This window comes from Variovorax sp. Root473 (genome assembly GCF_001426505.1).
Classification (GTDB): Bacteria; Pseudomonadota; Gammaproteobacteria; order Burkholderiales; family Burkholderiaceae_C; genus Variovorax.
On sequence record NZ_LMEV01000015.1, the window covers coordinates 119,481 to 167,283 of the forward strand.

Annotated in this window: 49 protein-coding genes; 21 read left to right on the forward strand and 28 right to left on the reverse strand. The window is 67.0% G+C overall.

Features of this window, described 5'->3' with window-relative positions; translation table 11 throughout:
- Positions 1–136: 136 nt before the first annotated feature.
- The 8 genes from fusA to ASD34_RS10250 form a co-directional block, all read right to left on the reverse strand.
- Complete coding sequence (gene fusA / locus ASD34_RS10215) at positions 137–2,239, reverse strand: elongation factor G (protein WP_056576571.1); 2,103 nt, start codon at positions 2,237–2,239, stop codon at positions 137–139.
- Between the two features lie 97 nt (positions 2,240–2,336).
- On the reverse strand, positions 2,337–2,810 hold the full coding sequence (rpsG, locus tag ASD34_RS10220) for a 30S ribosomal protein S7 (RefSeq protein WP_007829591.1): 474 nt from the start codon (positions 2,808–2,810) through the stop codon (positions 2,337–2,339).
- Positions 2,811–2,957: 147 nt separating this feature from the next.
- Complete coding sequence (gene rpsL, locus ASD34_RS10225) at positions 2,958–3,335, reverse strand: 30S ribosomal protein S12 (protein WP_013543948.1); 378 nt, start codon at positions 3,333–3,335, stop codon at positions 2,958–2,960.
- A 202-nt stretch (positions 3,336–3,537) separates the two neighbouring features.
- Entirely contained in the window at positions 3,538–4,707 is a 1,170-nt protein-coding gene (locus tag ASD34_RS10230) for a D-alanyl-D-alanine carboxypeptidase family protein (RefSeq protein WP_056576574.1), read from the reverse strand.
- A 40-nt stretch (positions 4,708–4,747) separates the two neighbouring features.
- Positions 4,748–5,380 (reverse strand): alpha/beta hydrolase, encoded by a 633-nt coding sequence (locus ASD34_RS10235; RefSeq protein ID WP_056576577.1) that lies wholly within the window; start codon positions 5,378–5,380, stop codon positions 4,748–4,750.
- 70 nt (positions 5,381–5,450) lie between these two features.
- A complete protein-coding gene (locus ASD34_RS10240) occupies positions 5,451–5,804 on the reverse strand; it encodes a (2Fe-2S) ferredoxin domain-containing protein (RefSeq protein WP_056576580.1) in 354 nt (117 codons plus the stop codon).
- A gap of 21 nt (positions 5,805–5,825) precedes the next feature.
- Positions 5,826–6,938, reverse strand: a complete 1,113-nt coding sequence (locus ASD34_RS10245) for a VanZ family protein (RefSeq protein WP_056576584.1) — start codon at positions 6,936–6,938, stop codon at positions 5,826–5,828.
- Between the two features lie 19 nt (positions 6,939–6,957).
- Positions 6,958–7,386: a CopD family protein gene (locus ASD34_RS10250; RefSeq protein ID WP_056576587.1), complete on the reverse strand. Its 429-nt coding sequence runs from the start codon at positions 7,384–7,386 to the stop codon at positions 6,958–6,960.
- On the opposite strand from ASD34_RS10250, the gene ASD34_RS27515 reads away from it, so the two are divergent.
- The 3 genes from ASD34_RS27515 to ASD34_RS10260 all read left to right on the forward strand — a co-directional run bounded on the left by ASD34_RS27515 (position 7,363) and on the right by ASD34_RS10260 (position 9,957).
- A complete protein-coding gene (locus ASD34_RS27515) occupies positions 7,363–7,629 on the forward strand; it encodes a hypothetical protein (protein WP_157609671.1) in 267 nt (88 codons plus the stop codon). The genes ASD34_RS10250 and ASD34_RS27515 overlap by 24 nt on opposite strands.
- Positions 7,630–7,722: 93 nt before the next feature.
- Positions 7,723–8,736, forward strand: coding sequence for a porphobilinogen synthase (hemB, locus tag ASD34_RS10255; RefSeq protein WP_056576590.1), 1,014 nt, complete (start codon positions 7,723–7,725; stop codon positions 8,734–8,736).
- A gap of 75 nt (positions 8,737–8,811) precedes the next feature.
- Positions 8,812–9,957 carry a magnesium transporter CorA family protein gene (locus tag ASD34_RS10260; protein ID WP_056576593.1) on the forward strand — a complete coding sequence of 382 codons (1,146 nt, stop codon included), beginning with the start codon at positions 8,812–8,814 and terminating at the stop codon, positions 9,955–9,957.
- Between the two features lie 104 nt (positions 9,958–10,061).
- On the opposite strand, the gene ASD34_RS10265 is transcribed toward ASD34_RS10260, so the two are convergent.
- Positions 10,062–10,430, reverse strand: coding sequence for a hypothetical protein (locus ASD34_RS10265; RefSeq protein WP_056576598.1), 369 nt, complete (start codon positions 10,428–10,430; stop codon positions 10,062–10,064).
- Positions 10,431–10,715: 285 nt separating this feature from the next.
- On the opposite strand from ASD34_RS10265, the gene ASD34_RS10270 reads away from it, so the two are divergent.
- Positions 10,716–11,606, forward strand: a complete 891-nt coding sequence (locus ASD34_RS10270; protein ID WP_056576601.1) for a LysR family transcriptional regulator — start codon at positions 10,716–10,718, stop codon at positions 11,604–11,606.
- 52 nt (positions 11,607–11,658) lie between these two features.
- Here the strand turns inward: ASD34_RS10270 and ASD34_RS10275 are convergent, their stop codons facing one another.
- Both ASD34_RS10275 and ASD34_RS10280 read right to left on the reverse strand, forming a co-directional pair.
- Positions 11,659–12,342, reverse strand: a complete 684-nt coding sequence (locus tag ASD34_RS10275) for a dienelactone hydrolase family protein (protein ID WP_056576604.1) — start codon at positions 12,340–12,342, stop codon at positions 11,659–11,661.
- 57 nt (positions 12,343–12,399) lie between these two features.
- Positions 12,400–12,999: a 2-hydroxychromene-2-carboxylate isomerase gene (locus ASD34_RS10280; protein ID WP_056576607.1), complete on the reverse strand. Its 600-nt coding sequence runs from the start codon at positions 12,997–12,999 to the stop codon at positions 12,400–12,402.
- Positions 13,000–13,143: 144 nt separating this feature from the next.
- On the opposite strand from ASD34_RS10280, the gene ASD34_RS10285 reads away from it, so the two are divergent.
- Together ASD34_RS10285 and ASD34_RS10290 are read left to right on the forward strand one after the other, a co-directional pair.
- Entirely contained in the window at positions 13,144–13,890 is a 747-nt protein-coding gene (locus ASD34_RS10285; RefSeq protein WP_056576611.1) for an SDR family oxidoreductase, read from the forward strand.
- Positions 13,891–13,893: 3 nt separating this feature from the next.
- On the forward strand, positions 13,894–14,547 hold the full coding sequence (locus ASD34_RS10290; RefSeq protein WP_056576614.1) for a MarC family protein: 654 nt from the start codon (positions 13,894–13,896) through the stop codon (positions 14,545–14,547).
- Between the two features lie 9 nt (positions 14,548–14,556).
- On the opposite strand, the gene ASD34_RS10295 is transcribed toward ASD34_RS10290, so the two are convergent.
- The 10 genes from ASD34_RS10295 to purT all read right to left on the reverse strand — a co-directional run bounded on the left by ASD34_RS10295 (position 14,557) and on the right by purT (position 25,428).
- The gene (locus tag ASD34_RS10295; protein ID WP_056576617.1) at positions 14,557–15,018 is read right to left on the reverse strand and encodes an EVE domain-containing protein; all 462 of its coding nucleotides are present in this window, start codon (positions 15,016–15,018) and stop codon (positions 14,557–14,559) included.
- Positions 15,019–15,079: 61 nt separating this feature from the next.
- Positions 15,080–16,246 (reverse strand): ABC transporter substrate-binding protein, encoded by a 1,167-nt coding sequence (locus ASD34_RS10300; protein WP_056576620.1) that lies wholly within the window; start codon positions 16,244–16,246, stop codon positions 15,080–15,082.
- Positions 16,247–16,278: 32 nt separating this feature from the next.
- A complete protein-coding gene (locus tag ASD34_RS10305) occupies positions 16,279–18,135 on the reverse strand; it encodes an AMP-dependent synthetase/ligase (protein WP_056576623.1) in 1,857 nt (618 codons plus the stop codon).
- A gap of 8 nt (positions 18,136–18,143) precedes the next feature.
- Positions 18,144–18,917: an ABC transporter ATP-binding protein gene (locus ASD34_RS10310; protein ID WP_056576626.1), complete on the reverse strand. Its 774-nt coding sequence runs from the start codon at positions 18,915–18,917 to the stop codon at positions 18,144–18,146.
- A 274-nt stretch (positions 18,918–19,191) separates the two neighbouring features.
- Positions 19,192–20,010, reverse strand: a complete 819-nt coding sequence (locus tag ASD34_RS10315; protein WP_056576630.1) for an ABC transporter ATP-binding protein — start codon at positions 20,008–20,010, stop codon at positions 19,192–19,194.
- Positions 20,007–21,083 carry a branched-chain amino acid ABC transporter permease gene (locus tag ASD34_RS10320; RefSeq protein ID WP_056576633.1) on the reverse strand — a complete coding sequence of 359 codons (1,077 nt, stop codon included), beginning with the start codon at positions 21,081–21,083 and terminating at the stop codon, positions 20,007–20,009. Before ASD34_RS10320 ends, ASD34_RS10315 begins: the two co-directional genes overlap by 4 nt.
- A 7-nt stretch (positions 21,084–21,090) precedes the next feature.
- On the reverse strand, positions 21,091–21,966 hold the full coding sequence (locus ASD34_RS10325; RefSeq protein WP_056576636.1) for a branched-chain amino acid ABC transporter permease: 876 nt from the start codon (positions 21,964–21,966) through the stop codon (positions 21,091–21,093).
- Positions 21,967–21,987: 21 nt separating this feature from the next.
- Entirely contained in the window at positions 21,988–22,818 is an 831-nt protein-coding gene (locus ASD34_RS10330; RefSeq protein WP_056576639.1) for a helix-turn-helix domain-containing protein, read from the reverse strand.
- A 113-nt stretch (positions 22,819–22,931) separates the two neighbouring features.
- A complete protein-coding gene (locus ASD34_RS10335; RefSeq protein ID WP_056576644.1) occupies positions 22,932–23,879 on the reverse strand; it encodes an alpha/beta hydrolase in 948 nt (315 codons plus the stop codon).
- A gap of 346 nt (positions 23,880–24,225) precedes the next feature.
- Positions 24,226–25,428, reverse strand: coding sequence for a formate-dependent phosphoribosylglycinamide formyltransferase (purT, locus tag ASD34_RS10340; RefSeq protein WP_056576647.1), 1,203 nt, complete (start codon positions 25,426–25,428; stop codon positions 24,226–24,228).
- A gap of 176 nt (positions 25,429–25,604) precedes the next feature.
- Here purT and ASD34_RS10345 point away from each other — a divergent pair, with 176 nt between their 5' ends.
- From ASD34_RS10345 to ASD34_RS10355, 3 genes are all read left to right on the forward strand, one after another.
- Positions 25,605–26,453, forward strand: coding sequence for a 3-hydroxybutyryl-CoA dehydrogenase (locus ASD34_RS10345; RefSeq protein WP_056576650.1), 849 nt, complete (start codon positions 25,605–25,607; stop codon positions 26,451–26,453).
- A gap of 113 nt (positions 26,454–26,566) precedes the next feature.
- Positions 26,567–27,382, forward strand: coding sequence for a crotonase/enoyl-CoA hydratase family protein (locus tag ASD34_RS10350; protein WP_056576654.1), 816 nt, complete (start codon positions 26,567–26,569; stop codon positions 27,380–27,382).
- 61 nt (positions 27,383–27,443) lie between these two features.
- Positions 27,444–28,781: a serine hydrolase domain-containing protein gene (locus tag ASD34_RS10355; RefSeq protein ID WP_082548575.1), complete on the forward strand. Its 1,338-nt coding sequence runs from the start codon at positions 27,444–27,446 to the stop codon at positions 28,779–28,781.
- 25 nt (positions 28,782–28,806) lie between these two features.
- Here the strand turns inward: ASD34_RS10355 and ASD34_RS10360 are convergent, their stop codons facing one another.
- The gene (locus tag ASD34_RS10360; protein WP_056576656.1) at positions 28,807–29,580 is read right to left on the reverse strand and encodes a type III pantothenate kinase; all 774 of its coding nucleotides are present in this window, start codon (positions 29,578–29,580) and stop codon (positions 28,807–28,809) included.
- 134 nt (positions 29,581–29,714) lie between these two features.
- On the opposite strand from ASD34_RS10360, the gene lysM reads away from it, so the two are divergent.
- A complete protein-coding gene (lysM, locus tag ASD34_RS10365) occupies positions 29,715–30,176 on the forward strand; it encodes a peptidoglycan-binding protein LysM (RefSeq protein ID WP_056576659.1) in 462 nt (153 codons plus the stop codon).
- A 24-nt stretch (positions 30,177–30,200) separates the two neighbouring features.
- Here lysM and ASD34_RS10370 read toward each other — a convergent pair whose 3' ends face one another.
- Complete coding sequence (locus ASD34_RS10370) at positions 30,201–31,154, reverse strand: AraC family transcriptional regulator (protein ID WP_056576662.1); 954 nt, start codon at positions 31,152–31,154, stop codon at positions 30,201–30,203.
- Positions 31,155–31,283: 129 nt separating this feature from the next.
- On the opposite strand from ASD34_RS10370, the gene ASD34_RS10375 reads away from it, so the two are divergent.
- The gene (locus ASD34_RS10375) at positions 31,284–31,556 is read left to right on the forward strand and encodes a DUF4242 domain-containing protein (protein ID WP_056576665.1); all 273 of its coding nucleotides are present in this window, start codon (positions 31,284–31,286) and stop codon (positions 31,554–31,556) included.
- Positions 31,557–31,571: 15 nt separating this feature from the next.
- Here ASD34_RS10375 and ASD34_RS10380 read toward each other — a convergent pair whose 3' ends face one another.
- On the reverse strand, positions 31,572–31,982 hold the full coding sequence (locus ASD34_RS10380) for a rhodanese-like domain-containing protein (protein WP_056576668.1): 411 nt from the start codon (positions 31,980–31,982) through the stop codon (positions 31,572–31,574).
- 219 nt (positions 31,983–32,201) lie between these two features.
- Between ASD34_RS10380 and ASD34_RS10385 the strand changes: the two genes are divergently transcribed.
- The 4 genes from ASD34_RS10385 (at position 32,202) to gorA (ending at position 37,574) form a co-directional block, all read left to right on the forward strand.
- Complete coding sequence (locus tag ASD34_RS10385; protein WP_056576671.1) at positions 32,202–33,317, forward strand: TRAP transporter substrate-binding protein; 1,116 nt, start codon at positions 32,202–32,204, stop codon at positions 33,315–33,317.
- Between the two features lie 88 nt (positions 33,318–33,405).
- The gene (locus ASD34_RS10390) at positions 33,406–34,026 is read left to right on the forward strand and encodes a TRAP transporter small permease subunit (protein ID WP_056576675.1); all 621 of its coding nucleotides are present in this window, start codon (positions 33,406–33,408) and stop codon (positions 34,024–34,026) included.
- Positions 34,023–36,008 (forward strand): TRAP transporter large permease, encoded by a 1,986-nt coding sequence (locus ASD34_RS10395; RefSeq protein WP_056576678.1) that lies wholly within the window; start codon positions 34,023–34,025, stop codon positions 36,006–36,008. The genes ASD34_RS10390 and ASD34_RS10395 overlap by 4 nt, the downstream gene beginning before the upstream one ends.
- A 207-nt stretch (positions 36,009–36,215) precedes the next feature.
- A complete protein-coding gene (gene gorA / locus ASD34_RS10400) occupies positions 36,216–37,574 on the forward strand; it encodes a glutathione-disulfide reductase (RefSeq protein ID WP_056576681.1) in 1,359 nt (452 codons plus the stop codon).
- Positions 37,575–37,585: 11 nt separating this feature from the next.
- Here the strand turns inward: gorA and ASD34_RS10405 are convergent, their stop codons facing one another.
- Positions 37,586–38,485, reverse strand: a complete 900-nt coding sequence (locus ASD34_RS10405; RefSeq protein ID WP_056576682.1) for a ketopantoate reductase family protein — start codon at positions 38,483–38,485, stop codon at positions 37,586–37,588.
- 140 nt (positions 38,486–38,625) lie between these two features.
- On the opposite strand from ASD34_RS10405, the gene ASD34_RS10410 reads away from it, so the two are divergent.
- Complete coding sequence (locus ASD34_RS10410) at positions 38,626–40,143, forward strand: AMP nucleosidase (RefSeq protein ID WP_056576685.1); 1,518 nt, start codon at positions 38,626–38,628, stop codon at positions 40,141–40,143.
- A 120-nt stretch (positions 40,144–40,263) separates the two neighbouring features.
- Complete coding sequence (locus tag ASD34_RS10415; RefSeq protein ID WP_200937567.1) at positions 40,264–41,289, forward strand: tripartite tricarboxylate transporter substrate-binding protein; 1,026 nt, start codon at positions 40,264–40,266, stop codon at positions 41,287–41,289.
- 12 nt (positions 41,290–41,301) lie between these two features.
- Here the strand turns inward: ASD34_RS10415 and ASD34_RS10420 are convergent, their stop codons facing one another.
- Positions 41,302–41,997 carry an ArsR/SmtB family transcription factor gene (locus tag ASD34_RS10420; RefSeq protein WP_056576687.1) on the reverse strand — a complete coding sequence of 232 codons (696 nt, stop codon included), beginning with the start codon at positions 41,995–41,997 and terminating at the stop codon, positions 41,302–41,304.
- Between the two features lie 83 nt (positions 41,998–42,080).
- Between ASD34_RS10420 and ASD34_RS10425 the strand changes: the two genes are divergently transcribed.
- A complete protein-coding gene (locus ASD34_RS10425; protein WP_056576691.1) occupies positions 42,081–43,244 on the forward strand; it encodes a cytochrome P450 in 1,164 nt (387 codons plus the stop codon).
- On the opposite strand, the gene ASD34_RS10430 is transcribed toward ASD34_RS10425, so the two are convergent.
- Together ASD34_RS10430 and ASD34_RS10435 are read right to left on the reverse strand one after the other, a co-directional pair.
- Positions 43,245–44,210, reverse strand: a complete 966-nt coding sequence (locus ASD34_RS10430; protein WP_056576694.1) for a pyridoxamine 5'-phosphate oxidase family protein — start codon at positions 44,208–44,210, stop codon at positions 43,245–43,247. It lies immediately after the preceding gene.
- Positions 44,207–44,857 (reverse strand): glutathione S-transferase family protein, encoded by a 651-nt coding sequence (locus ASD34_RS10435; protein WP_056576697.1) that lies wholly within the window; start codon positions 44,855–44,857, stop codon positions 44,207–44,209. Before ASD34_RS10435 ends, ASD34_RS10430 begins: the two co-directional genes overlap by 4 nt.
- 105 nt (positions 44,858–44,962) lie before the next feature.
- Between ASD34_RS10435 and ASD34_RS10440 the strand changes: the two genes are divergently transcribed.
- From ASD34_RS10440 to ASD34_RS10450, 3 genes are read left to right on the forward strand one after another with little or no spacing between them, the layout of a single operon-like run.
- A complete protein-coding gene (locus ASD34_RS10440; RefSeq protein WP_056576701.1) occupies positions 44,963–45,871 on the forward strand; it encodes a LysR family transcriptional regulator in 909 nt (302 codons plus the stop codon).
- A gap of 38 nt (positions 45,872–45,909) precedes the next feature.
- Complete coding sequence (locus ASD34_RS10445; protein WP_157609672.1) at positions 45,910–46,866, forward strand: ATP-binding cassette domain-containing protein; 957 nt, start codon at positions 45,910–45,912, stop codon at positions 46,864–46,866.
- A gap of 11 nt (positions 46,867–46,877) precedes the next feature.
- Positions 46,878–47,708 carry an ABC transporter permease gene (locus tag ASD34_RS10450; RefSeq protein ID WP_056576707.1) on the forward strand — a complete coding sequence of 277 codons (831 nt, stop codon included), beginning with the start codon at positions 46,878–46,880 and terminating at the stop codon, positions 47,706–47,708.
- Positions 47,709–47,803 lie beyond the last annotated feature (95 nt).

The window sequence follows — 47,803 nt, forward strand, 5'->3', positions numbered from 1 at the left end:
AATCCTTGAAAGAGCATGTCCCGTGTGTTGGTTTTATGTCTGCATCCGATTGCTGGTTCGCCCCGCACGGGAACAGGGCGGCACCGGATCGCAGACAAGAAGGGCCATGCACTGCATGGCCCCACGTTCTTGAAACTTACTTCGAGCGCGCAGCCACGATGGCTTCGGCAACGTTGCGCGGAGCTTCAGCGTAGTGCTTGAACTCCATCGTGTAAGTGGCGCGGCCTTGCGTGGCCGAGCGCAGCGTGGTCGAGTAGCCGAACATTTCCGACAGCGGGACTTCAGCCTTGATGAGCTTGCCGCCGCCGATCATGTCGTCCATGCCCTGCACCATGCCGCGACGGCTGGACAGGTCGCCCATCACGTTGCCGGCGTAGTCTTCAGGCGTTTCGACTTCCACGGCCATCATCGGCTCGAGGATGACCGGGCTGGCCTTGCGAGCGCCTTCCTTGAAGCCGAAGATGGCGGCCATCTTGAACGCCATTTCGTTCGAGTCCACGTCGTGGTACGAACCGAAGTGCAGCGTGACCTTGACGTCGACGACGGGATAGCCCGCCAGCACGCCCTGGGTCAGCGCTTCCACAACGCCCTTTTCCACTGCGGGAATGTATTCGCGAGGAACCACACCGCCCTTGATGGCGTCGACGAACTCGAAGCCCTTGCCGGCTTCCTGCGGCTCGATCTTCAGGACAACGTGACCGTACTGGCCCTTACCGCCCGACTGGCGAACGAACTTGCCTTCGGCTTCTTCGACGGTCTTGCGAATCGTTTCGCGGTAAGCCACTTGCGGCTTGCCCACATTCGCTTCCACGCCGAATTCGCGCTTCATGCGGTCCACGATGATTTCGAGGTGCAGTTCGCCCATGCCGGAAATGATGGTCTGGCCGGATTCTTCGTCGGTGCGCACGCGGAACGACGGATCTTCCGAGGCCAGGCGCTGCAGGGCGATGCCCATCTTTTCCTGGTCGGCCTTGGTCTTGGGCTCGACGGCCTGCGAGATCACGGGCTCGGGGAATTCCATGCGCTCCAGCGTGATCATGGCGTTCGGGTCGCACAGGGTTTCGCCCGTGGTGACGTCCTTCAGGCCCACGCAAGCGGCGATGTCGCCGGCACGGATTTCCTCGATTTCGAGACGTTCGTTGGCGTGCATCTGCACGATACGGCCGATACGCTCTTTCTTGCCCTTGACAGGGTTGTAGACGGTGTCGCCCTTGCTCAGAACGCCCGAGTACACGCGCACGAAGGTCAGCTGGCCGACATACGGGTCGGTCATGAGCTTGAACGCCAGCGCCGAGAACTTCTCGCCGTCGTCGGCCTTGCGGGTAACTTCCTGCTCGTCGTCGTCCGTGCCATGCACCGGCGGGATGTCCAGCGGCGAGGGCATCAGTTCGATCACGGCGTCGAGCATGCGCTGCACGCCCTTGTTCTTGAACGCGCTGCCGCACAGCATCGGCTGGATTTCACCGGCGATCGTGCGCGTGCGCAGGCCGTGGGTGATTTCTTCGAGCGTCAGGTCACCTTCTTCAAGGTACTTGTTCATCAGCTCTTCCGAAGCTTCGGCCGCGCTTTCGACCATCTTCTCGCGCCATTCCTTGGCCAGCTCGACCAGTTCGGCGGGGATTTCGCGCGTTTCGAACTTCATGCCTTGCGAGGCTTCGTCCCAGAAGATCGCCTTCATCAGACGCAGGTCGACCACGCCCTGGAACTTGTCTTCGGCACCGATCGGAATCACGATCGGCACAGGGTTGGCCTTCAGGCGGTCGACCATCATCTGGCGAACGCGGAAGAAATTGGCGCCGATGCGGTCCATCTTGTTGACGAACGCCAGACGCGGCACCTTGTACTTGTTGGCCTGGCGCCAGACGGTTTCCGACTGGGGCTGCACGCCGCCGACCGAGTCGTACACCATGACGGCACCGTCCAGCACGCGCATCGAGCGCTCGACTTCAATGGTGAAGTCCACGTGGCCGGGGGTGTCAATGATGTTGATGCGGTGCTCGGGCAGCGAATGGTCCATGCCCTTCCAGAAGCAGGTCACGGCAGCGGAGGTGATCGTGATGCCACGCTCTTGCTCCTGCTCCATCCAGTCGGTCGTTGCCGCGCCATCGTGCACTTCGCCGAGCTTGTGGGTCACGCCCGTGTAGAACAGGATACGTTCGGTGGTGGTGGTCTTGCCGGCGTCGATGTGCGCGGAGATACCGATGTTGCGGTAGCGCTCGATGGGGGTCTTGCGGGACATGGTGTACTTTCGGGTTTAAATGCGTTGAGCGCTGGGCGTCGAGCACGGGCGACTTCGCCCATTACTCAACCCCCAACGCTCAAGAGACGTGTGTTTTTTAGAAGCGGAAGTGGCTGAAGGCGCGGTTGGCTTCTGCCATGCGGTGCACTTCGTCGCGCTTCTTCATGGCACCGCCACGGCCTTCCGTGGCTTCCATCAGTTCGTTGGCCAGACGCAGGGCCATCGACTTTTCGCCACGCTTGCGGGCGGCTTCCTTGATCCAGCGCATCGACAGGGCGAGGCGACGGACAGGACGGACTTCGACCGGCACCTGGTAGTTCGCACCACCGACGCGGCGCGACTTCACTTCGACCATCGGCTTCACGTTGTTGATGGCAACGGTGAACGCTTCGAGGGGGTCCTTGTCCGGGTTCTTCTTCTCGATGAAGTCGAGCGCGCCGTAGATGATGCGCTCGGCAACAGCCTTCTTGCCGCCTTCCATGATCACGTTCATGAATTTGGACAGCTCGACATTGCCGTACTTGGGATCCGGCAGGATTTCACGTTTGGGGACTTCGCGACGACGTGGCATTTTTCTAACCTCTTTGCTTCAGTTGGCACCGTTTCCGGCACCGCGAGAGCCAGTCAGGACTCTCACTTACTCGACCCGACATTGGGTCACTTCGCTCGACAAGCCCGCCAAGGCCATCGAACACCGCTTGTTTTCTGACAGGAAGGCTTAAGCCTTCTTGGGACGCTTCGCGCCGTACTTGGAACGCGACTGCTTGCGGTCTTTCACGCCTTGCAGGTCGAGCGAACCGCGCACGATGTGGTAACGCACACCAGGCAAGTCCTTGACACGACCGCCGCGAACCAGCACGACGCTGTGTTCCTGCAGGTTGTGGCCTTCGCCGCCGATGTAGGAGATGACTTCGAAGCCATTGGTCAGACGGACCTTGGCAACTTTGCGAAGCGCCGAGTTGGGCTTCTTGGGCGTCGTGGTGTAGACGCGGGTGCAGACACCGCGACGTTGCGGCGAGTTCTGCATGGCAGGGCTCTTCGAATTGATCTTCTCGACCGTTCGACCCTGACGCACCAGTTGATTGATGGTTGGCATGAATGAATTAGTCCCAAAACAACCCGGCCCTGGTTGCGAAACCGCCCTTGGTCGTGACTCAAGGAAGCCGGGAATAACGAAAACGTGAAACCCTTCGGAAAATTCCGAAAAGCCCACGAGTATAGCAGGCAGACCTGAATTGGCAATGTCAGGCGCCCGAAGCGCCCGCCATCGGCCGATGCGAGGCTCTTTTGTCCGCCTCTTACTTGATCCAGAGGCGCACAGCGTCCCAGGCGCGGCCGAAGACGCCAGCCTGCTCGACCGGCTCCAGGGCCACCAGCGGCACGTCGGCCAGGGGCTGGTCGTCCAGCGTGACCTTGAGCGATCCGACGGCCTGGTACTTGGTGAACGGCGCGACCAGCGGGTCGGGGCGCGACACCTGCGTCTTGATCTTGCCGGCGGAACCGGTCGGCACCGCGACCACGATGGCTTCGGGGCGGCCCAGCTTCAGCACGTTGGCCTTGCCCTTCCAGACGGCGGGCGTGGCGGCAGGCTGGCCGGCTTCGAACAGGCGCACGGCGTCGTACGCGGTGTAGCCCCAGTTCAACAGCTTCTGCGACTCGTTGGCGCGCACCGTCTCGCTGGAGGCACCCAGCACGATCGACAGCAGGCGGCGGCCGCCGGTCAGGTTGGGGAAGTCGCGCTTGGCGGTGGCGATCATGCAGTAGCCCGCTGCGTCGGTATGGCCGGTCTTCAGGCCGTCGACGGTCGGGTCGCGGAACAGCAGCAGGTTGCGGTTGGTGTCGTTGGTCGACGGCGTGCCCGGATAGCGGTACTTCTTGATGGCGTAGTACTTGGCTTCCTCGGGGAAGTCGCGCACCAGGCGCGTGGCCAGAATGCTCAGGTCGCGCGCCGTGGTGGTATGGCCGGGCGCCGTGAGGCCTTCGGGATTCTTGTAGGTGGTGTTCTTCATGCCCAGCACCTTGGCCTGGGCGTTCATCATCTCGACGAAGTGCTCGACCGTACCGCCCACGCCTTCGGCCAGCGCCACCGTGGCGTCGTTGCCCGACTGCACGATCACGCCCTTGATGAGGTCTTCCACCGGCACCTGCATCTTGGGGTCGATGAACATGCGCGAGCCGGGCATCTTCCAGGCGCGCGGGCTCACCGGCAGGGTCTGGGTCAGCGTGATCTTCTTGGCGCGCAGCGCATCGAACGCGACGTACGCAGTCATCAGCTTGGTGAGCGAGGCCGGCTCGACCGGGCTGTCGATGTCCTTCTGCGCAAGGATCTGGTTCGCGGTCACGTCGAGCAGCAGGTAGCTGCGCGCGGCGATTTCAGGCGGGGCCGGCATCTGGGCGGCGGCGATCACGCCAACCGAGGCAGCAGCGGTCAGCACCAGTGCGCGAAGCGCAGTGAAAAAACGATTCATGGGGAAGATAAGAAGAGACGAGAACAAGCCTGCAAGGCTTTCATTCGATGCCCGCGCGCAGATGGCGGGCGACCAGGCTTTTGAGCAGCGGCAATTGTCCGTGAAAGAAGTGGCCGCCCCCGGGAATAACCGTGACAGGGAGTGACTGCGGACGCGCCCAGTCCATCACGGCGGCAAGCGGCACGGTGTCGTCGGCTTCGCCATGGACCACGAGCGCGCGCTCGTGCGCTTCGGCCGGCAGCGTGGCCACCGAAAAGCGCGAGGCGGCCGTGCCCACCAGCACCAGTTGCCGCACGTCGCGTGCGGCCCAGAGCCTCTCGGCCGCGCAGCTGGCCACGAAGGCCCCGAAGGAAAAACCGGCGATCGCCAGCCGGCCTTCGGGCGCGAGCTGGCCGACGACATGCAGCATGTCCTCGAGCTCGCCGCGCCCTTCATCGTGAATGCCTTCGCTGGCCCCCACCCCGCGGAAGTTGAAGCGCACGGCCGTCCATCCGCAGGACACGAAGGCACGCGCCAGGGTTTGCACGACCTTGTTGTCCATCGTGCCGCCGAACAGCGGATGCGGATGGGCGATCACCGCAATGCCGCGCGCTTCGCCGGATGGCAGGTCGCGCTGCACCTCGATCACGCCCGCGGCGCCCTGGAGGCTGATTTTTTCGGTCTGGGAATTCATGGCGCTGGAGTTGGCTGGGCCGGCGATACCGGCAACGTGCTCAGTACGAGCACGGGGTCCGCAGGAAAGTTCAGCGGCCGACGTCGGGCGGCAGCAGCAGCCGCTCGACGACCTGGCCGTTCTTCAGATGGGACTCGACGATCTCGTCGATGTCCTCGGCGTCCACGAAGGTGTACCAGACCGCCTCCGGGTAGACCACGGCCACGGGCCCGCCCGCGCAGCGATCGAGGCAACCGGCCTTGTTGACGCGCACCTTGCCGGGCCCGGCGAGCCCTTGCTCCTTCACCTTGGCCTTGCAGCGGTCGAAGCCTTCCTGCGCGTTGTGCAGGGCGCAGGAGTCTTCGCCGTTCTTGCGTTCGTTCAGGCAGAAGAAGATGTGGCGGCCGTAGTAGCCGGGCGGCGCGGCAGGAGTGGTGCTGGGCATCGACCGATTTTATGAGCGCACTCAAGACGCTGCCGGACGGCGGCGCCGCGACAGCGCCGCCAGCACATAGACCAGCACCGCGAAGGGCCAGCACCAGCCCAGCCACTGGGCCAGGCCGTGGAAACGGATGAAGCGGCCCTGCTCCCAGGTGGCCAGGGTCTGGGCGAAGTACGCGCTCTCGGGCGCCTGGTTCAGCAGGCTCAGCTGGAGCACGAGCCCCATGAGCAGCAACGCACCGCACAGGCGACGCGGCGCAAACAGCAACAGTACGCCCGCGAACACCGCCGCGGCCAGCCCGACCTGCACGGGCAGTTCGAGCCAGGCCCACGCGTGCTCGGGGCCGTAGCTCATGGCCGCCGACAGCGCCGAGGCTGCGACACCCGCCAGCAGGATCAGCGGCAGCAACACCGCGCGCTGCGCCACGTTACGCGCCACGAGATAGCCGAGCAGGCAGGGCACCAACGCGCCGAGCATCACGCACAGCAACTCGACGGCCGGCACCAGCGGCTCCAGTTCGAACTGGCGCACGGGCAGCCAGTCGATGAAGGGCGTGTCGAGCAGCCACTCGGAAATCGCCGTCTCCAGTCGCTCGAACACCTGGCCCAGGCCGAAGGTGACAGCCGCAGGGAACAGCAGGGCAAAGGGCCAGAGCGCGAGCAGCACAAGGCCGCCGCGCGCGTCCTCGACGAACCATTGCGATCGCGCGCGGCCCCAGTGCGCGATCGCGCCGAGGCGCTCCAGCGCCGCGGCCAGCACGGCGCCGAGCACCGTCCCGGCGGCGTTCAGCCCGAGATCGACATTGGAAGGAATGCGCGCCGGCAGGTAGCTTTGCAGCGTCTCCATGGCAAAGGCGATCGCCGCGCCCGCCACGGTGGCGCGCAGCAACGCACGCCAGACGCCAGGGCTTTTGCCCGTGCGCAGCACGCTCAGCGCGCACAAAAATCCGAAGGGCACATAGCCCGCCACGTTCACCCCGAAATCGAAACCCGTCCAGTACTTGGGCCAGGGCGCCGACAGGTAGGCCCACGGCGCGATCCCCTGGTCACGCCAGTCGGCGAAGGGATACAGGCTGGCATAGACGATCAGCGCCGCATAGGCCAGCGCCAGCGGGAGCGCGGCAGACTTGTGCGGCATGCCTACCGTGGACACGGGCTCAGAATGGTTTCACCACCACCAGGATCACGATGCCCAGCAGCAGCAACACGGGGAGTTCGTTGAACCAGCGGTACCAGCGGTCGCTGCGGCGGTTGCTGCCGGCCACGAAGCGGCGCAACAGCACGCCGCAGCCGTGGTGATAGCCGATGGCGACCAGCACCAGCGCCAGCTTGGCGTGCATCCAGCCGTTGCCCGGGCCGCGCCCGATGCCGTAACCCAGCCAGAGCCAGGCGCCGAACACCAGCGCCGGCACCGCCAGGAAGGTCGTGAACCGCAGCAGCTTGCGCGCCATCAGCAGCAGGCGTTCGCGCTCGGCGACCGACTCGGGCGGCACCATCGCCAGGTTCACGAAGATCCGCGGCAGATAGAACAGTCCGGCAAACCAGCTGGCAATGAAAACAATGTGAAGAGATTTGACCCAGAGCATGGCGGCAGTTTAGTGGTGGCTGCACACTGGCCTCTTTTGGGGCTCTTTGCCAAGGCTCCGGGCAAAAAAAAGCCCGACGTCTTCACGTCGGGCTGGGAAGCCCTTTTGCTGTCACACATCAAGGCACCCGCTCAGGGAGGAAAAGCGGGGAGCGGCAAGCCGCCCGCTTCAGAATTTAACAAAGACGAAACAAGGTTTCAAGCGATTGAGGCAGTTTCTTTGACTTTTACAACAAAAATCTAGAACTTAAGTTCTACTAATTTCTGTAGTTGTCAGACAACTTGCTTCTCATCACCCTGAGGCGCCGTCTGAGGCTTCAGGCACAATTTTAGATATATGACGTCATCATTTTCCCCGCTCGCCACGTTCCCCGCCGGCCGCCCGCGACGGCTGCGCCGCGACGCCTTTACCCGCAACCTGGTGCGCGAGCATGCGCTGACGACAAACGACCTGATCTACCCGGTGTTCGTGCAGGAAGGCGAAAAGCGCCGCGACGCCGTGGCCTCGATGCCCGGCGTGGACCGCCTCAGCCTCGACCTGCTGCTGCCCGTGGCCGAGCAGTGCGTGCAGGCCGGCATTCCCGTAATGGCGTTGTTCCCGGTGATCGACACCAGCCTCAAGACGCCCGCCGGCGACGAGGCCTTCAACCCCGACGGACTGATTCCCCGCGTGGTGGCCGCGCTCAAGGCGCGCTTCCCCGAACTGGGCATCATGACCGACGTGGCACTGGACCCCTACACCAGCCACGGCCAGGACGGCCTGCTCGACGAGACCGGCTACATCCTCAATGACGCCACCGTTGAAGTGCTGGTGAAGCAGGCACTCACACAATCGCAAGCCGGCGTGGACATCGTGGCGCCGAGCGACATGATGGACGGCCGCATCGGCGCGATCCGCACCGCGCTCGAAGGCCGCGGCGACGTGCACACGCGCATCATGGCCTACAGCGCCAAGTACGCCAGCGCCTTCTACGGCCCCTTCCGCGACGCCGTCGGCTCGTCCGCCACGCTCGGCAAGAGCAACAAGAAGGTCTACCAGATGGACCCCGGCAACAGCGACGAGGCCCTGCGCGAAGTTGCCATCGACATCGCCGAAGGCGCCGACATGGTCATGGTGAAACCCGGCATGCCTTATCTGGACATCGTGCGCCGCGTGAAGGACGAGTTCCACGTGCCGACCTTCGCTTACCAGGTGAGCGGCGAGTACGCCATGCTGAAGGCCGCCGCCCAGAACGGCTGGCTCGACCACGACGCCGTGGTGCTCGAAAGCCTGCTGGCCTTCAAGCGTGCCGGCGCCGATGGCGTGCTGACCTACTTCGCGCTTGACGCCGCCCGTTTGCTACAAAAATAATAGCTTCCGCGAGATATCCGTTGCACCTCCACGGCATTTCTGGCGTGGAAGAAGAATCACCAGGGGCGAGTCTCCATGCGCATCTTCGAAATCAGCCGCTCGCAGGTCAGCGAGCACGCCTCGCTGGCGCCGCTGGCCGTGCCGGGCGCCTGCAGCGCCGCCAGCTACCTCTGGATTTCGCTGACGCGCGACGAATTCCGTGCCGCCCAGCCCGAGGTGCAGCAGATCCTGCAGACGCTGTGCCAGACCCAGCTGGTCGACCTGCACGTGGCCGACCTGCTCAACGACCAGCTGCCCTCGCACTACGACTACACCTCGCTGTACGACGTGCTGGTGTTCCGCCGCCTGGCCACGGGCAACGGCGCTGAAACCAAGAACACCAGCGAGCCTTCGGTGCCGCAGCGGCCCTCGCGCGGCGGTCCACCGGTGCTGCGCCGCATCGACACGCGCCCGGTCGGCTTCGCGGTGTTCGACCGCGTGCTGCTCTCGGTGCACCCCGAAGACGGCACCGTGCGCGACGCCTTCGCCGCCCGGCTGCTGGCGGCCGCTTCGCCCGACGACCGGGGCACGCCCGCACTGGACGTGCGCGCCACCTCGGCCCGCCTGCCGACCAGCCCGGCCGACCTGATGCTGCGCATCCTCAACCTGATCGTCGACGGCTACCTCGACATGCGCCGCGAACTCACGAAGCAGCTCGACCACTGGCAGAGCGAACTCATCGACCCGCGCAGCCGCTTCACCAACTGGAGCGCGCTGATGGAAGCGCGCCAGTCGCTGCACCGTCTGGACGAGATCTGCGAAGACCAGCGCGCCGCGATGCAGGACTGGATCGATTCGCTCGAAACCCTGCCCACGCCGCAAGGTGAAGTGGCGCAGCGCGAGCGCGAACTGATCATGGTGCGCAGCCGCGACGTGCTGGAACACATCCAGCGCGTGGTGCACCACGTGCACCGGCTCGAGCAGAACGCCGAGACCGCCGTGCAGATGCACTTCAGCGTCCAGGGCCACCGGGCCAACGACATCATGCGGGTGCTGACCGTGCTCACCGCCATCTTCCTGCCGCTCAACCTGATCGCAGGCATTTTCGGCATGAACTTCGAGTTCATTCCGCTCGTGCACAAGGCCGACGGCTTCTGGATCGCGATGTCGGCCATGCTGGTCATCGCGGTGCTGCTGGTCCTGATCTTCTGGCGCAAGCGCTACCTGGCCCGCACGCGCTGAACGCCCTCCCGCTGGCGAACGCCCATGAAAAAAGCCACGCGGTTGCGTGGCTTTCTTGAGTGTCAGCCCGGGCCGCCCCGGAAGGCGGCGGGCTTCGCGGCCAATTACTTGGCGACGGCGCCCGAACCTTGCTGGGCCTGAACGCGTGCGTCCATCGGGTTCGCCATGGTCGAGACGACCTTGCTGTTGACGCGCGAGCCCGACGACACGTTCTGGTCCGGAGCGAAGGCGGTGCGGACGGCTTCGGCTTCGACGATCGAACGGTCCTTCGACACGGCCACGGTTTCCGCGCCGCGCGAACCGCGCACCACGTTCTGGTTCGGGGCTGCGGCGGTGCGCTGGGCTTCGGCGTTGACTTCGTCGCGGCTCTTGGACGAGATCACCTGGGTCACGCCTTGGTACGTCTCGGCTTGGGCGCCGGTGGCGGCCAGGAGGGTCAGGGCGGCGGCTGCGAAAATGTGCGAGGTCTTCATGTCTGTTCCTTGTGTTCGGCTAGATGGATGTCCACCAGGCTTGCACGTTGGCTCGCCTGTGCGGCGAGTGTCAGCCGGAATTTCTTCGGGAAAACACCCGGTTCAGAGACACGGTGTTTCCTGTACAGAAACAATCGGTCAAGGAAGTCGTGCACACAAAAATCCGGACCGCTGACGCCTGACTGCTTCCGGCCTACACCGGAACCCCGCACCAGACCCATTCGGCAAAACCCCTGAGAATCGGCGCACCGCGCTCCCTCGCGAAAAACAACGGGTTTCACTGACATGGACAGTCTCGATCTGATCAAAACCTTCCGGGAAGTCGCCTCGCACGGCAGCTTCTCTCAGGCCGCCAAGCGGCTCGACATGTCGAAGGCCACGGTCAGCAAGTACGTCGCCGAGCTCGAGACCCGCTTCGGCGTGCGCCTGCTCAACCGCTCCACGCGTTCCGTCAGCCTCACCGACGCCGGCCAGCTGCTGCTCGAACGCAGCACGCCGATGCTCGAGATGGTCGAGCTCACCCAGGCCGAACTGCAGGAGCGCGCCAGCCAGCCCGGCGGCCGGCTGCGCATCTCGGCGCCGCACGGCATGGGCAACGGCGAGTTCCCCGACCTGCTGGCCGACTTCATGCGCCACTACCCCGACGTGAGCATCAGCCTGCAGCTGACCAACCGCACCGTCGACCTCGCCGAGGAAGGCATCGACGTCGACATCCGCAGCGGCCCGGTGGAAGACGCCAACCTCATCGTGCGCAAGCTGCGGCTCATTCCCATGGTGGTCTGCGCCTCGCCGGTCTACTGGAAGAAACACGGCAAGCCCGCGCATCCGCAGGAGCTCGTCCACCACGAGGCACTGACCCATTCGCTGCTGGGCGCGCAGCCCACGTGGCGCTTCGATGACAACGGCCAGCCGCTGGACGTGCAGGTCAAGAGCCGCATGGACTGCACCGAGGGCGCGCCGCTGATCCGGGTCGCGATGCGCGGCTTCGGCGTGATCTACCTGCCCTCGCTGCTCGTGCAGTCTCACCTCGACAGCGGCGAGCTGGTGCCGGTGCTCGAAGGCTATGCGCGCAAGGACATGTGGCTGTCGGCCGCCTACCTGCAGCGGCGCCACAACAGCGCTGCGCTGCGCGTGCTGCTCGATTTCCTGCAGACGCGAGTCGGGGCCAAGAAGTAATCAATGAAAAAGCCCGGCACTGCCGGGCTTTGGCGTGAGGCGCGCCGTTGTCTCAGCCGACGTGCTTGGCAAAGAAGGCCAGCACGCGTTCACGCGCCGGCTTTGCCGCTTCGGCGTTGTACGAGCCACGCTGGTCGCAGTTGAAGCCGTGGTCGGCCTCATAGACATGCACTTCCACCTCGGGGTGCGCCTTCTTGAAGGCCTCGATGGTGTCCAGCGGAATCCAGTGGTCGCGGTTGCCGAACTGTGCGAGCACCGGCACCTTCGGCTGGCGCGCGCTTTCTTCGGGCGTCGTCATGCCACCGCCGTAGTAAGGCGCGGCAGCGGCCAGGCCCGGCAGCAGGGCCGCGGCGCGCCAGACCAGCAGGCCGCCCCAGCAGTAGCCGACGATGCCGACCTTGCCCGCCTTCGAGGCGTAGGCAATCGCGGCTTCGAGGTCCTGCAGCACGCCGGGCGCGGGCAGCGCCTCGACCGCGGTCTTGTAGCCGAAGCCGGTCTTCATGTCCTCGTCGCTGTAGCCCAGCTCGACGCCGGGCTTGACGCGGTGGAAGGTCGACGGCGCCACCGCCAGGTAGCCGTCGGCCGCGTAGCCATCGGCCACCGAGCGGATGTGCGAGTTCACGCCGAAGATTTCCGGCACCACCACCACCGCGCCGCGCGGCGTGCCCGCGGGCTCGGCCACGTAGGCGGGAAAAGTGAAGCCGTCCTTGGCGGTGAGGTCGATGAATTGGCCCATGGGGTTCTCCTGAAACGATGGAATGAAAAAAGAAAAAGCAGGTCGGCTTGCGCGCCGTCAAGCGCGCAGCGCCCGCTCGACGAAATCGAGCCGGTCCTGGCCCCAGAAGATCTCGCCGTCGATCACGTAGCTCGGCGCGCCGAACACCTGGATGTCGATCGCTTCCTGCGTGTAGGCCTCGTAACGCTCCTGCACCGCCTGGCTCTGCGATTGCTCGGCGCGCTTGGCCGGCAGGCCGCATTCCGTGACCAGGGCTTCGAGCAGGTTCGGGTCGCCAATGTTCCGCTCCTGCACCCACACAGCCGCGAACACCGCCGCGCTGATGCGCATCGCGGCCTCGTTGCCGTCGTGCATGTCGACGGCGATGATCAGCCGCGCCGCATCGTCGCCGGCCACCGGAAAGAACTTCGGCTTCGGGTTCAGCGGCAGGCCCAGGTGCTTCGAGAAACGCGCCAGTTCGAGCAGCCGGTAGGCCTGGCGCTGCGGCGCGCGCTTGCCCAGCGGCAGGCCGCCCGACACGGGGAACACGCTGCCCATGTCGATGGGTCGCACGCGCACGGTGGCACCGGCGGCCGCTGCGATGGCGGCAAAGCGGGTATGCCCCAGATAGGTCCACGGGCTCTGTGGCGCAAAGTAATAGTCGATCGTCTTGTGCATTGAATAACCTCCGCGCTTCGCACTGCGGTGCAAGCTTGTTTGGGACAGCCCGGCGCGGCGCTCACGCTCATGCACTGGCCCTCGATGATGTAATCCGGACGAACGGTTTTAACTGACACACAGTTTCTCTGCAGGAGGTGGGATTTGGACCAGGTGCTCTTGATCACCGGCGGTGGGCGCGGCATCGGTGCCGCCACGGCCTTGCTCGCCGCGAAGCGCGGCTACGCCGTGGCCGTGAACTACGCCCGCAACTCGCTGGCCGCCGACGAAGTGGTGCGCACCATCCGCGCGGGCGGCGGCACTGCCATCGCGGTGCAGGCCGACGTGGGCGACGAGGCCCAGGTGCTCGCGATGTTCGCGAAGGTCGACGCCAAGCTCGGCCGCCTCACTGCACTGGTCAACAACGCCGGCGTCGTCGACATCCAGGCACGCGTCGACGAGATGAGCGTGGCCCGCATGGAACGCATGTTCCGCATCAACGTGATCGGCAGCTTCGTCTGCGCGCGCGAGGCGGTGAAGCGCATGAGCACGAAGTACGGCGGCGCGGGCGGCGCCATCGTCAACATCTCCAGCGGCGCCGCGCGCCTGGGCTCGCCGGGCCAGTACGTCGACTATGCCGCCAGCAAGGCCGCCATCGACACCCTGACCATCGGCCTGGCCAAGGAAGTGGCCACCGAAGGCATCCGCGTGAACGCCGTGCGCCCCGGCCTCATCGACACCGAGATCCACGCCTCGGGCGGCATGCCCGACCGCGCCACCGAACTCGCGCCCACCGTGCCGATGCAACGCACCGGCAGTCCCGAGGAAATCGCAGGCGCCATCCTGTGGCTGCTCTCGCCCGAGGCCAGCTACACCACCATGGCCTTGCTCGACGTGACGGGAGGACGCTGAGCCATGAGCACCTCCATGGACCTCATCAAGCCGCTGGTCACGCTGGTCGCCATCGTCAACCCGCTGGCCATCGTGCCCTTCTTCATCCACTACACGCAGGACTACTCGGACGCCCAGCGAAAGCGCACGGTGCGCATGTCGGCGTTCAGCGCCTTCGTGGTCATCGCCGTGAGCGCGCTCATCGGGCTGCAGCTGCTGTCCTTCTTCGGCATCTCGATCGCGAGCTTCCAGGTCGGCGGCGGGCTGCTGCTGCTCATGAGCTCGATCTCGATGCTCAACGCGCAACCGGCCGAGAGCAAGACCAACGTCGACGAGCTGCGCGCGGTGGAGGTGAAGGCGTCGATGGGCGCCTCCATCGCGGTGGTGCCGCTCACGATTCCGCTGCTCACCGGCCCGGCCGCGATCTCCACCGTGGTGATCTACGCCGACAAGACGCAGCACCTGTGGGAGCTGGGGCTGCTGGTCGGCTACGGTGTGGTGGTGGCGCTGGCGACCGCGCTGGCGTTTTCGCTCGCGCAGCCCATCGCGCGGGTGCTCGGCAAGACCGGCATCAACATCATGACGCGGCTCATGGGCCTGATCCTCGCGGCGCTCGCGGTCGAGGTGATGGCCGATGGGCTCGGCAAGCTGTTCCCGATCCTGTCGAAAGTCGCCTGAACAACAGGGTCAGGCCAGCATCTTCTCGATGACCTTCCAGTGCGCCGGCTCCACCGGCGTGATCGACAGCCGGTTGCCCTTGCGCAGCACGACCAGATCGGCCAGTTCGGGCCTGGCGCGCAGCTCGGGCAACGACAGCAGCCGCGTCTTGCGCAGCGCCTGCACGTCGACCAGCAACCAGCGCGGATCTTCCTTCTTCGCGCCCGCGTCGTAGTACGGCGACTTGGGATCGAACTGCGTCGGGTCCGGCTTGACGCCCGAGGCCACGCGGGCGATGCCGGCAATGCCGGGCTCGGGGCAGCTCGAGTGATAGAACAGCACGCCGTCGCCGACCTTCATGCCATCGCGCATGAAGTTGCGTGCCTGGTAGTTGCGCACGCCGGTCCACGCCACGGTGGCATCGGGCGCGGCGAGGGCATCGTCGATCGAGACCTCGTCGGGCTCGGATTTCATCAACCAGTACTGGGGCATGGCGACCTCGCGATAAGTTGTCGCGAAATATAGCCGCCTGCCCCGGCACTGCAGCGGGAGATCAGGGCGTTACATAGTCGGAGACCACCACCCACTTGCCGTCCTTGATCTGCGACAGCCGCGACTGGTCGTTGCCCAGGCGCTTGGTGGCGGTGTAAGTGCTCTTCGGGCTGCCGAACATGTCGGGCTCGAAGGTGATGCTGTCCATCGCCTTGATGAAGCTGTCGGTCGTGAGGTTCGGGCCGGCCTTGGTCGCGGCCTTGATGAACGAGTCGATGATCACGTAGCCGTACACCGAGAACACGGTCGGGTCTTCGTTGAACTTGGTCTTGTACTTGTTGGCCCAGAAGCGCAGCGGCTGCGACTGCTCGTCGGTGTAGGGGTTCTGCACCGTCATCGTGGCGTAGATGCCGTCCATGGCCTTGCCGCCGAGCTTGTGGATGAGGTCGGTGTAGGCCGCGCTCGAACCCAGGAAGGTCGGGTTGAAGCCCGTCTTGCGCGACTCGCCCACCGTGCCGATGGTCTCGCGGATGATGGTGCCGAGCACCACGAGGTCGCAGTTGGCGGCCTTCATCTTCGCGACCTGCGAGCTGAAGTCGGTGGCGCCGCGCTTGAACGAGGTCTTCTCGGCCAGTTCCATGCCCGCGGCCTTCAGGCCAGCCTCGGCGCCGCGCTGCACTTCGAGCCCGAACTCGTCGTCCTGGTAGATCGTGCAGACCTTCTTGGCGCCCTTGTCCTTGATCATCTTGGGCAGCGCCAGGCGGATCTGGTCGTAGTACGTGGCCGCGAACGAGTACTTCAGGCGGTTCAGCGGCTCGTACATTTCACGCGCCGCCGTGATGGGCATGTAGTTGACGACGTTCTTGTCGAACTGCACCGGCATCGCCGCCATGTTCTGCGCCGTGCCGATGTGGCCGGCCATGATGAAGATCTTTTCCTGGTTGACCAGCTTCTGCGCCGCCAGCACGGCCTTCTTCGGGTCGTAGCCCGAGTCTTCGACGAAGAGCTTGAGCTTGCGCCCGTTGACGTTGCCCTGCTCGTTGAGTTCATCCACGCGCAGCTGCATGCCGTTGCGCGCCTGCTTGCCGAAGCCCGCCAGCGGGCCCGACAGGTCCTGGATGGTGCCGATGCGGATCTCGTCCTTGCTCACGCCCTGCTGCTGCGCGGACGCGAGCGTCGCGATCAGGCCCCCCACGGCCAGCGTCGTCAATGTCTTGAGCTTCGTCATAGCGTTGTCTCCTCGGGTTGACAGAAAAGAGGTCAGCGGTACATGGCGTCGATGCGCTCGGCGTATTTGGTCTGCACCAGCTTGCGCTTGAGCTTCATCGTGGGCGTGAGCTCCTCGTCCTCGGCGCTGAGCTGCGTTTCGAGCAGGAAGAACTTCTTGATCTGCTCGACGCGCGCGAACTTGGCGTTGACGCGATCGATCTCGCCCTGGATCAGGTCCTGCACTTCCTGCGTGCGCGTCAGGCTCTCGTAGTTGCTGAACGGCACGTCGTGGTCCTGCGCGAATTTCTCGACGTTCTCCTGGTCGATCATGACGATCACCGTGAGGTAGGGCCTCTTGTCGCCGATCACCACGGCATCGGTGATGTAGAGGCTGAACTTGAGCTCGTTCTCCAGCTCGCTCGGGGTCACGTTCTTGCCGCCTGCCGTGATGATGATGTCTTTCATCCGGTCGGTGATGCGGAAATACCCGTCCTCGTCCATCACGCCCACGTCGCCCGTGTGCAGCCAGCCGTCGGCGTCGATGGTCTCGGCGGTCTTCTCCGGAAGATTCAAATAGCCCCTGAAGACATTGGGACCGCGCACCAGGATCTCGCTGGTGGCCGGATCGATGCGCACCTCGTTGTAGCCCGTGGCCGGGCCGATGGAGCCCGGCTTGATGCGCGTGACGGGCACCGCGGTGGAAGCGCCGCACGACTCCGTCATGCCCCACACCTCGAGCATGGGCACGCCCAGCGCGAGGTACCACTTGACCAGCTCGGGCGAAATGGGGGCCGCACCGGTCACGAGAAAGCGCGCGCGGTGGATGCCGATGAGCTTGCGCGCGTTGTCCAGCGCCAGCAGCCGCGCGAGCCGGAACTTCAGGCGCAGCCCCGCGCCGATCTCCTGGCCCGCGAGCACCTTGTTGGCGATGGTCTCGCCCACGCCGATGCTCCATTGGTAGGCGGCCTGCTGCAGCGGGCTGGCCTCCTTCAGCGCGATCATCACACCCGAATAGAACTTCTCCCACACGCGCGGCACACCCGTGAACACCGTGGGTGCGATCTCGCGCACGTTCTCCGGCACCGTCTCGGGGTTCTCCACGAAGTTGAGGATCGAGCCGGTGTACATCGCGAAGTACTCGCCGCCCATGCGCTCGGCGATGTGGCACAGCGGCAGGAAGCACATGCGCTCGTCTTTTTCGTCCTGTGCGATGAGCGTGTTGTAGCCGCGCGCCGTGTACACCAGCCCCGCGTGGCTGTGCATCGCACCCTTGGGCTTGCCGGTGGTGCCGGAGGTGTAGACAAGGATCGCCAGGTCTTCGGGCCGGCAGGCGGCCACGCTGCGCTCCACCGCCTGCGGGTCGCCCGCCAGGTGCGTGCGGCCGAGGGCGCGCAGCGCATCGAGGCTCATCACGCCCGGGTCATCGAGCTCGCGCAGGCCTTCCATGTCGAACACGACCACGCGGCGCAGGCCAGGCAGGCTGGCGCGCACCTCAAGCGCCTTGTCGAGCTGCTCGTCGTCTTCCACGAAGAGCACGGTGGTGCGCGAGTCTTCGCACAGGTACTGCACCTGCGAAGCAGCGTCGGTGGGGTAGATGCCGTTCGACACACCGCCGCAGCTCAGCACGGCCAGGTCGGCCAGCACCCACTCGATGACGGTGTTCGAAAGAATCGACGCGCACTCGCCGCGCGTGAAGCCGATCGCCTGCAGGCCGGCCGCGATCTCGCGCACGGCCTCGGCGGTCTGGCGCCAGCTCCAGCTGCGCCAGATGCCCAGTTCCTTCTGCCGCATCCAGATGTTGTCGCCGCGCTGGCGCACGGCGTTCCAGAACATGGCCGACAGCGTCTCGCCGGGCACGAGGATGTCGTGGCCGGGTTCGATGGTTCGCAGATCCCAGAGTCCTTGCATGGCGACGGCTACCTCCAGGTCTTCTTCTTTTTCCAGCGCCGCTCGCCGCGCACGCCGTCGTCCTTGACACCGAGGTAGAACTCCTTGATGTCGTCCTTCTCGCGCAGACGCTCGCACGAGTCTTCCATCACGATGCGCCCGTTCTCCAGCACGTAGCCGTGGTCGGCGGCGTTGAGCGCCATGTTGGCGTTCTGCTCCACCAGCAGGATGGTGGTGCCGCGCTCGCGGTTGATGCGCACCACGATCTCGAAGATTTCCTTCGTGAGCTTGGGGCTCAGGCCGAGGCTGGGTTCATCGAGCAGGATGAGGTGCGGCGCCGCCATGATGGCGCGCGAGATGGCCAGCATCTGCTGCTGCCCGCCTGAGAGCAGGCCGGCGTCCTGCGTGGCACGCTCACGCAGGATCGGGAAGTAGGTGAAGACCGTCTCGATGTCCCGCGCCACGCCGTCGCGGTCCTTGCGGGTGTAGGCGCCCATCAGCAGGTTGTCCTTCACCGACAGCAGCGGAAACACCTCACGCCCTTCGGGCACGTGGCTCAGCCCCTGCTGCACGATGAAGGCCGGGTCCTTCGCCGTGATGTCCTGGCCCTGGAACTCGATGCTGCCCTTGCGCGGATCGATGATCCCCGAGATGGTCTTGAGGATCGTCGTCTTGCCCGCGCCGTTGGAGCCCAGCACCGTCGCGATCTCGCCCTTGCGGACCTTCAGGCTCACACCGCGGATGGCCTTGATCGGGCCGTAGGCGCTTTCCACGTTGAGCAGCTGGAGTACGACGTCGCTCATGCCGCTGCTCCCTGATTCAAGGTCAAGGCGGAACATGCAGAGCCATCACGCCACGACGAAGCCCGGTGCGCGGTGCGGCGTGGGCGCCCCCTCTGTGCCGCCGAGGCGCGCAGCGTTTCGCGGATCAGGGCTCGCAGCTGTTTGAGCGCAGCGAGTTCTGCGAGACCCCGCGAAACGCGAGCACCGCAGGGCAGCCGCGAAGCGGCCGGCACAGTGGGGGCGACCGCGCCGTGCCGCGCACCGGGCGCCTCCAAAGGGGTAGCGAACGAAGCGCTCATGCAACAACCCTCCGAAGGCTGCTCACGTCATCCACAGTTCCAAGGTAAGCCTCGATCACCCGCGCATCCGCCTGCACCTCGCGCGGAGACCCGGTAGCCAGCACCTCGCCCTGATTCATGGCAAGCACGCGATCCGACACCTTGGAAACAAGCGACATGTCGTGCTCGACCATCAGCACCGACACCCCCAGCTCATGCTGGATGTCCTGGATCCAGAACGCCATGTCCGCCGTCTCCTCGACATTGAGCCCCGAAGAAGGCTCGTCGAGCAGCAGCAGCTTCGGCTCGGTGCACAGCGCACGCGCCAGCTCCACCACCTTGCGCACGCCGTAGGGCAGCCCCGCCACCATCGAGTCGCGGTAGTGCTGCAGGTCGAGCAGGTCGATCACCTGCTCCGCCTTCTCGCGCGCCGCGATCTCGGCGCGGCGCGTGGCCGGCGTGAAGAACACCTCGCTCCAGAAGCCTGTCTGCCGGTGCGTGTGGCGCCCGATCAGCAGGTTGTGCAGCACGGTTGCATGCTCGAACAGCTCGATGTTCTGGAAGGTGCGCGCAATGCCCAGTGCGGCGATGGCGTGCGGCGCCTGCTGCGTGAGCGCCAGCGGTCCGCCCGCCTCGCCATGCCAGGTGATCTCGCCCGTGGTCGGCGTGTAGATGCGGCTGATGAGGTTGAACACCGTCGTCTTGCCCGCGCCGTTCGGGCCGATGAGCGTGAACACCTCGCCGCGCCGCACATCGAAGCTCACCTTGTTGACCGCGAGCACGCCGCCGAAGCGCACGCTCAGGTCTTTCGCCGACAAAAGAATGTCGTTGCTCATCTCAGCCGATCCGATTTGGTGAACGACTTCTGCCGCTTGAACAGGCCCTTGCGGTAGAACGGAAAGAGCTGCAGCCAGGTGCGGATCTTCAGCCAGCGCCCGTACAGCCCCAGCGGCTCGAACAGCACGAAGGCGATCAGTACCAGGCCATACACCAGCCCCTGCAGACCGGGCGCCTGTCCGATGACGGCCGGCAGCCAGTCCTTGCCCATCGAGATCAGCTGAGGCATCGCGATCAGGAAGATGGCACCGAGGAACGCGCCGTGCACCGAGCCCAGCCCGCCGATCACCACCATCAGCAGCAAGTCGATCGACTGCAGGATGTTGAACTGGTCCGGCGAGATGAAGCTCAGCTTGTGCGCGTACAGCGCGCCACCCAGGCCCGCGAGCGCCGCCGAGATCGCGAACGACATCGTCTTGTAGCGCGCCAGGTGGATGCCCATGCTCTGCGCCGAAATCTCCGAATCGCGGATGGCGACGAAGGCGCGCCCGGTCGGCGAACGCAGCAAGTTCAGGATGCCCAGCGTGGACACCACCGCGACCACCAGGCACAGAAAGTAGAAGCCTTCGCCCGAACCCAGCGACCAGCCGAACAGCTGCGGCGACTTCACATGCAGGCCCGCGTTGCCGCCCGTCACGCTTTCCCAGCGCGCGAACACTTCCTCGACGATGAAGCCGAACGACAGCGTCGCGATGCCCAGATAGATGCCCTTCACGCGCAACGCCGGCAGCGCCACCACCACGCCCACCGCCGCCGACAGCGCGGCCGACGCGAGCAGCGCGAGCGGGAACGGCACGCCCATGTTGGTCAGCACGCCCTGCGTGTACGCACCCGTTCCCAGGAACGCTGCATGCCCGATGGAGAACTGCCCCGTGAAACCCGCCAGCAGCATCAGCCCCAGGCCGACGATGCCGTAGATGAGCACGAAGGTCAGCTGCGCGAGCCAGTACTCGTCGATGACCCACGGCGCGACAAGCAGGAAGGCCACGAGCAGGCTGTACCAGAGCACGTGGCCGCCGTGCCGCGCGAGGCGGATGTCCTGGTCGTAGCTGGTTTTGAAGATGAAGCGCATGGGATGTTCAGACCTTCTTGCGCAGCTTTTCGCCGAACAGACCGTTCGGCTTGATCATGAGCATCAGCAGCACCACGATGTACGGTGCCGTGTCCTTGAAACCATCGGGCAGGTAGAAGCCCGCGAACGACTCGACGATGCCGATCACCAGCCCGCCGACGATCGCGCCGGGCAGGCTGCCGAAGCCACCCACCACCGCCGCCGGAAAGGCCTTCAGGCCGATGAAGCCCATGTTGGCGTGCACGAAGGTGATGGGCGCCAGCAGCATGCCGGCAATGGCCGCCACCGCGGCGGCAAGCCCCCACACCAGCCCGTTGAGCCGCTTCACCGGAATGCCCATGTAGTAGGCCGCGAGCTGGTTCTGCGACGAGGCCTGCATCGCGATGCCCAGCTTGCTGTAGCGGAACATCGCGAACAGCAGGCCGCACAGGATCGCGGTGGCAATGATGATCACGAGCTGCTCGAGGTTCACCACCAGCTCGCCGAGCTTCCAGATCTGGTCCTTGTAGGGCACGGCCAGCGTGTGGGTCTCGGTGCCGATGCCCGGCACCATGGTGATGAGACCGCGTGCCACGTACGCGATGCCGATGGTCAGCATGACGATGGAGAACTGCGGCTGCCCGAGGATCGGGCGGATCACCACCAGTTCGAGCAACACGCCGAAGGCCGCCATGGCCACCACGGCCAGCAGCGCCGCGAGCCAGAACGGCATGCCGAACAGCGACATGCCCGCGAAGGCACCGAACGCGCCGAGCATCATCAGGTCGCCCTGCGCGAAGCTCACCGTTTCGGTGGCCTTGTAGATCAGCACGAAGCCCAGCGCGATGAGGCCGTAGATGCAGCCTTGTGCGATGCCCGACAGCAGGAGTTGGAGGATCTGCATGCGTTGCCGTCCCGCGTGCCGTTACTGCCGGAACCCGCCGGCCGCGTCGTGCAGCGCGAGGCGGCGCGAGCCCGCCACGATGTCGCTGGGCTTGAGCCCGTAGACCTGGCGGATCGAATGGCTGAAGTGCGTGGAGTCGGGGTAGCCCGTGTCCAGCGCGATGTCGGTCAGCGTGCTGGTGTGCTGCACATGGCGCAGCAGGCTGCGCGCGCGCTTCCACGCGCGAAAGCCGCGGAAGGCCATGCCGGTTTCCTGCTTGAACAGATGCAGGAAGCGCGAGAACGACAGGTGCACCGAGGCCGCGCAGTCTTCCGCCGAAGCGGGTGCGGCCGGGTCGGCCACGAGCATGTCGACCACCTTGCGGATGCGCGCGTCGAGCGGGCGCGGTGCGAGCGGTCCGTCGAAGAACAGCGCGTCGAAATCGAAACCGTCGAAGTCGATGCCGCGCGCCGAGGCGGCCAGCAGATGGGCATGGGTGTCGCGCATGCGTTGCACGAAGGCCGGCGCATCGACCGGGCCGCAATGCTGCAGGAAGGCCGGCATGCGCGCGGGATCGACCGACTCGGATTCGATCAGCAGGTTGAAGATCAGCGGGCACGCGCTCTCGACCTGGTGCGGCACGTGCGGCGGCACCACGATGAACTCGCCGCTCTGCCAGGCCCCGCCGCCGATGCGGATGCGGTTGGGCGGCGCAGCGGCGGGCGACACGTACACGCCGTGCCCACCCATGGCGCGCTCGGCCGCGGCGCCGAGCAGCCCGGCGTAGAACACGCGCTGCGGCGTGAGCCACATGAGGCGTTCGCCCTGCCGTGCATCGCCGCCCGAAGGCGTCGACGTCCTGGTTCGCTGCATGGTGTCTGTCTCCTGCATCGGTCGACGACGTCCGACCGGGGGGTGGCGCCGCGTTCGCTGGATCGTAGCGGCGGGGGCCTTGCGCGCGGCATCCATTTGCGCGGGGACTTTCCCTAGGCCGACGCGAACGCGCGGCGAAGTTCGGCGGCGCACAACGCGACCGCGGTGTGAGCCTCGTCGAGCACCTTGCCCATGGTGATGAAGCCATGGATCTGGCGCTCGAAGCACACGTAGTTCGCGCGGTTGCCGGCGGCCGTGAGCGCCTCGGCATACGCCGCGCCTTCGTCGCGCAGCGGGTCGTAGCCGGCGGTGAGCACGAGCGCGGGCGGCAGGCCCGCGAGGTCGGTGTGCAGCAGCGGCGAGGCGCGCCAGTCGAGGTCGTGCTTCGCGTCGGTGATGTAGTGGTCGTGGAAGTAGCTCATCGTGTCGCGCGTGAGCAGGTAGCCCTGCCCGTTCGCCTGGTGCGACGGATGGCCGCGGCGCATGTCGGTGGCCGGGTAGATCAGGAGCTGGAAGACGATCGGCAGGTCGCCCGCATCGCGCGCGGCGATCGACGCCACGGCCGCGAGGTTGCCGCCCGCGCTGTCGCCGCCTACGGCGAGGCGGCTCGCATCGAGCCCCAGCGCGGCGGCCTCGCGGCGCACCCAGCGGGTGGCGGCGAGCACGTCGTCCACGGCGGTGGGAAAGCGGTGCTCGGGGCCCATGCGGTAGTCGACCGCGACCACCGCGCAGCCCGCGCCGTTGGCCAGCTCGCGGCACAGCACGTCGTGCGTGTCGAGGTCGCCGATGACCCAGCCGCCGCCGTGGTAGTACACCAGCACGGGCAGCGGGCCTGGGCTTGCACTTGCACCGAGTGGCTTGTACAGCCGCACCGCAATGGTGCCGTGCGGCCCGTCGGCGGCGAGGTCGCGCACCTCGGCCACCTCGGCCGGCAGCGGCTGCGTGGCCGTGCGGCGCTCGCGGTAGAAGGCCCGCGCATCGGCGGGCGACAGCGTGTGGGTCGGCGGAATGCCGCGCGCTTCGATGAAATCCAGCAAGGCGCGGGCCTGGGGATGCAGCATGGTGTCTCCGGTGAATCGAACGGAGCGCTCAGTGTGGAGGGCGGGGTGCCTGCGGGGTATCCGCATGCACCCGCACCCGACCGGCGTCCTGGCGACAAGACCTGCACCATGCCCGCACCACTGCAGGGTCGCTTGCGAAAACTGGCTACCGGGGCCCGGCTCGCGGGTTCACCCGGAGGGCGGCGCAGAAGGTGTGAATGGACCCGGCGTGGCCGAGCAGCCCGCTCAGGCGCGCCCAATCAAGGCGCAAAGCGGAGCCATAGCTTGGGCTATGGCGAGCATTTGCAACGCAGAGTGGGCGTGTCTGGGCGGGGTGAGCGGACATGACGGGTTCGTTCACACCTTCTTAGGCCGTGCGCGGCTTCACGCGCGAGGCGGCTTCCTTGGCGAGTTGGCGTGCCGTGTCGGTGTCGGCCGCGTGCACCAGCGCCACGCCCATGCGACGCTTGACGAAGCTCTCGGGCTTGCCGAACAGGCGGATGTCGCTGCCCGGCACCTGCAGCGCCTCGGCCACGCCATCGAAGGCGATGCCGGTGGCGTCGACGCCGCCGTAGATCACGGCGCTGGCGCCCGGGCTCTTGAGCGAGGTGTCGACCGGCAGGCCGAGGATCGCGCGCGCATGCAGCTCGAACTCGTTCTGCCATTGCGTGGCCATGGTGACCATGCCGGTGTCGTGCGGGCGCGGGCTGACCTCGCTGAACCAGACTTCGTCGCCCTTCACGAACAGCTCGACGCCGAACAGGCCCTGGCCGCCGAGGTCGGCCGTGACGGCCTGCGCGATCTGCTGCGCCTTCTGCAGCGCGGCCGGCGCCATGGGGTGCGGCTGCCAGCTTTCGACGTAGTCGCCGCTGACCTGCACATGGCCGATGGGGTCGCAGAACTTCGTTTCGACGGCGCCCGTCGCGTCCTTGGCGCGCACGGTCAGCAGCGTGATCTCGTAGTCGAAGTCGATGAAGCCCTCGACGATCACGCGGCCGTGGCTCACGCGGCCGCCGGCCATGGCGTAGTCCCAGGCCTTCTGCACATCGGCCGGGCCGTCGATCTTGCTCTGGCCCTTGCCCGAGCTGCTCATCACGGGCTTCACGATGCAGGGATACCCGATGCCGCCATCGATGGCGGCCTGCAACTCGGCCAGCGAGTCGCAGAACTTGTAGGGGCTGGTGGGCACGCCCAGCGTTTCGGCGGCCAGGCGGCGGATGCCTTCGCGGTCCATCGTGAGGCGGGCGGCGCGGGCCGTGGGAATCACGCGCACCACGCCCGCGTCTTCCAGCTGCTGCAGCATCGGCGTCGCGATGGCCTCGATTTCGGGCACGACGAGCGTGGGCTTCTCGGCCTCGATCAGCGCCTTGAGCTGGTCGGGGTCGCTCATGGTGAGGGTGCGCGCGTGGTGCGCCACCTGCTGGCCGGGCGCGTTCTCGTAGCGGTCGACCGCGATGGTCTCGACGCCCAGGCGCTGCAGGGCGATCAGCACCTCCTTGCCGAGTTCACCGGAGCCAAGCAGCATCACGCGGGTGGCGGAAGGGGAAAGAGGGGTGCCGAGGGTGGTCATGCGAGGGCTCGAAAAGTGGTTGAAAACAATCGCCGCACTGTAAGCCACCCGGCGCGGGTGTCGCCGACGGGAACGATGCGCCCCCGCGGCTGATTCACAATGGCCGCCATCCCGCGATGGCAGCCCCGCGCCGCCTTCGCCTCCCTCTTTTTTTTGTTTGCAAAGGAACACTTTTCATGACGATTCAAACCGTGGGCATCATCGGCGCCGGCACCATGGGCAACGGCATCGCCCAGGCCTGCGCGGTCTCGGGTGTCAAGGTGGTGATGATCGACGTGGCCCAGGCCGCAGTGGACAAGGGCATCGCCACCATCTCGGGCAGCCTCGACCGCCTCATCAAGAAGGAAAAGCTCACGGCCGAGCAGAAGGCCGCCGCGCTGGCGCTGGTCAAGGGCTCGACCGACTACAACGACCTCAAGGGCGCGCAGCTGGTCATCGAGGCGGCCACCGAGAACCACGCGCTCAAGCTCAAGATCCTCAAGCAGGTGGACGAGCTGGTGGGTCCCGAGGTGATCATCGCGTCGAACACCTCGTCGATCTCGATCACGCAACTGGCCGCCGCCACCTCGCGCGCCGACCGCTTCATCGGCATGCACTTCTTCAACCCCGTGCCGATGATGGCGCTGGTGGAGCTGATCCGCGGCTACCTCACGAGCGACGCCACGCACGACGCCGTGAAGGCGCTGGCCGAGAAGCTGGGCAAGTCGCCGATCACGGTGAAGAACGCGCCGGGCTTCGTGGTCAACCGCATCCTGGTGCCGATGATCAACGAGGCCTTCTTCGTGCTGGCCGAGGGCTTGGCCACGGCCGAGGACATCGACGCCGGCATGAAGCTGGGCTGCAACCAGCCCATCGGCCCGCTGGCGCTGGCCGACATGATCGGCCTGGACGTGTGCCTGGCCGTGATGGAGGTGTACCTGGAGCAGTTCGGCGACTCCAAGTACCGCCCCTGCCCGCTGCTCAAGGAAATGGTCGCCGCCGGCCAATTGGGGCGCAAGACGGGCCGCGGCGTGTACACGTACTGACCCCTTGCCCGGCCCGCTTCGTCGGGCTCGGGCATTTGCAGGAGGCGACACCCACGGTACGGCAATGCCGGTTCCGCGGTGTTCTTGAATAACCAAAGGAGGAGACCACTCGCATGACCGCGATCCCAACCACCCCGCCCACAGAGGGCTGCATCGACACCCAGGTGATCGACCACGTGCTGCTGATCGGCATCAACCGCCCGGCCAAGCGCAACGGCTGGACGCCGCCGATGTTCAGGCAGCTGGCCGAGGCCTACACGCGCCTGGACGACGACCCCGACCTGCACGTCGGGGTGCTGCATGCCTTCGGCGACCACTTCACGGCCGGGCTCGACCTGCCCGCGGTTACCGAGTACATGAAGCGCGGCGAAAAAGCGATTCCGCCCGGACTGGTGGAGCCGCACGACTTCGGCCTGGAGGGCTACCGCCGCCGTACCAAGCCGATGGTCGCGGCTGTCAAGGGCATCTGCTTCACGGTGGGCATCGAGCTGATGCTGGGCGCCGACATCGTGGTGGCGGCCGACAACTGCCGCTTCTCGCAGATGGAAGTGCAGCGCGGCATCATGGCCACGGGCGGCGCCACGCTGCGCATGGCCGAGCGCGCGGGGCTGGGCAACGCGATGCTGCACCTGCTCACGGCCGACGAGTTCGACAGCGCCGAGGCCTACCGCCTGAACTTCGTGCAGAAGGTGGTGCCGGCCGGGCAAGAACTCGACGCGGCGCTGCAGATCGCGCAGCGCATCGCGGCCCAGGCGCCGCTGGCCGTGCAAGCCACGCGGCTCAACGTGCTCAAGGCGATCGAACACGGACCGCTGGCGGCCGTGGCGGAATTCATCGATACGCAGAAACGCCTGTCGAACAGCGAAGACGCGGCCGAGGGCGTGCGCTCCTTCATCGAGCGCCGGCCTGCGCGTTTCAGCGGCAGGTAAGGCTCGCCCGCCTGAGTCCCGCCAGTTGCATGAATCCCGTTTTTTCACCGGAGTCCGTTGCATGCCATTCTTTCGTTCTGTCGTTTTCCAACGCACGGCACTCGCCGCTGCCCTCACCTTCCTCGCCGTGAACACCAGCCTCGCCCAGACGCCCGCTGCACTGCCCGATCCCGCCGCCACCTCGGTCGAGGCGCTGGGCTGGATGCAGGGCTTCCCGCCGCCGCCCGACAAGCAGATCACCTTCGACAACCCCGTCGGCGGCGTGTACCCGCGCATCCGCTGGAGCTTCTCGCACGTGCGCGAGACGGTGCCCACGGCCAATGTGTGGCGCGGTCCCGGCGCCGCGAGCCCGCTGCCGGCGGCCACGCCGCGCGTCGACATCGAGGCCGTGCGCTTCCAGCCGATGGGCGGCGGCGAGGCGCAGACCTTCGGCCAGATGATCACGCGCACCTACACCGACGGCATCCTGGTGCTGCACCGCGGCCAGGTGGTCTACGAGAAGTACTTCGGCGCGCTCACGCCCGAGCGGCCGCACCTGGCGATGTCGGTCACCAAGTCCTTCGTGGGCACGCTGGCGGCCATCCTGGCGCAGGAGGGCACGCTCGACCCGTCGGCGCCGGTCACCAAGTACCTGCCCGAGCTCAAGGACACGGCCTATGGCGACGCCACGGTGCGCCAGGTGATGGACATGACCATCGGCGTGCGCTACTCCGAGAACTACGCCGACCCGAAGGCCGAGGTCTGGGACTATGCGCGCGCCGGCGGCATGCTCACGCAGGGCGCCAACTACACGGGCCCGAAGTCGTTCTACGAGTTCCTGGCCACGCTCAAGAAGGAAGGCACGCACGGCGATGCCTTTGCCTACAAGACGGTCAACGCCGAGGTGCTGGCCTGGATCGTGCGCCGCGCGTCCAACCGCTCGCTGGCCGATTTGCTGAGCGAAAAGATCTGGCGACGCATCGGCGCCGAGCAGGACGCGTATTTCATGGTCGACCGCATCGGCACCGAGTCGGGCGGCGGCGGCCTGAACACCGTGCTGCGCGACATCGCGCGCTTCGGCGAGACGCTGCGCAACGGCGGGCGCGCGCCCAACGGGCAGCAGGCCATCGCGAAGGCAGTGGTCGACGACATCCAGCGCGGCGCAGACCCCGCCAAGTTCGCGAAGGCGGGCTACGCGCTGCTGCCGGGCTGGAGCTACAGGAACATGTGGTGGGTCTCGCACAACCCGCACGGCGCCTACATGGCGCGCGGCATCCACGGGCAGAGCATCTACGTCGATCCGAAGGCCGAGATGGTCATCGTGCGCTACGCCGCGCACCCGATCGCCGCGAACGCAGGCAACGACCCGCTGACCCTGCCCGCCTTCCAGGCCATGGGCGAAGCGTTGATGAAGCCCTGAGGCTCCGACGCCGCCTGAAGGCGGCTCAGCCGGCGCGGTGCTTCGCGATGACGAGCAGGCCGTCCATGATCAGGCTTTCGACCAGTTCGAAGTCGCCGTTCATGGCGGGCGCCATCTTCCAGCCTGCGCCGCCGGTCATGAAGCAGGCCGGCTCGGCGCCGCAGTGCGAGCGCACGTGCTGCACCATGCGCTCAACCGCGCCCGCGATGGCGTAGGTGCCCCCGCTGGTCAGCGCGTCGCTGGTGTTGGTCGGAAATTCGCGCACCTCGCCGGTGGGCACGTGCAGGCCCGCCGTGCCCGACTCGAGCGCGCGCAGCATGATGCCGTGGCCCGGCAGGATCAGGCCGCCTAGGAACTTGCCACTGGCATCGATCGCCTCCACGGTGACGGCCGTGCCGATCAGCACCACCACCATCGGCCGCGCGGGTCCTTGCGTCAGCATGCGGTGGCGCGCACCGATCATCGCCACGAAGCGGTCGGCGCCCAGCCGTGTCGGGTGGTCGTAGCCGTTGACGATGCCGGCCTCGCCTGCGCTCGACACCACCCAGCGCGGCGTGCAGTCGAAGCGTTCGGTGATCTGCTCTTCGGCGCGCCGCCGCAGGGTGTCGCCGGCCACGACGCAGCCCAGCATGGAACCGGGTGCCGGCAGGTCGGCCCAGGGGCCGTCGGCCAGGCGTTCGATGTGATCGAGAAACTCGGCACCATGGGCCTGCAGTGCCGCACCGGGGAAGGCCCCCTCGTACAGCGCCCACTTGAGCCGGGTGTTGCCGATGTCGATGGCGAGGAAGGGGGAAGACATGCGCGCGATTATTGCGACTTTGTTGTTATTCCTGCTGGCACGTCTTTGACAGTCGCGGCGTGGGCCTACGCGGACGGGGTCGGTTCCGCCGTTACATTCGCCCTTTCCATCCACCACGGCACAAGGAGAACACCATGGGATTGCTCAGCTTCATCAAGGAGGCCGGCGAAAAATTGTTCGGCGGCTCGTCGGCCGAAGCGGCCACGCCCGATGCGAACACGGCTGCCGCCGCGGCCATCAAGACCTACATCGAGACCCAGAACCTCGGCCTCACCGGACTGGACGTGACCTACACCGCAAGCAGCGGCGTCGTCACCCTCGCGGGCCAGGCGCCCTCGCAGGAAGCCAGCGAGAAAGCCGCGCTCGCCGCGGGCAACGTGGCCAACGTGACGAGCGTCGAGAACAACCTCGTCGCCCCGGCCGCACCGCCCGCGCAGTACCACGACGTGGTGAAGGGCGACACGCTCTCGGCCATCTCGAAGAAGTACTACGGCGACGCCAACAAGTACAACGCGATCTTCGAAGCGAACAAGCCGATGCTGTCGCACCCCGACAAGATCTATCCGGGACAGAAGCTGCGCATTCCGGCGCTCTGACCACCGCAACGCAATGGCGCCTCGCTAGGCGCCGTTGTGCCGCCAGGCCCCTGGCGACACGCCGTACTCCCGCTTGAATGCACGGTTGAAAGCGGCTTCCGATTCGTAGCCCACACCTTCGGCAATGCGCGCCAGGTTGCCCTGGTTTTTGCGCAGCATGCCGGCGGCCAGGATCATGCGCCAGCGCGCCAGGTAGTGCATGGGCGGAGCACCCACCAGTTCGGTGAAGCGGTCCGCCAGCACGCTGCGCGAGGTGTGGATTTCCTGCGCCAGTGCGTCGACCGTCCAGTTGCGCGCGGGCTCGGCGTGCATCAGTGCGAGACAGCGGCTCACGTGAGGGTCGCGCAGGCCAGCCAACCAGCCAGGGTTGTTCGCGGGCATGGATTCGATGTAGCCGCGCAGCACTTCGGTGAACAGCACTTCCGCCACCTTGGCAGCGACCATCTCCGAGCCGGGCGTGTGCAACGGCGCATCGCCCAACACGAAGTTGACCGACTGCTCGATCCACGGGCCTGCCGGCCTGCTGCGCAGCGGGGTGGTGAACAGGCGCGGAATGTTCGCCATGACGGGATGGGGGGCGTCGCCTTCGTACGCGAACCAGCTGCAGACCAGCACTGTGCGATCGCCCTGGCCACCGTAGCGCACGCGCTCCAGCTCGGGTGCCCGCGGACTCACCACGTGCGACATGTCCACGGCCGCGTGATGCAAGCCACTGCCCAGCACATGCGAGTCGCCATGCGGTACGACGAACACTTCGCCGGCCTGCGCTCGGATCGGCGCCTCGCCGTCGACCTGGGCCCAGCATTCGCCTTGCAGCACCAGGTGGCAGATGGCCAGCCGCTGCGCGCCGGGCCTGAGCAGCTGGGCGATGTCCCTACCCTGGGGTACCTTGAAACACCAGGGTGCATACATGTCACCGTTCAGGAACAGCGCGCCCTCCAGGCGGATGGTCCGAAGCACGTCCGACAAGACATCCATGGTCACCTCCCGGCAAGCGAGGGCGGGGTTTCGGTCAACAAGTCCGGCGAGACGGGCAATACACGGCGACTGCGCGTCGGCACCATGGGACCCGGTCACCTTCGGCCGATTCTAGACAGGAGTACCGCCATGCCCAAATTCGTTATCGAACGAGACATCCCCGGCGCCGGCAAGCTCGCGCCCTCGGACCTGAAAGCCATCTCGCAAAAATCCTGCGGCGTGCTCAACAGCATGGGCACCGACATCCAGTGGGTCCACAGCTACGTGACCGACGACCGGATCTACTGCGTCTACCAGGCGACCGACGAGGCCCTGGTGCGCCGGCACGCGGAGCTCGGTGGCTTTCCGGCCAACCGGGTGGACCGGGTGTACAGCGTGATCGACCCGGCCACGTCCGAATGAGGCGAGCGGCGCTCTCTAGTTCTGGCGCCAGGGTAGCCCGCGCTTGCGCCAGCCGCCGATCAACCCGCGATGCCCGCTCTCGTCCGGGTTGCCCTCGAAGCCTTCGAGGATGTTGTAGGCCTGCACGCCCAGCTCGGTCGCCCGCTTCGCCGCGGCGATCGAGCGCACGCCGCTGCGGCACAGCAGCACCAGCTTCTTGCCGCCTTCTGCAGCGGCGCGCACGCCGTCGTCAAACGCCGGGTTGAGCGCCATGCCCGGCCATTGCTTCCAGGCCAGCGGCATGGCGCCGGGCACGTAGCCGACCCATTCGCGCTCGGCGTCGGTGCGCACGTCGACCAGCACGGCCTCGCCGCTGGCCATCCATTGCGCCGCTTGTTCGGGCGTCACGTCGCCGGCATAGCCTTTTTCTCCGACAGGTTCACTCATGCTCGCCTTTCCTTCCAATTTCTAGGGTTAGCCCGGAGCCTTTGGCGACGGGGGCCGATCTATCTGCGCGCCGGATGATGGAATTTTTCACCGGTTCGTGAAAACCCTGTTTGTCACCAGGTGTGGCGCGCCAAAGATGGAGGTCGCGGCCTGTCGAAACCATAACGCGAAGATGACAGCCTCGGTGTTCCGGTCAGAGAACTATATGGAGACAGACACATGACAGACAGCAAATCGCCCCGTCGCCGCAGCCTTCTCAAGGGCGCGGCGGTGGCCGCAGGCGCCATGTCCGCGCCGATGGTCAGCATGGCCCAAACCACGTCGCTGCGTTTCCAGAGCACCTGGCCGGCGAAGGACATCTTCCACGAGTACGCACAGGACTTCGCCAAGAAGGTGAACGACATGGCGGGCAACCGCCTGAAGATCGAAGTGCTGCCCGCAGGCTCGGTGGTGCCCGCCTTCCAGCTGCTCGACGCAGTGGCCAAGGGCACGCTCGACGGCGGCCACGGCGTGGTCGCGTACTGGTACGGCAAGAACTCCGCGCTCGCGCTGTGGGGTTCGGGCCCAGGCTTCGGCATGGATGCCAACATGGTCCTGGCCTGGCACAACTACGGCGGCGGCAAGGCACTGATCGACGAGATCTACAAGAGCCTGAACCTGGACGTGGTGTCGTACCTGTACGGCCCGATGCCCACGCAGCCGCTGGGCTGGTTCAAGAAGCCGGTGGCCAAGGTCGAGGACATGAAGGGCCTGAAGTTCCGCACCGTGGGCCTGGCGGTGGACGTGTTCACCGACATGGGCACCGCCGTGAACCCGCTGCCCGGCGGCGAGATCGTGCCGGCGCTGGACCGCGGCCTGATCGATGCAGCCGAGTTCAACAACGCCTCGAGCGACCGCGTGCTGGGCTTCCCCGACGTGGCCAAGAACTGCATGCTGCAGAGCTTCCACCAGTCGGGCGAGCAGTTCGAGATTCTCTTCAACAAGGCCAAGCTCGCGGCGCTGCCGGCCGAGCTCAAGTCGGTCATCGACTACGCGGTGCAGGCGTCGAGCGCCGACATGAGCTGGAAGGCGATCCAGCGCAACTCGCAGGACTACATCGAACTCAAGAAGGCCGGCATCAAGTTCTACAAGACGCCCGACGCCATCCTGCGCGCGCAACTGGCCTCGTGGGACAAGACGGTCGCCAAGAAGGCGGCCGAGAACCCGATGTTCAAGAAAGTGCTCGACTCGCAAAGAGCCTTTGCCGAGCGCGCAGGCCAATGGCAAAACGACTACACGGTCGATTTCAAGATGGCCTACAACCACTACTTCGGCGCCAAGGCCAAGAAGTCCTGAGGCCATCCGCCGACCTGAGGGCACCCGCGCGGTGCCCTCTTTTCTTGCCCGTCCGCGCGGCACCGCCCGCAGCGAGGAGCCCCTTTCGATGCAATCTTTCCTGTTGGCCGTCGACCGGTTCTCGACCTGGATCGGCAAGACCTTCTCGTGGTGCGCGTTGCTGCTCACGCTGCTCATCAGTTGGGAAGTGTTCTCGCGCTATGCGCTGAACCGCCCGCACGCCTGGGTGCTCGATGTCCAGATCATGTTGTACGGCGCCATGTTCATGACCGCCGGCGCCTACACGCTCTCGAAAAACGGCCACGTGCGCGGTGACGTGCTCTACGGTTTCTTTCGCCCCCGCACGCAGGCGCTGGTCGACCTGGTGCTCTACTTTCTGTTCTTCCTGCCGGGTATCGTCGCGCTGACCTGGGCGGGTTGGGTCTACGCGGGCGAGTCGCTCGCCATCCGCGAACAGACCTTCTCGGCCGAGCCGCTGCCGCTGTATCCGTTCAAGTACATCATTCCGCTGGCCGGCTTCACGCTGCTGCTGCAGGGCGTGGTCGAGATCATCCGCTGCGTGCAGTGCATCCACACCGGCGCCTGGCCTTCGCGCGAGCAGGACGTGGAAGAAGTCGACGTCGAGAAGCTGAAGGAAATGGTGCACGTGAAAGACGAGGACATCGCCGCGCTCGACCGCGTGGTGGTGGCCAAGGAGGCCGCGCGATGAACATCCGCCGCGAACTCTGGTTCGGCCTGTCGTTCATGGCCGTCATCGTCGCCGCCGCGGCAGCCATGCTGCTGAGCGCCGACACCGTCACCAACGGCCACCTGGGCCTGTTGATGCTCTCACTCGTCGTGGTGGCGATCATGCTGGGCTTTCCCACGGCGTTCACGCTGATGGGCATGGGCATGCTCTTCACCTGGCTGGCCTACGACCGCGACTGGCACCGCACGCTCGACCTGATGGTGCAGTCGGCCTACAAGACCATGGCCAACGACGTGCTGATCGCCGTGCCGCTGTTCGTCTTCATGGGCTACCTGGTGGAGCGCGCCAACCTCATCGAGTCGCTCTTCAAGAGCCTGCACCTGGCGCTTGCGCGGCTGCCGGGCGCGCTGGCCGTGGCGACGCTCGTCACCTGCACCATCTTCGCCACCGCGACCGGCATCGTGGGCGCAGTGGTCACGCTCATGGGCCTGCTGGCGCTGCCGGCCATGCTGCGTGCGGGCTACAGCGTGCCGCTGGCCGCAGGCGCGATCACGGCGGGCGGCTGCCTGGGCATCCTGATTCCTCCCTCGGTGCTGCTGATCGTGTACGGCGCGACGGCGGGCGTGTCGGTGGTGCAGCTGTACGCGGGCGCCTTCTTTCCGGGCCTGATGCTCGCGACGCTGTACGTGGTGTACGTGATCATCATCGCGTGGCTCAAGCCGCAGTGGGCGCCGCCGCTGTCGCAGGCCGAGCGCGTGGTGCCGCTGCCGCCACTGTCGCAGCGGCTGGCCGACAGTCCTGCCGCGCACGCAGTCGTCGGGCTGCTGAAGGGCCGCCGCAACTCCGACGTGCCGTTCTCGCATGTGCTCAAGCAACTGGGCATCGTCGTGCTGCCCGGCGCAATCTTCCTGCTGGCAGCGGGCCTGAGCTACCAGTCGGTGACCACGGTGGAAGCGCAGGCGCGCTACGAAATCCAGGAGATCGGCGCCACCGCGCCGTCGAGCGAAAGCGAAAGCAGCGCGGGCGGCTTGCAGGAGCCGCCGTCGAACGACGGCCTGGCAGAGCCCCCTGCGGAAGGCGGGCTGCAGGAGCCTCCCTCGGAAGAGACGCCCGCGCCGCAAGCCTCTTCAGGCCCGCTGGCGGAGCCGCCCGGCGCCACCGGCGAAGCCCCTGCACCTGCACCGGCAGCCGCCGTCGCGGAACCGCCGGCCGCCGCATCCTCGGCCGCGGCCGAAGGCGCCTCGGTGCGCCCCGCGCCAACCTGGTGGTGGGTCACCTTCGCCGTCTTCGGCGCGATGGTCACGCTGTTCTACCTGTTCCTGAGTTTCGCGCGGCTCGAGATCTTCAAGATGCTCCTGGCCTCGTTCTTCCCGCTGGTGCTGCTGATCCTTTCGGTGCTGGGCTCGATCGTGCTGGGCCTGGCCACGCCGACCGAGGCCGCCGCCATGGGCGCGCTGGGCGGCATGCTGCTGGCCGCGGCGTACCGACGGCTCAACCTCTCGGTGCTGAAAGAATCGGTCTTCCTCACGGCCAAGACCTCGGCGATGGTGTGCTGGCTGTTCGTCGGCTCGGCCATCTTCTCGGCGGCGTTCGCGCTGCTGGGCGGCCAGGCGCTGGTGGAAGAGTGGGTGCTCAGCATGAACCTCACGAAGGTTCAGTTCCTCATCCTGAGCCAGGTCATCATCTTCCTGCTGGGCTGGCCGCTGGAGTGGACCGAGATCATCGTGATCTTCATGCCCATCTTCATCCCGCTGCTGGACAACTTCGGTGTCGACCCGCTGTTCTTCGGGCTGCTGGTGGCACTGAACCTGCAGACGGCGTTCCTGTCGCCGCCGGTGGCGATGGCCGCCTTCTACCTGAAGGGCGTGAGCCCGTCGCACGTCACGCTGAACCAGATCTTCCTGGGCATGCTGCCGTTCATGGGCATCCAGGTACTGGCGATCGTGATGCTGTACATCTGGCCGCAGATCGGGCTGTGGCTGCCGCAACTGTTGTACAAATGACGGCGGTGGGCGCGTGGCGCACGAAGCACTGACCAGCGCCGCCGCTTCGCGCACGGCCGCACGATCTTGTCACCGACTGTCGCCCATTCGATGTCCTGATCGACCCCGTTGAAGGTGCGCTTCATCGCCGCGCCCACGTTCGCAAGCCCCGCCGCGAGCACCGCCTTCGCCCCGCCGCTACAGTCGGCCGCAAGGAGCGTCTTTCACATGCAACGATTCGATTTCGACCTCTTCGTCATTGGCGGCGGCAGCGGTGGCGTGCGCGCCGCGCGCATGGCGGCGCAAGCGGGCGCGCGCGTCGCGCTGGCCGAGGCCGCGGAGCTCGGCGGCACCTGCGTCAACGTGGGCTGCATCCCGAAGAAGCTCTACAGCTACGCCGCCGGCTATGCCGAAGCCTTCGAGGAAGCCGAAGGCTACGGCTGGAAGCTGCCCGAGGCGCCGCAGTTCGACTGGCCGCACCTCAAGACGCAGCGCGCCAGGGAGATCAGCCGACTCAACGGCATCTACGGCTCGCTGCTGAAAAACTCGGACGTCACGCTCGTCACCGGCTGGGCCCAGCTGGTCGATGCACACACGGTGGAGATCGAAGGCAGGCGCCACACCGCGCGCCACCTGCTCGTGGCCACCGGCGGCACGCCCTTCGTGCCCGACATTCCGGGCCGCGAGCACATCGTGACCTCCGACGCGATGTTCGACCTCGACCCGTTCCCCAAGCGCCTGCTGGTGGTGGGCGGCGGCTACATCGCCTGCGAGTTCGCATCGATCTTCAACGGCCTGGGCTCCAAGGTGACGCAGCTGCACCGCCGCGCGCACCTGCTCACCGGCTTCGACGACGACGTGCGCCAGTTCCTCGCGAACGAGATGGGCAAGGCAGGCGTCGACGTGCGCCTGAACTGCGAGGCCTCGTCGATCGCACGCGGGCCCGACGGCTTCGTGGTCACGCTCGCGCGCGGCCAGCAGATCGAGGCCGACACCGTGCTCTTCGCCACCGGCCGCGTGCCCAACACGCAGGGGCTCGGCCTCGACGCCGCCGGCGTGAAACTCGACGCCAACGGCGCCATCGCGGTCGATGCGCACTACCGCACCTCGGTGCCGTCGATCTACGCGGTGGGCGACGTGTCGACGCGCGTGCAGCTCACGCCCGTGGCACTGGCCGAGGCGATGGTGGTGGTCGATGCGCTGTTCGGCAAGGGCAAGCGCGGCATGGACTACGAATTCATTCCCACCGCCGTGTTCACGCATCCCAACATCGGCACCTGCGGCTACAGCGAGATCGACGCGCGCGCGAAGTTCGGCGAGGTCACCGTGTTCTCGAGCGAGTTCAAGTCGCTGCGCCACACGCTCTCGGGCCGCAGCGAGCGCACCTTCATGAAGCTCGTGGTCGACAAGAAGAGCGACCGCGTCGTCGGCCTGCACATGGTGGGCGCGGACGCGGGTGAAGTCGTGCAAGGCTTTGCGGTGGCGATGCGCGCGGGTGCAACGAAAGCGCTGTTCGACGGCACCATCGGCATCCACCCGACGGCGGCCGAGGAGTTCGTCACCATGCGCGAACCCATGCCCGGCTAGGCGCTGCCTCGCTACTTCTGCTGCTTGCCTTCAAGCAGCTTCACCATCACGAACAACACCCGATTGGCCGGCGTGGGCACGCCCAGTGCCTCGCCGCGCCGCATCACCAGCCCGTTGAGGTGATCGATCTCGCTGCGCTTGCCGCGTGCGAGGTCCTGTGCGGTCGACGAATACTGCGAGGGCATGGTCTGCGCGATGGCGCGCACGGCGGCATCGACGTCGCCCGGAATCACGACGCCTTCGGCCTTCGCAACCGCCAGGCATTCGGCAACCACATCGCGGATCACGTCGTTCACGCCCGCACCCTGCACGAGTTCGCCGTACGGCAGCTGCGACACGGCCGACAGTGCGTTGTAGGCGCAGTTGAGTACCAGCTTGGCCCACAGCGCGCCACGCACGTTGTCGGAGATCTGCGTGGGCACGCCGGCGGCGATCAATGCCCGCGCGACCTCGTCGCTGCGGCGCGACGGCGCAATCACCAGTTCGCCGCGGCCGTGGTGCTTCACGTGGCCCGGCCCGGCCATCTCGGTCGCCACGTAGACGACGGCGGCGGCCACGTCGCGCGATGGCAGCGCCGCACGCACGCGCTCATCGTTGTCGACACCGTTCTGCAGCGTGAGGACCAGCGCGCCGGGTGCGAGGTGCGGGCGAACCTGCGCGGCGGCCGATTCAGTGTCGGTCGACTTCACGCAGAACAGCACGAGGTCGGCGCCCTGCACCGCGCTCGCGTCGGTGCTCGCATCGAGCGGCACCTGTTCATCGAAAGCCTTCGTCTCCAGCCGCAGCCCGTTCGCGCGCACCGCCTCCACATGCGAAGGCCGCCCGATCAGCACCACCTCGTGGCCGGCGCGCGCCAGCATGGCGCCGTAGTAACAGCCGACCGCGCCGGCTCCCATGACAGCGACTTTCATTCCTTCACCTTCCAGCATTCATTCATCGGAAACCATCGAGGTTAATCACTTCGCGACCGGTGTGCCGCAGGCCTCGCCGAAGCACGACAGCGCCGCGAGGCGACCGCCCGCGCGTCACGCCCGCATTGCACAATGACGCCATGCCCTACATGCCCACCTTCGTCGCTCCCGCCCGCTTCACCGACGCCGCCGAGGCGCTCGACCAGGTCAAAGCCATCTACCAGGGCGGGCTCGCCCACCTGCGCGAATCGATGCTGCGCTTCGTGGCCGGCGAGGCGCTGCCGGGCCGGGTGCGGGCCTGCTACCCGTTCGTGCGGGTGCACACGCACACCGTGTCGCGCCACACGCCGCCGGCCAACGCCGGCCTGAGCTACGGCTTCGTGGCCGGCCCCGGCCGCTACGAGACCACGCTGACGCGGCCCGACCTGTTCTCACGCTACTACCTCGACCAGTTCCGCCTGCTGCTCGAGAACCACCAGGTCGAGATCGAGGTGGGCACCAGCACGCAGCCGATTCCGATCCACTTCTCGTTCGCCGAGAACGACCACATCGAAGGCACGATGAGCGCCGAGCGCCGCGCCCTCATGCGCGACGTGTTCGACCTTCCCGACCTGGGCGCCATGGACGACGGCATTGCCAACGGCACCTTCGAGGCACTGCCCGGCGAGCCGCAGCCGCTGTCGCTGTTCACCGCCGCGCGCGTCGACTACTCGCTGCACCGCCTGCGCCACTACACGGGCACGGCGCCCGAGTGGTTCCAGAACTTCGTGCTGTTCACCAACTACCAGTTCTACATCGACGAGTTCGTGCGCCTGGGCCACGAGGCCATGGCCGACGAGAACAGCGAGTACATCGCCTTCATCGAGCCCGGCAACGTCGTCACGCGCCGGCGTGGGCTCGATGCCGGCGCGAGCGCCACCTTCGGCCACCTGCTCGACGGCAGCCAGGGCACCGCGCCGCCGCGCCTGCCGCAGATGCCGGCCTACCACCTCGTGCGCGAGGACTACAGCGGCATCACCATGACGAACATCGGCGTCGGCCCGGCCAATGCCAAGACCATCACCGACCACATCGCCGTGCTGCGTCCGCACGCCTGGATGATGCTCGGCCACTGCGCCGGGCTGCGCAACACGCAGCAGCTGGGCGACTACGTGCTGGCCCACGCCTACGTGCGCGAGGACCACGTGCTCGACGAAGAGTTGCCGCTGTGGGTGCCCATCCCGGCGCTGTCGGAGATCCAGCTCGCCCTGGAGCGGGCGGTGGCCGACGTCACCCGCTTCGAGGGCCCCGACCTGAAGAAGATCATGCGCACCGGCACCGTGGCCAGCACCGACAACCGCAACTGGGAGCTGCTGCCCGCCAACCAGCCGCAGCGCCGCTTCAGCCAGAGCCGCGCCGTGGCGCTGGACATGGAAAGCGCGACCATCGCGGCCAACGGCTTCCGCTTCCGGGTGCCCTACGGCACCTTGCTGTGCGTGAGCGACAAGCCGCTGCACGGCGAGATCAAGCTGCCCGGCATGGCCAACCACTTCTACCGCGAGCGCGTCGAGCAGCACCTGCGCATCGGCATGCGGGCCATCGAGATCCTGCGCGAGGAAGGCACGACGCGGCTGCACAGCCGAAAGCTGCGCAGCTTCGCGGAAGTGGCTTTCCAGTAGCCGCAGTCGCCGAAAGGCGCGGCCGGCGACCGCGCGCCTCAGGGTTATTCCCGGTGCTGCATGCGCAGGATTGCCGTGTTTCCCGGACATCATCGGCTGTCACATACCAACGGAAACACGATGCGCCCGCCTTCCCTGCCGCCAGCCGCTGCACTTCCCCTGTCCCGTCGCCGTTTCGGCACCTGGCTGGCCGCCTCGGCCGCGGCAGCCGGTGCGGGCCAGGCCGCGCTGTGGGCCGGCAACGCCCGCGCAGCCGACGCGCCGGCCAGCAGCAAGCTGCGCATCGTGATCCCCGCGAACGAAGGCGGCGGCTGGGACCAGACCGGCCGCGCCCTCGGCGCCGCCCTGCTCGCCTCGGGCGCCGTGGGCAACGTCACCTACGAGAACATCGGCGGCAAGGGCGGCACCATCGGCCTGGCCAGGTACGTCGAGAAGTACGACGCCGACCCCGAGGCGCTGCTGGTCAGCGGCATGGTGATGGTCGGCGCGGTGGCGCTGCAGAAGCCCGCCGTCACGCTGGCGCACGTGTCGCCCGTGGCGCGGCTGACCAGCGACTACGAGGTGGTCGCCGTCAAGGCCAACTCCCCCATCAAGACCCCCAAGGACCTCATCGCCCAGCTGCGTGCCGACGCCGCCACCACGGTCATTGCGGGCGGCTCGGCCGGCGGTGTGGACCACATGTTCGCCGGCATGCTGGCGCGCGTGGCCGGCGCCTCCGCGTTGCTGAACTACCAGCCGCACCCGGGCGGCGCACAGGTGGTCGAAGCGCTCGATACGGGCAAGGCGGCCGCCGGTATTTCGGGCTACAGCGAGTTCGCCGAGCACATCGCGAACGGCAAGCTGCGCGCCATCGGCGTGTCGTCCAAGCACCCATTCCAGGGCATTGCGTCGGTACGCCAGCAGGGCGTGGACGCCGACCTCGCCAACTGGCGCGGCGTGATGACCGGCAAGAAAGTCCCGCCCTACCGCCGCGCCCAGTTGCTGGAGGCCGTGCAGCGCGCCACCACGCATGACCTCTGGCAGAAGACCATCAAGCGCAACAACTGGGACCCGTACTGGATGGCGGGCAAGGACTTCGAGAGCTTTCTCGAACTCGACACCGCCATGGCGGGCCCGCTGATCTATCTGCTCAAGCTGAAGGCCTGAGCGCCTTCGCCTTCAGGCAAACAGCTCCGGCATCTCGCGCTGCGCCTTCGGCGTGAGCGTGAGCGCGCGCCCGTCGAGTTCCTGCCGCACCCAGCCGCGCCGCAGCGACAGCTGCAGCCACGCGGCGCCGAGTGCGCCGCCCAGGTGCGGGCGGCGCTCGCTCCAGTCGAGGCAGGCGCAGGCGAAGCGGCGGCGCGAACGGCGCACGGTGTCGACTTCGACACCCAGGCTCTCCAGCGCGATGGCGCCGTCGGGCGTGAGTTCGTACGAACCGCTTTCCAGCCCGCTGAGCCAGCCCTGCGCATGCAGCCGGTCGTGCAGCGCAACGCCCGCGGTGCCCGCCATGTGGTCGTAGCAGGTGCGCGCGCTGCGCAGGCGGCTCGGCGTGTTGGGCTGGAAGGCGGCTGCGGCGGGGCGCGGCGCGCCAGCCACCACCATGAGGCTTTCGAGCGCGGCGGCCACGTCGTCGCTGGCGAGGCGAAAGTAGCGGTGCTTGCCTTGCACGAGCACCTCGACCAACCGCTCGTCCTTCAGACGCGCAAGGTGCGCGCTCGCGGTCGAGGCCGCCACCTCGGCCACCGTGGCGAGCTCGGTCGCGGTGCGGGCGTGGCCGTCCATCAGGCAGTTCAGCATGCGGGCACGCGCCGGCTCGGCGATGGCGCCGGCGAGGCGGGCGAGCTGGAAGTCGGAAGCGGTGGTGTCGTCCATGAGGGCATCCTAAGGCGGCGCCGCATCCCACACTTCGTTCGCGGCCGAAGTGTGCCGGCGGCCGCGAACGCACACTGCGCGCCATGAACACCGCTGTGCCCACCCACCCCGTCGATCCGGTCGCCGCCGCCACGCACGCCGACCCGTACCCGTACTACGCCACGCTGCGCGACGGCCCGCCGCTCGCGTGGCATGACGGCTTGCGCGCATGGATCGCGAGCCGCGCCGATGTGGTCATGCAGGTGCTGCAGGTCCACGGCGCGCTGCGCGTGCGTCCCGCCGCCGAGCCCGTGCCGCGCGCGATCTTGGGCAGTCCGGCCGGCGAGGTGTTCGGCCATCTGGTGCGCATGAACGACGGCCCGGCGCACCAGGTGCATCGCCCGGCATTGCAACGCGCGCTGGCCGGGCTCGACCTCCATGCGGCACACGCCGCCGCGCTCGACGTGGCGCGGCGGGTGCCCGCGCATGCGCCCCTGTCCGATGCGCTGTTCTCGCTGCCCCTGCGGGCGATGGCCCACCTGCTCGGCTTCGACGACGCGACGCTGCCGCAGGTGGACCGCTGGATGCGTGACTTTGTCGCCTGCCTTTCGCCGCTGTCGAACGCCGGCCAGCTGCAGGCGGCGAGCGTGGCGGCCGGCGAACTGATGACCCGCTTCGAAGCCCTGAGCGCGAACGCCTCGCCGCGCGACGGCACGCTGCTGGCGGCAGTGCGGGCCGAAAGCGCGGCGAGCGCCCCGCTCTCGCGCGCGCTGCTGGCGAACCTCGTGGGCCTGCTTTCGCAGACCTGCGACGCCACGGCGGGCCTGCTGGGCAACAGCCTTGTTGCGCTGGTGCGCGAGCCCGAACTGCGCCCGTTGGCGCGCACGCGCGACGGTCTGCTCGCCATCGTCGAGGAGACGGCACGCCACGACCCGCCGGTGCAGAACACGCGCCGTTTCGCGGTCGAACCGGTCGAGATCGCCGGCACTTCGCTGGCGGCGGGCGATGCGGTGCTGGTGCTGCTGGCCTCGGCGCAGCGCGATCCGGCGTTCAATCCCGAGCCCGATCGCTTCATGCCCGTGCGTGCGCAGCGGCGCGTGCTCGGCTTTGGCCACGGCGTGCATGCGTGTCCCGGCCAGGCGCTGGCTTGCACGCTGGCCGCGGCGGGCCTCGAGGCGCTGCTGCGTCAGCAACGCGCACCCGATCTCGATGCGCTCGACTGGCACTACCGCCCGTCAGTCAACGGGCGCATTCCGGTCTTTGAGTAGTCAGTGCGCGGCCCAGCGCCCCGTGCCCGCCAGGTGCGGCGACAACGCGGCCTCGCCCCAGCGCAGCGGCAGCGCGGCCTGACGGCGCAGCGCGCGCGTGACGTGAAAACGCATCAGCCGCTCCGCGCCTTCGAACGCCGCCACCTCGGGGCCGTCCGTGACGATCTCCGCCGTGGCGCTCAGGTGCAGCAGCTCGCCGGTGTCGAAGTCGACGAAGAGCAGGCCCGCGCGCGGGTGCGCCTGCAAGTTGCCGAGCGTGTTGAAGAAGCGGTTGCCGTTGAAATCGGGCACCGTGAGCACGCCGCCCGCATCGACACGCACGAAGCCCGGCCGCCCGCCGCGGTGTGACACATCGACGCCGTGTGAGCGCGCATCGGCGTCGTCGCCCACCGCCGCGGCGTCGGGATATGCCGTGGCGATGAACAGCGTGTCGGCCGCGCCGATGAGCCGTTCGGCCGCGAGGTCGAGCGTGTCGAGCCACTGCACGGCGGGTTCGTTGGCCGGCGGTGCGGCGAACAGCGGCTCGCGCGCCTGGATGTAGCGCGGGCAGTTGCCGAAGCTCTGCTGCACCTCGACCATGAAGCCCGCCGCGTCGAGCGCCTCGACCGTGCCGTTCATGCGGTTGCGCCGCCGCGTGTGCGGCTGGATGCCCAGCAGGCCGAGCGTGGCGCCGGGCGCGAGCTGACCTGCGAGCGGATCGCCTGCGCCCGGCAGCGCATCGATGCGCAGGTGCGTCGCGTCGGGCGAGTGCGCAAAGCCGGCGGCCGCGGCGAGCATGCTGGCCCACGGCTGCAGGTCGGCATCGAGGCTGCCGACGACGAGGAAGGGCAGCTGCGCGAAGAACTCACGGTGCTGGTCGGGCATGTAGTCGCGGATCACGCGCGGCCCGATCGCTTCCATCTGCTCGCGCGCGCCCACGAGCGACTGCAGCGCGCGTTCTCCCGCGTGGAATGGGGCGGCGATCATGACGCCACCGCCAGGCCCACCGGCGAACGCACCATCGGCACGAACCCGGGCAAGGCTTCCACGCGCGCCAGCCACGCACGCAGCTGCGGGTAAGCGTCGAGCGACACGCTGCCTTCGGGCGCATGCGCCACGTAGGCGTAGTTCGCGATGTCGGCCAGCGAGGCCGACGGGCCCGCGAGGAAGGCTTGATCCGTCAGGCAGACCTCCATCACGGCGAGCAGCGCATGCGAGCGCTTGACTGTTTCGGTCGGGTCGGTGTCCAGGCCAAACAGCACCATCACGCGCGCCGCCGCAGGCCCGAACGCCAGCGGGCCGGCCGCCACCGAAAACCAGCGCTGCACGCGCGCCGCGCCCACCGGGTCGCGCGGCATCCAGCGCGCCGGATCGGCGGCGTAGCGTTCGTTGAGGTACACGAGGATGGCGTTGGAGTCGGCCAGCGTGACGTCGCCGTCCTCGATCACCGGCACCTGGCCAAAGGGGTTGCGCGCCAGGAACTCCGGCGTGCGGTGCTCGCGCTGGCGCAGGTTGAGTTCGACGATCTCGAAGGGCAGGCCCAGCAGCGTGAGGAACAGGCGCACGCGGTGCACGTGGCCCGAGATGGCACTGCCGTACAGCTTGATCGGTTGGGCGGGCATGTTTTGAGCCATGAGGAGTCCTTCAGGTGGGTATGCCTCGAATTCTTCTCTCTTCCGGCAAACGAATGAATAGCCTTCACCGAATTTGACTGCTGCGTTTTCCGGTTTAATCGCGCCATGGATCGCTTCAAAGCCATGCAGACCTTCGTGCAGATTGCCGACCAGGGCAGCCTGACCCGCGCCGCCGAAGCGCTCGGCAGTTCGCTGCCCGCCGTGGTGCGCGCGCTCGCCGCGCTCGAGGCGCACCTGGGCGTGCGCCTGTTCCACCGCACCACGCGGCGCCTGTCGCTCACCGAAGAGGGCCGCCACTACCTGCCGAGCGCGCGCGAGGTGCTGCTCGCGGCCGACGCCGCCGACCAGGCGCTGAAGGCCGAGGCGCGCGAGCCCGCGGGGCAACTGGTCATCACCGCGCCGGTGCTGTTCGGCCACATGTACGTCGCGCCCGCCATCGTGCGCTTCATGCAGCGCCACGAGAAGGTGCGCTGCAGTGTGCGGCTGCACGACCGCACGGTGAACCTGCTCGAGGAGGGCATCGACGTCGGCATCCGCATCAGCCCGCTCGAAGACTCGTCGCTGGTGGCGCAGACGCTGGGCACCATCCGCCGCGTGGTGGCGGCCAGCCCCGCCTTCCTGGCGCAGCACGGCGTGCCGCGCCATCCACGCGACCTGGCGGGTGCGCCCTGCGTGCGCGGGCGCATCGATGCGCCGCCGCAATGGGCATTTAGGGACGGCGGCGAGGGTGGCAACGGCGGAAAGACCGTGCACGTCACGCCGGACAACCGCCTGGAGTTCAACCACCTCGCGCCCGCCCTCGAGGCCTGCGCCGCAGGCATGGGCTTCGGCACCTTCTTCTCCTACCAGGTGCTGCCCTATGTGGCGCAAGGCCGGCTGCAGCTGGTGCTCGAAGACTACGAGCCCGCACCCCGCCCCGTGAGCGTGATCTACCCCAACGCGCGGCTGCTGCCGGCGCGCACGCGCGCCTTCATCGACTGGATGAAAAGCGAGTTCAGCGGCCTGCGCATGTAGCTGCTGCGCCAATCGGCGCGCTGCGTCAGAATGGCCGCGTGCCATCCCACACCCCCCCTCCTTCGCCTTCTTCCTCCCCACTGTTCCAGGTCCGTTCGCTTCGCAAGCGCTACGGCGAGACCACGGTCGTCGACGACCTCTCGTTCGAGATCGCGCCCGGCGAGTGCCTGGGCGTGATCGGGCCGAACGGCGCGGGCAAGACCACCACGATCCGTATGTGCCTGGGCCTCACCGCGCCCGACGGCGGCAGCATCGAAGCGCTGGGCCTGCAGATGCCGCGCGACGCGCTGGCCATCAAGGCGCAGCTGGGCGTGGTGTCGCAGTTCGACACGCTCGACCCCGACTTCAGCTGCGCCGAGAACCTCGTGGTGTACGGCCGCTACTTCGGTTTCAGCAAGGCGCATGTGCGTCAACGCGTGCCGCAGCTGCTCGAATTCGCCGCGCTCTCGCACAAGGCCGACGCCAAGCCCGGCGAGCTGTCGGGCGGCATGCGCCGGCGCCTGTCGCTGGCGCGTGCGCTGGTGAACGACCCCAAGTTGCTGCTGCTCGACGAGCCCACCACCGGCCTCGATCCGCAGGCGCGCCACCTGATGTGGGAGCGCCTGCAGGTGCTGCTGCAGCAGGGCAAGTCGATTTTGCTGACCACGCACTTCATGGACGAGGCCGAGCGCCTGTGCTCGCGCCTGCTGGTGCTCGACCACGGCCGCAAGATCGCCGAAGGCCGCCCGCGCGATCTCATCGCCGAGTACCTGGAGCCCGACGTGGTCGAGGTGTATGGCAATGGGGCGCTGTCGCTGGCCGGCTCGCCCGAACTTCAGGCGCTGGCCGCGCGCGTGGAGGTGAGCGGCGAAACCGTGTTCTTCTATACGCAGGATGCGCGCCGTCTGCTCGATGCGCTCACTCAGCATGGCGGGCTGCGCACCTTCCATCGGCCGGCCAACCTGGAAGACCTGTTCCTCAAGCTCACCGGCCGGCAGATTCGCCAGGATGGGTAGACCTTCTTTTCATGAATACAACCACTGCTTCTTCCGTGCCACCTTCCTCGCCCTCGGTGTGGCGCGCGCCCGAACTGTCGATGCGCTGGTGGCCCGTGTTCCTGCGCAACCTGCTGGTGTGGCGCAAGCTTGCCTTGCCGAGCCTGATCGGGAACATCGCGGAGCCGCTGATCTGGCTGGTGGCGTTTGGCTACGGGATGGGCGCTTTGGTGGGGCAGGTGACGGTGGATGGCACGCAGGTGCCGTACATCCTGTTCCTGGCCAGTGGGTCGATCTGCATGAGTGCGATGAATGCGGCGAGCTTCGAGGCGCTGTATTCGGCGTTTTCTCGGATGCATGTGCAGAAGACCTGGGATGGGATCATGAATGCGCCGGTGGGATTGGACGACATCGTGCTGGCGGAGATGCTGTGGGCGGCGTTCAAGTCGATCTTTACGGTGACTGCGATCCTGTTCGTGATGCTTGGACTCGGGATCAGTCACAGCCCCAAGTTGATCGTGGCCTGGATGGTGTTGATCGGGTGCGGGATCACGTTTTCTTCGGTAGCGTTGATCTTCAATGCGTTGGCGAAGGGGTATGACTTTTTTACCTACTACTTCACTCTGTTCATGACGCCGATGATGTTTTTGAGTGGGGTGTTTTTTCCGCTGGAGCAACTGCCTTCTGCTGTGCGTGCTGTGGCGGCCTGGTTGCCTTTGACCAATGCTGTGGCGTTGGTGCGGCCGTTGTTCATGGATCGGTGGCCTGAGGGGTGGTGGGTGCATGCGGGTGTGTTGGTTGTGTATGCGGTTGTGGCTTTCTGGATTGCTTTGGCGTTGACTCGGAAGAGGTTTCGGGGGTGATTTCTGCTTAGCTGGTCCGGTTTGCTTTCCGGGGCCGGGTCTCGGCCCGGCGGCCGACCTACTTTTCTTTGCTTCGCCAAAGAAACGTAGGCAAA

Coding starts and splice junctions, on each gene's coding strand:
- fusA (WP_056576571.1), bottom strand. CDS start 2,239: ATGTCCCGCAAGACCCCCATCGAGCGCTACCGCAACATCGGTATCTCC.
- rpsG (WP_007829591.1), bottom strand. CDS start 2,810: ATGCCACGTCGTCGCGAAGTCCCCAAACGTGAAATCCTGCCGGATCCC.
- rpsL (WP_013543948.1), bottom strand. CDS start 3,335: ATGCCAACCATCAATCAACTGGTGCGTCAGGGTCGAACGGTCGAGAAG.
- ASD34_RS10230 (WP_056576574.1), bottom strand. CDS start 4,707: ATGAATCGTTTTTTCACTGCGCTTCGCGCACTGGTGCTGACCGCTGCT.
- ASD34_RS10235 (WP_056576577.1), bottom strand. CDS start 5,380: ATGAATTCCCAGACCGAAAAAATCAGCCTCCAGGGCGCCGCGGGCGTG.
- ASD34_RS10240 (WP_056576580.1), bottom strand. CDS start 5,804: ATGCCCAGCACCACTCCTGCCGCGCCGCCCGGCTACTACGGCCGCCAC.
- ASD34_RS10245 (WP_056576584.1), bottom strand. CDS start 6,938: ATGCCGCACAAGTCTGCCGCGCTCCCGCTGGCGCTGGCCTATGCGGCG.
- ASD34_RS10250 (WP_056576587.1), bottom strand. CDS start 7,386: ATGCTCTGGGTCAAATCTCTTCACATTGTTTTCATTGCCAGCTGGTTT.
- hemB (WP_056576590.1), top strand. CDS start 7,723: ATGACGTCATCATTTTCCCCGCTCGCCACGTTCCCCGCCGGCCGCCCG.
- ASD34_RS10260 (WP_056576593.1), top strand. CDS start 8,812: ATGCGCATCTTCGAAATCAGCCGCTCGCAGGTCAGCGAGCACGCCTCG.
- ASD34_RS10265 (WP_056576598.1), bottom strand. CDS start 10,430: ATGAAGACCTCGCACATTTTCGCAGCCGCCGCCCTGACCCTCCTGGCC.
- ASD34_RS10270 (WP_056576601.1), top strand. CDS start 10,716: ATGGACAGTCTCGATCTGATCAAAACCTTCCGGGAAGTCGCCTCGCAC.
- ASD34_RS10275 (WP_056576604.1), bottom strand. CDS start 12,342: ATGGGCCAATTCATCGACCTCACCGCCAAGGACGGCTTCACTTTTCCC.
- ASD34_RS10280 (WP_056576607.1), bottom strand. CDS start 12,999: ATGCACAAGACGATCGACTATTACTTTGCGCCACAGAGCCCGTGGACC.
- ASD34_RS10290 (WP_056576614.1), top strand. CDS start 13,894: ATGAGCACCTCCATGGACCTCATCAAGCCGCTGGTCACGCTGGTCGCC.
- ASD34_RS10295 (WP_056576617.1), bottom strand. CDS start 15,018: ATGCCCCAGTACTGGTTGATGAAATCCGAGCCCGACGAGGTCTCGATC.
- ASD34_RS10300 (WP_056576620.1), bottom strand. CDS start 16,246: ATGACGAAGCTCAAGACATTGACGACGCTGGCCGTGGGGGGCCTGATC.
- ASD34_RS10305 (WP_056576623.1), bottom strand. CDS start 18,135: ATGCAAGGACTCTGGGATCTGCGAACCATCGAACCCGGCCACGACATC.
- ASD34_RS10310 (WP_056576626.1), bottom strand. CDS start 18,917: ATGAGCGACGTCGTACTCCAGCTGCTCAACGTGGAAAGCGCCTACGGC.
- ASD34_RS10315 (WP_056576630.1), bottom strand. CDS start 20,010: ATGAGCAACGACATTCTTTTGTCGGCGAAAGACCTGAGCGTGCGCTTC.
- ASD34_RS10320 (WP_056576633.1), bottom strand. CDS start 21,083: ATGCGCTTCATCTTCAAAACCAGCTACGACCAGGACATCCGCCTCGCG.
- ASD34_RS10325 (WP_056576636.1), bottom strand. CDS start 21,966: ATGCAGATCCTCCAACTCCTGCTGTCGGGCATCGCACAAGGCTGCATC.
- ASD34_RS10330 (WP_056576639.1), bottom strand. CDS start 22,818: ATGCAGCGAACCAGGACGTCGACGCCTTCGGGCGGCGATGCACGGCAG.
- ASD34_RS10335 (WP_056576644.1), bottom strand. CDS start 23,879: ATGCTGCATCCCCAGGCCCGCGCCTTGCTGGATTTCATCGAAGCGCGC.
- purT (WP_056576647.1), bottom strand. CDS start 25,428: ATGACCACCCTCGGCACCCCTCTTTCCCCTTCCGCCACCCGCGTGATG.
- ASD34_RS10345 (WP_056576650.1), top strand. CDS start 25,605: ATGACGATTCAAACCGTGGGCATCATCGGCGCCGGCACCATGGGCAAC.
- ASD34_RS10350 (WP_056576654.1), top strand. CDS start 26,567: ATGACCGCGATCCCAACCACCCCGCCCACAGAGGGCTGCATCGACACC.
- ASD34_RS10355 (WP_082548575.1), top strand. CDS start 27,444: ATGCCATTCTTTCGTTCTGTCGTTTTCCAACGCACGGCACTCGCCGCT.
- ASD34_RS10360 (WP_056576656.1), bottom strand. CDS start 29,580: ATGTCTTCCCCCTTCCTCGCCATCGACATCGGCAACACCCGGCTCAAG.
- lysM (WP_056576659.1), top strand. CDS start 29,715: ATGGGATTGCTCAGCTTCATCAAGGAGGCCGGCGAAAAATTGTTCGGC.
- ASD34_RS10370 (WP_056576662.1), bottom strand. CDS start 31,154: ATGGATGTCTTGTCGGACGTGCTTCGGACCATCCGCCTGGAGGGCGCG.
- ASD34_RS10375 (WP_056576665.1), top strand. CDS start 31,284: ATGCCCAAATTCGTTATCGAACGAGACATCCCCGGCGCCGGCAAGCTC.
- ASD34_RS10380 (WP_056576668.1), bottom strand. CDS start 31,982: ATGAGTGAACCTGTCGGAGAAAAAGGCTATGCCGGCGACGTGACGCCC.
- ASD34_RS10385 (WP_056576671.1), top strand. CDS start 32,202: ATGACAGACAGCAAATCGCCCCGTCGCCGCAGCCTTCTCAAGGGCGCG.
- ASD34_RS10390 (WP_056576675.1), top strand. CDS start 33,406: ATGCAATCTTTCCTGTTGGCCGTCGACCGGTTCTCGACCTGGATCGGC.
- ASD34_RS10395 (WP_056576678.1), top strand. CDS start 34,023: ATGAACATCCGCCGCGAACTCTGGTTCGGCCTGTCGTTCATGGCCGTC.
- gorA (WP_056576681.1), top strand. CDS start 36,216: ATGCAACGATTCGATTTCGACCTCTTCGTCATTGGCGGCGGCAGCGGT.
- ASD34_RS10405 (WP_056576682.1), bottom strand. CDS start 38,485: ATGAAAGTCGCTGTCATGGGAGCCGGCGCGGTCGGCTGTTACTACGGC.
- ASD34_RS10410 (WP_056576685.1), top strand. CDS start 38,626: ATGCCCTACATGCCCACCTTCGTCGCTCCCGCCCGCTTCACCGACGCC.
- ASD34_RS10415 (WP_200937567.1), top strand. CDS start 40,264: ATGCGCCCGCCTTCCCTGCCGCCAGCCGCTGCACTTCCCCTGTCCCGT.
- ASD34_RS10420 (WP_056576687.1), bottom strand. CDS start 41,997: ATGGACGACACCACCGCTTCCGACTTCCAGCTCGCCCGCCTCGCCGGC.
- ASD34_RS10425 (WP_056576691.1), top strand. CDS start 42,081: ATGAACACCGCTGTGCCCACCCACCCCGTCGATCCGGTCGCCGCCGCC.
- ASD34_RS10430 (WP_056576694.1), bottom strand. CDS start 44,210: ATGATCGCCGCCCCATTCCACGCGGGAGAACGCGCGCTGCAGTCGCTC.
- ASD34_RS10435 (WP_056576697.1), bottom strand. CDS start 44,857: ATGGCTCAAAACATGCCCGCCCAACCGATCAAGCTGTACGGCAGTGCC.
- ASD34_RS10440 (WP_056576701.1), top strand. CDS start 44,963: ATGGATCGCTTCAAAGCCATGCAGACCTTCGTGCAGATTGCCGACCAG.
- ASD34_RS10450 (WP_056576707.1), top strand. CDS start 46,878: ATGAATACAACCACTGCTTCTTCCGTGCCACCTTCCTCGCCCTCGGTG.